At 67.1% G+C, this 56,067-nt stretch carries 55 protein-coding genes and 1 pseudogene (2 of these 56 cut by a window edge); 32 read left to right on the top strand and 24 right to left on the bottom strand.

Translation table 11 applies throughout. From position 1 onward, the window contains the following. On the bottom strand, positions 1-153 hold the 5' portion of the coding sequence (locus GH664_RS01400; RefSeq protein WP_153166349.1) for a YhdP family protein. It extends 3,792 nt beyond the left edge of the window; the window shows 153 of its 3,945 coding nt (coding positions 1-153); the start codon lies at positions 151-153; the stop codon falls past the left edge of the window. A 194-nt stretch (positions 154-347) separates the two neighbouring features. On the opposite strand from GH664_RS01400, the gene glnE reads away from it, so the two are divergent. The 4 genes from glnE to GH664_RS01380 all read left to right on the top strand — a co-directional run bounded on the left by glnE (position 348) and on the right by GH664_RS01380 (position 6,352). Then, a complete protein-coding gene (glnE, locus tag GH664_RS01395; protein WP_153166348.1) occupies positions 348-3,053 on the top strand; it encodes a bifunctional [glutamate--ammonia ligase]-adenylyl-L-tyrosine phosphorylase/[glutamate--ammonia-ligase] adenylyltransferase in 2,706 nt (901 codons plus the stop codon). A gap of 128 nt (positions 3,054-3,181) precedes the next feature. Then, positions 3,182-4,696, top strand: coding sequence for a CYTH and CHAD domain-containing protein (locus GH664_RS01390; RefSeq protein WP_153166347.1), 1,515 nt, complete (start codon positions 3,182-3,184; stop codon positions 4,694-4,696). Between the two features lie 104 nt (positions 4,697-4,800). Then, a complete protein-coding gene (locus GH664_RS01385) occupies positions 4,801-5,253 on the top strand; it encodes a histidine phosphatase family protein (protein WP_153166484.1) in 453 nt (150 codons plus the stop codon). 124 nt (positions 5,254-5,377) lie between these two features. Beyond that, entirely contained in the window at positions 5,378-6,352 is a 975-nt protein-coding gene (locus GH664_RS01380; protein ID WP_228111321.1) for a hypothetical protein, read from the top strand. 93 nt (positions 6,353-6,445) lie between these two features. Here the strand turns inward: GH664_RS01380 and GH664_RS01375 are convergent, their stop codons facing one another. The 7 genes from GH664_RS01375 to GH664_RS01345 form a co-directional block, all read right to left on the bottom strand. Beyond that, positions 6,446-8,326 (bottom strand): potassium transporter Kup, encoded by a 1,881-nt coding sequence (locus GH664_RS01375; RefSeq protein ID WP_153166346.1) that lies wholly within the window; start codon positions 8,324-8,326, stop codon positions 6,446-6,448. Between the two features lie 9 nt (positions 8,327-8,335). After that, positions 8,336-9,025, bottom strand: a complete 690-nt coding sequence (gene kdpE, locus GH664_RS01370; protein ID WP_153166345.1) for a two-component system response regulator KdpE — start codon at positions 9,023-9,025, stop codon at positions 8,336-8,338. After that, the gene (locus GH664_RS01365) at positions 9,022-10,551 is read right to left on the bottom strand and encodes a DUF4118 domain-containing protein (protein WP_153166344.1); all 1,530 of its coding nucleotides are present in this window, start codon (positions 10,549-10,551) and stop codon (positions 9,022-9,024) included. Before GH664_RS01365 ends, kdpE begins: the two co-directional genes overlap by 4 nt. A 190-nt stretch (positions 10,552-10,741) precedes the next feature. Then, positions 10,742-11,194, bottom strand: coding sequence for a YaiI/YqxD family protein (locus GH664_RS01360; RefSeq protein WP_153166343.1), 453 nt, complete (start codon positions 11,192-11,194; stop codon positions 10,742-10,744). 5 nt (positions 11,195-11,199) lie between these two features. Then, on the bottom strand, positions 11,200-12,297 hold the full coding sequence (gene mnmA / locus GH664_RS01355; RefSeq protein ID WP_153166482.1) for a tRNA 2-thiouridine(34) synthase MnmA: 1,098 nt from the start codon (positions 12,295-12,297) through the stop codon (positions 11,200-11,202). 16 nt (positions 12,298-12,313) lie between these two features. Beyond that, positions 12,314-13,132: a hypothetical protein gene (locus GH664_RS01350; RefSeq protein ID WP_228111320.1), complete on the bottom strand. Its 819-nt coding sequence runs from the start codon at positions 13,130-13,132 to the stop codon at positions 12,314-12,316. A gap of 12 nt (positions 13,133-13,144) precedes the next feature. Next, a complete protein-coding gene (locus GH664_RS01345) occupies positions 13,145-13,597 on the bottom strand; it encodes an NUDIX hydrolase (RefSeq protein ID WP_153166342.1) in 453 nt (150 codons plus the stop codon). Positions 13,598-13,768: 171 nt separating this feature from the next. Here GH664_RS01345 and GH664_RS01340 point away from each other — a divergent pair, with 171 nt between their 5' ends. From GH664_RS01340 to GH664_RS01300, 9 genes and pseudogenes are all read left to right on the top strand, one after another. Then, the gene (locus tag GH664_RS01340; RefSeq protein ID WP_153166341.1) at positions 13,769-14,689 is read left to right on the top strand and encodes a branched-chain amino acid transaminase; all 921 of its coding nucleotides are present in this window, start codon (positions 13,769-13,771) and stop codon (positions 14,687-14,689) included. A gap of 20 nt (positions 14,690-14,709) precedes the next feature. Continuing rightward, on the top strand, positions 14,710-14,910 hold the full coding sequence (locus GH664_RS01335; protein WP_153166340.1) for a zinc-finger domain-containing protein: 201 nt from the start codon (positions 14,710-14,712) through the stop codon (positions 14,908-14,910). A gap of 109 nt (positions 14,911-15,019) precedes the next feature. Then, entirely contained in the window at positions 15,020-15,997 is a 978-nt protein-coding gene (locus tag GH664_RS01330; RefSeq protein ID WP_153166339.1) for a hydrolase, read from the top strand. Between the two features lie 76 nt (positions 15,998-16,073). Beyond that, positions 16,074-17,471, top strand: a complete 1,398-nt coding sequence (locus tag GH664_RS01325; protein WP_153166338.1) for a phosphomannomutase/phosphoglucomutase — start codon at positions 16,074-16,076, stop codon at positions 17,469-17,471. A gap of 178 nt (positions 17,472-17,649) precedes the next feature. Continuing rightward, a complete protein-coding gene (locus GH664_RS01320; protein WP_153166337.1) occupies positions 17,650-18,234 on the top strand; it encodes a TetR/AcrR family transcriptional regulator in 585 nt (194 codons plus the stop codon). A 95-nt stretch (positions 18,235-18,329) separates the two neighbouring features. After that, positions 18,330-19,487, top strand: a complete 1,158-nt coding sequence (locus GH664_RS01315) for an iron-containing alcohol dehydrogenase (protein ID WP_153166336.1) — start codon at positions 18,330-18,332, stop codon at positions 19,485-19,487. Between the two features lie 59 nt (positions 19,488-19,546). Further along, complete coding sequence (locus GH664_RS01310) at positions 19,547-20,644, top strand: NADH:flavin oxidoreductase/NADH oxidase (protein ID WP_153166335.1); 1,098 nt, start codon at positions 19,547-19,549, stop codon at positions 20,642-20,644. Between the two features lie 163 nt (positions 20,645-20,807). Continuing rightward, positions 20,808-21,140: pseudogene (locus tag GH664_RS01305) on the top strand (acyl-CoA thioesterase); the annotation flags it as partial. A gap of 72 nt (positions 21,141-21,212) precedes the next feature. Beyond that, a complete protein-coding gene (locus tag GH664_RS01300; protein ID WP_228111340.1) occupies positions 21,213-21,557 on the top strand; it encodes an acyl-CoA thioesterase in 345 nt (114 codons plus the stop codon). A gap of 88 nt (positions 21,558-21,645) precedes the next feature. Here GH664_RS01300 and GH664_RS01295 read toward each other — a convergent pair whose 3' ends face one another. Then, entirely contained in the window at positions 21,646-22,050 is a 405-nt protein-coding gene (locus tag GH664_RS01295) for an FKBP-type peptidyl-prolyl cis-trans isomerase (RefSeq protein ID WP_153166333.1), read from the bottom strand. Positions 22,051-22,261: 211 nt separating this feature from the next. After that, positions 22,262-23,506, bottom strand: a complete 1,245-nt coding sequence (locus tag GH664_RS01290; protein ID WP_153166332.1) for a cystathionine gamma-synthase family protein — start codon at positions 23,504-23,506, stop codon at positions 22,262-22,264. A 125-nt stretch (positions 23,507-23,631) separates the two neighbouring features. On the opposite strand from GH664_RS01290, the gene GH664_RS01285 reads away from it, so the two are divergent. Further along, entirely contained in the window at positions 23,632-24,840 is a 1,209-nt protein-coding gene (locus GH664_RS01285; RefSeq protein ID WP_153166331.1) for a YbfB/YjiJ family MFS transporter, read from the top strand. Between the two features lie 137 nt (positions 24,841-24,977). On the opposite strand, the gene alaS is transcribed toward GH664_RS01285, so the two are convergent. Continuing rightward, positions 24,978-27,599 carry an alanine--tRNA ligase gene (gene alaS, locus GH664_RS01280; protein WP_153166330.1) on the bottom strand — a complete coding sequence of 874 codons (2,622 nt, stop codon included), beginning with the start codon at positions 27,597-27,599 and terminating at the stop codon, positions 24,978-24,980. Between the two features lie 144 nt (positions 27,600-27,743). Between alaS and GH664_RS01275 the strand changes: the two genes are divergently transcribed. Together GH664_RS01275 and GH664_RS01270 are read left to right on the top strand one after the other, a co-directional pair. Beyond that, positions 27,744-28,295 (top strand): cob(I)yrinic acid a,c-diamide adenosyltransferase, encoded by a 552-nt coding sequence (locus GH664_RS01275; protein WP_153166329.1) that lies wholly within the window; start codon positions 27,744-27,746, stop codon positions 28,293-28,295. Positions 28,296-28,509: 214 nt separating this feature from the next. Continuing rightward, positions 28,510-29,559 carry a porin gene (locus tag GH664_RS01270; protein ID WP_194270291.1) on the top strand — a complete coding sequence of 350 codons (1,050 nt, stop codon included), beginning with the start codon at positions 28,510-28,512 and terminating at the stop codon, positions 29,557-29,559. A 148-nt stretch (positions 29,560-29,707) separates the two neighbouring features. On the opposite strand, the gene GH664_RS01265 is transcribed toward GH664_RS01270, so the two are convergent. The 3 genes from GH664_RS01265 to aroG all read right to left on the bottom strand — a co-directional run bounded on the left by GH664_RS01265 (position 29,708) and on the right by aroG (position 34,054). Further along, on the bottom strand, positions 29,708-31,582 hold the full coding sequence (locus GH664_RS01265) for an ABC transporter ATP-binding protein (protein ID WP_153166327.1): 1,875 nt from the start codon (positions 31,580-31,582) through the stop codon (positions 29,708-29,710). Further along, positions 31,579-32,712: a DNA polymerase IV gene (gene dinB / locus GH664_RS01260; RefSeq protein ID WP_153166326.1), complete on the bottom strand. Its 1,134-nt coding sequence runs from the start codon at positions 32,710-32,712 to the stop codon at positions 31,579-31,581. Before dinB ends, GH664_RS01265 begins: the two co-directional genes overlap by 4 nt. 256 nt (positions 32,713-32,968) lie before the next feature. Beyond that, positions 32,969-34,054, bottom strand: coding sequence for a 3-deoxy-7-phosphoheptulonate synthase AroG (gene aroG / locus GH664_RS01255; protein WP_153166325.1), 1,086 nt, complete (start codon positions 34,052-34,054; stop codon positions 32,969-32,971). A 93-nt stretch (positions 34,055-34,147) separates the two neighbouring features. On the opposite strand from aroG, the gene GH664_RS01250 reads away from it, so the two are divergent. The 3 genes from GH664_RS01250 (at position 34,148) to GH664_RS01240 (ending at position 36,294) form a co-directional block, all read left to right on the top strand. Beyond that, complete coding sequence (locus GH664_RS01250; RefSeq protein WP_153166324.1) at positions 34,148-34,474, top strand: hypothetical protein; 327 nt, start codon at positions 34,148-34,150, stop codon at positions 34,472-34,474. Between the two features lie 162 nt (positions 34,475-34,636). Beyond that, positions 34,637-35,584, top strand: a complete 948-nt coding sequence (msrP, locus tag GH664_RS01245; RefSeq protein WP_153166323.1) for a protein-methionine-sulfoxide reductase catalytic subunit MsrP — start codon at positions 34,637-34,639, stop codon at positions 35,582-35,584. Positions 35,585-35,610: 26 nt separating this feature from the next. Further along, on the top strand, positions 35,611-36,294 hold the full coding sequence (locus tag GH664_RS01240; RefSeq protein WP_153166322.1) for a sulfite oxidase heme-binding subunit YedZ: 684 nt from the start codon (positions 35,611-35,613) through the stop codon (positions 36,292-36,294). Between the two features lie 21 nt (positions 36,295-36,315). On the opposite strand, the gene mog is transcribed toward GH664_RS01240, so the two are convergent. Beyond that, positions 36,316-36,906, bottom strand: coding sequence for a molybdopterin adenylyltransferase (mog, locus tag GH664_RS01235; protein WP_153166321.1), 591 nt, complete (start codon positions 36,904-36,906; stop codon positions 36,316-36,318). Beyond that, entirely contained in the window at positions 36,903-37,502 is a 600-nt protein-coding gene (yjgA, locus tag GH664_RS01230) for a ribosome biogenesis factor YjgA (RefSeq protein WP_153166481.1), read from the bottom strand. The genes mog and yjgA overlap by 4 nt, the downstream gene beginning before the upstream one ends. Positions 37,503-37,566: 64 nt before the next feature. Between yjgA and pmbA the strand changes: the two genes are divergently transcribed. Beyond that, positions 37,567-38,907 (top strand): metalloprotease PmbA, encoded by a 1,341-nt coding sequence (gene pmbA, locus GH664_RS01225; protein WP_153166320.1) that lies wholly within the window; start codon positions 37,567-37,569, stop codon positions 38,905-38,907. Between the two features lie 103 nt (positions 38,908-39,010). Then, on the top strand, positions 39,011-40,162 hold the full coding sequence (locus GH664_RS01220) for a TRAP transporter substrate-binding protein (RefSeq protein ID WP_153166319.1): 1,152 nt from the start codon (positions 39,011-39,013) through the stop codon (positions 40,160-40,162). Positions 40,163-40,248: 86 nt separating this feature from the next. On the opposite strand, the gene GH664_RS01215 is transcribed toward GH664_RS01220, so the two are convergent. Together GH664_RS01215 and GH664_RS01210 are read right to left on the bottom strand one after the other, a co-directional pair. Continuing rightward, positions 40,249-41,889, bottom strand: coding sequence for a TRAP transporter large permease subunit (locus GH664_RS01215; RefSeq protein ID WP_153166318.1), 1,641 nt, complete (start codon positions 41,887-41,889; stop codon positions 40,249-40,251). Then, on the bottom strand, positions 41,886-42,479 hold the full coding sequence (locus tag GH664_RS01210) for a TRAP transporter small permease subunit (protein ID WP_153166317.1): 594 nt from the start codon (positions 42,477-42,479) through the stop codon (positions 41,886-41,888). The genes GH664_RS01215 and GH664_RS01210 overlap by 4 nt, the downstream gene beginning before the upstream one ends. 163 nt (positions 42,480-42,642) lie before the next feature. Here GH664_RS01210 and GH664_RS01205 point away from each other — a divergent pair, with 163 nt between their 5' ends. The 4 genes from GH664_RS01205 (at position 42,643) to ribD (ending at position 46,339) form a co-directional block, all read left to right on the top strand. Further along, on the top strand, positions 42,643-43,311 hold the full coding sequence (locus GH664_RS01205; protein WP_153166316.1) for a histidine phosphatase family protein: 669 nt from the start codon (positions 42,643-42,645) through the stop codon (positions 43,309-43,311). A gap of 113 nt (positions 43,312-43,424) precedes the next feature. Further along, positions 43,425-44,675 carry a serine hydroxymethyltransferase gene (glyA, locus tag GH664_RS01200; protein ID WP_153166315.1) on the top strand — a complete coding sequence of 417 codons (1,251 nt, stop codon included), beginning with the start codon at positions 43,425-43,427 and terminating at the stop codon, positions 44,673-44,675. Positions 44,676-44,721: 46 nt separating this feature from the next. Then, complete coding sequence (gene nrdR / locus GH664_RS01195) at positions 44,722-45,237, top strand: transcriptional regulator NrdR (protein WP_153166314.1); 516 nt, start codon at positions 44,722-44,724, stop codon at positions 45,235-45,237. Next, on the top strand, positions 45,218-46,339 hold the full coding sequence (ribD, locus tag GH664_RS01190) for a bifunctional diaminohydroxyphosphoribosylaminopyrimidine deaminase/5-amino-6-(5-phosphoribosylamino)uracil reductase RibD (RefSeq protein ID WP_153166313.1): 1,122 nt from the start codon (positions 45,218-45,220) through the stop codon (positions 46,337-46,339). Before nrdR ends, ribD begins: the two co-directional genes overlap by 20 nt. Here the strand turns inward: ribD and GH664_RS01185 are convergent. The 4 genes from GH664_RS01185 to GH664_RS01170 form a co-directional block, all read right to left on the bottom strand. Then, positions 46,334-47,107: a molybdopterin-synthase adenylyltransferase MoeB gene (locus GH664_RS01185; RefSeq protein ID WP_153166312.1), complete on the bottom strand. Its 774-nt coding sequence runs from the start codon at positions 47,105-47,107 to the stop codon at positions 46,334-46,336. The two genes, ribD and GH664_RS01185, sit on opposite strands and share 6 nt — an antisense overlap. A gap of 97 nt (positions 47,108-47,204) precedes the next feature. Further along, positions 47,205-47,654, bottom strand: a complete 450-nt coding sequence (locus GH664_RS01180; protein ID WP_194270301.1) for a hypothetical protein — start codon at positions 47,652-47,654, stop codon at positions 47,205-47,207. Positions 47,655-47,671: 17 nt separating this feature from the next. Continuing rightward, on the bottom strand, positions 47,672-49,051 hold the full coding sequence (locus tag GH664_RS01175; RefSeq protein WP_153166310.1) for a S41 family peptidase: 1,380 nt from the start codon (positions 49,049-49,051) through the stop codon (positions 47,672-47,674). Positions 49,052-49,100: 49 nt separating this feature from the next. After that, complete coding sequence (locus GH664_RS01170) at positions 49,101-50,585, bottom strand: murein hydrolase activator EnvC (RefSeq protein WP_228111319.1); 1,485 nt, start codon at positions 50,583-50,585, stop codon at positions 49,101-49,103. 224 nt (positions 50,586-50,809) lie between these two features. On the opposite strand from GH664_RS01170, the gene GH664_RS01165 reads away from it, so the two are divergent. From GH664_RS01165 to GH664_RS01140, 6 genes are all read left to right on the top strand, one after another. Next, entirely contained in the window at positions 50,810-51,136 is a 327-nt protein-coding gene (locus GH664_RS01165; protein WP_153166309.1) for a helix-turn-helix transcriptional regulator, read from the top strand. 25 nt (positions 51,137-51,161) lie between these two features. Further along, positions 51,162-51,578, top strand: a complete 417-nt coding sequence (locus GH664_RS01160; protein ID WP_153166308.1) for a rhodanese-like domain-containing protein — start codon at positions 51,162-51,164, stop codon at positions 51,576-51,578. 2 nt (positions 51,579-51,580) lie between these two features. Next, the gene (grxC, locus tag GH664_RS01155) at positions 51,581-51,850 is read left to right on the top strand and encodes a glutaredoxin 3 (RefSeq protein WP_194270289.1); all 270 of its coding nucleotides are present in this window, start codon (positions 51,581-51,583) and stop codon (positions 51,848-51,850) included. A 73-nt stretch (positions 51,851-51,923) separates the two neighbouring features. Continuing rightward, a complete protein-coding gene (gene secB, locus GH664_RS01150) occupies positions 51,924-52,385 on the top strand; it encodes a protein-export chaperone SecB (RefSeq protein ID WP_153166307.1) in 462 nt (153 codons plus the stop codon). A gap of 7 nt (positions 52,386-52,392) precedes the next feature. Continuing rightward, positions 52,393-52,857, top strand: a complete 465-nt coding sequence (locus GH664_RS01145) for an SH3 domain-containing protein (protein ID WP_153166306.1) — start codon at positions 52,393-52,395, stop codon at positions 52,855-52,857. After that, positions 52,854-53,864, top strand: a complete 1,011-nt coding sequence (locus GH664_RS01140; protein ID WP_153166305.1) for an NAD(P)H-dependent glycerol-3-phosphate dehydrogenase — start codon at positions 52,854-52,856, stop codon at positions 53,862-53,864. The genes GH664_RS01145 and GH664_RS01140 overlap by 4 nt, the downstream gene beginning before the upstream one ends. A 101-nt stretch (positions 53,865-53,965) precedes the next feature. Here the strand turns inward: GH664_RS01140 and GH664_RS01135 are convergent, their stop codons facing one another. Both GH664_RS01135 and GH664_RS01130 read right to left on the bottom strand, forming a co-directional pair. After that, positions 53,966-54,430 carry a tRNA (cytidine(34)-2'-O)-methyltransferase gene (locus GH664_RS01135; RefSeq protein ID WP_153166478.1) on the bottom strand — a complete coding sequence of 155 codons (465 nt, stop codon included), beginning with the start codon at positions 54,428-54,430 and terminating at the stop codon, positions 53,966-53,968. Positions 54,431-54,543: 113 nt separating this feature from the next. Beyond that, positions 54,544-55,263, bottom strand: a complete 720-nt coding sequence (locus GH664_RS01130; RefSeq protein ID WP_308445414.1) for a ComF family protein — start codon at positions 55,261-55,263, stop codon at positions 54,544-54,546. A gap of 174 nt (positions 55,264-55,437) precedes the next feature. Between GH664_RS01130 and GH664_RS01125 the strand changes: the two genes are divergently transcribed. Then, on the top strand, positions 55,438-56,067 hold the 5' portion of the coding sequence (locus GH664_RS01125; RefSeq protein WP_228111318.1) for a methyltransferase domain-containing protein. Its footprint extends 327 nt past the window's final position; the window shows 630 of its 957 coding nt (coding positions 1-630); it begins with the start codon at positions 55,438-55,440; its stop codon lies off the right edge, out of view.

Raw genomic sequence — 56,067 nt, 5'->3', positions numbered from 1 at the left:
CAGCAAGATGCCGGAGCCGACGACGAACCACACCACCAGCGCAAACACCGCCACGATGCGCAGCACCCGCCGCGCGCGCGAGACCTCGCGCGCGGCGGGCACCGGGCCTGCAGCGTCTGTCGTATCGAGGGAGAAATGTTGGGGATCGTTCATGCCTGGTTGCCGCGGCGATCGCCACCGCGGATGCGGCCCCGACAGGCCGCTGGTGCCTACCTCCCGGATGCCTCCGTCAAGCCAGCACCCGCCGGCCCGGATAGAATCGGGGCAATGTCACGGCAGGCTGTGCCCACGCGCTGCAGCCCTTGCATTCTACCAACGATCCCTCGCTCTCACCGGGAGTCCGATTGATGTCATCCCAGCCAGCCTCCGTCCTCGCCACGCTGCCCGCGCCGACCCGCGAAGCGGCTCGCCTGTCGCGTTTCCTCACGCGCATGCTGGACAGCCGGCCGTGGCTCGGCGCCCGCCTTGCGGAAAGCATCGACCGCGCGCTCGACGCCGACGCCATGCACGCCTTCCTCGATGCACAGGACGCCGCGTTCGGCGGTACCGAGAACGCGCTGCGCCCGGCCTTGCGCCACCTGCGTACCTGGGTGCTGTGCCATCTCATCGTGCGCGACCTCCGCGGGCGCGCCAGTCTGGCCGAAGTCACCGAAACGATGACCGTGCTCGCCGAGGTGGCGGTGCGCCACGCGCACGACGTGCTGCGCGCCGCGCTGGTGCAACGCTACGGCCTGCCGCTGTCGCCCACCGGTTGGGAGCAGGAGCTGCTGGTCATCGGCATGGGCAAGCTCGGCGGCCGGGAGCTCAACGTGTCCTCCGACATCGACCTGATCTTCATCTACCCGGAGGACGGCGACACCGGCGGCACCAAGATCATCAGCAACTTCGAGTTCTTCGAGCGCCTGGGCAAGCAGTTGATCCAGGCACTCGCCGACGTCACCGAGCACGGCCAGGTGTTCCGCGTCGATATGCGGCTGCGGCCGAACGGCGACTCCGGCCCGCTGGTCGGCAGCTTCGACATGCTGGAGAACTACTTCATCACCCAGGGCCGGGAATGGGAGCGCTACGCCTGGATCAAGGCGCGAGTGCTGGCCGGCGAGCGCTGGCAGGAGCTGGAGAACATCGCCCGCCCCTTCATCTTCCGCAAATACCTCGACTTCGGCGCGATCAACGCCATGCGCGAGCTGCACGCGCAGATCCGCCGCGAGGTGGCCCGCCGCGACCGCGCCAACAACATCAAGCTCGGCCCCGGCGGCATCCGCGAGATCGAGTTCATCGCCCAGGTGTTCCAGCTCATCCGCGGCGGGCGCGACGCCTCGCTGCAGATCCGGCCCACGCTGAAGGTGCTGGCGCTGCTCCCCGAGCGTGGCATCCTCTCGACCGAGGCGGTGCGCGAGCTCGCCGAGGCGTACGACTTCCTGCGCCGACTCGAGCACCGCCTGCAATACCTCGACGACGCGCAGACGCACGACCTGCCGGCGAACGCCGCCGACCAGGCCCTGATCGCCGAAGGCATGGGCTTTGCCGACTTCGCCGCGATGCTCGAAGTGCTCGACCGCCATCGCGCGGTGGTCAGCAGGCACTTCGACGCGGTGTTCGGCGACCCGTCCGAGGAAGATCACAGCCTGGACGCGGTCTGGAAAGCCGCGGAGGACACCGAGCAGGCCGCCGCGGCGCTGGGCGAACTGGGCTACCGTCATCCGCGCGCCGCGGCCGACCGCCTCGCCGCGATCCATGCCGGCCCGCGCTACCGGCAGTTGCCCAACAACATCCGCAGCCGCTTCGACGCGCTGATGCCTCGGCTGATCGAAGTCGCCGCCACCACGCCCGGCGCCGACGACACCCTCGCGCGCTGCCTCGACCTGCTCGAGGCGATCGGGCGGCGCGGCGCCTACCTCGCACTGCTGCAGCAATATCCCCACGCGCTGCGCCGCGTCGCCGATCTCGTGGGCGCCTCGCGCTGGGCGGCGCAGTACCTGACGCGTCACCCCATCCTGCTCGACGAGCTGCTCGATCCGCGCGCGATGGAAACGGCGCCCGACTGGCCGCGCTTCCGCGAGGCGCTGGTGGCCGACCTCGACGCCCTCGAGCCCGACATGGAAAGGCAGATGGACGTCATGCGCGAACGCCACCACGCGCAGGAGTTCCGCCTGCTGACGCAGGACATCGCCGGCCTGCTGACGGTGGAGAAGCTCGCCGACCACCTCTCCGAGCTCGCCGACATCATGCTCGACGTCACGCTGCCGCTGGTGTGGCGCAAGATCAAGATCCGCCACCGCGAGGACCCGAAGTTCGCAGTGATCAGCTACGGCAAGCTCGGCGGCAAGGAGCTGGGCTACGCCTCCGACCTCGACATCGTCTTCCTGTACGACGACCCCGCACCCGAGTCAGCCGAGGCCTACGGTCGGCTGGCGCAGCGCACCAATACCTGGCTGTCCTCCCACACTGCCGCCGGCCAGTTGTTCGAGACCGACCTGCGCCTGCGCCCGAACGGCGAATCGGGCTTCATCGCCAGCTCGCTCGACGCCTTCCGCAAGTACCAGCTCGAATCCGCCTGGGTGTGGGAGCACCAGGCGCTGACGCGGGCACGGTTCTCCGCCGGCGACCGCGCGCTGGGCGAGGCCTTCGAGCGCATCCGCAGCGAGGTGCTCCGGCTGCCGCGCGAGCTCGACGCGCTGCGTGCCGAGGTGCTGGCGATGCGCCACAAGATGCGCGACGCACACGGCGGCAAGAGCGAACTGTTCGATCTCAAGCACGACCGCGGCGGCCTCATCGACGTCGAGTTCTTGATCCAGTACCTGGTGCTCGGCCACGCACACGCGCATGCCGAACTCACCGGCAACCTCGGCAACATCGCCCTGCTCGGCATCGCCGGCCGCCTCGGGCTGATTCCGGCCGACCTCGCCGCCGCCTGCGCCGACAGCTACCGCCAGTTGCGCCGCCTGCAGCACCGCCAGCGCCTCAACGACCAGCCTTCGCGCGTTGCGCCCGAAGAAGCCGAGGCCGCGCGCAAGCCGGTGATGGCGCTGTGGCAGGAGGTGTTCGGCGAGTAGCGCCTGGCCGCGACAGTCAGGCGGCAATGCAATGTTTCATGTCATGAGGGCACGCATGACGCGCACCGGGCGGGCGACTAGAATCGATAACCCACGAACTCTCCGCCGGCCGCACTGCGCACGCTGCCATGAGCCAGGAAATCGAACTCAAGCTCGCCCTGCCCCCACGCACCGCCGCCGCGCTGCGCCGCCATCCGCTGCTTGCCGCCGCGGTCAGGCTGGGGCCTTCGCGCCTGCTGAACAACACCTACTACGACACCCCTGCGCTCGATCTCAAGGCGCACAAGGTGGCGGTGCGCACGCGGCAGCAGGGGCGCACCTGGCTGCAGACGGTCAAGTGCGCAGCCGTGTCGAGCGGCGGCCTGTCGCAGCGGCCGGAATGGGAGCAGCCCTACTCCGGCAGCTTCGATTTCTCCCGGGTCGACGCTCCCGATACCGCGCGGCTGCTGGCCCGCCATGGCGCCAGCCTGGTCCCGGTGTTCACGACCCGCTTCCGCCGCGAAACGCACCGGCACGCACCGCGTGAAGGCGTGAGCATCCTGATGATGATCGATACCGGCAGCATCGAGGCCACCCGCGCGGACGGCGAAACGCGCACCGACACGATCAGCGAGCTGGAACTCGAGCTCGAGCAGGGTACGCCGCTCGACCTGCTCGAACTCGCCTGCGAACTGGCGCGGGACCTGCCGCTGATGCCATCCGACCTGTCGAAGGCGGAGCGCGGCTACCGCCTGTTCCTGCAGCAGGAGCTGACGCCGCTGCGCGCCGAGCCGTCCGCGGTGCGCGCCGAGCAGAACGTGATCGACGCCTTCCGCACGCTGGCGCTGTCCTGCCTGCGTCAGTGGCAGGCCAATGCCGCCGGCGCCGCCCGCAGCCACGACCCTGACTTCATCCATCAGCTGCGCGTGTCGCAGCGCCGCCTGCGCTCGCTGCTGAAAGCCTTCGCGCCGGCGCTGCCGCCCGAATTCGTCGGCGAATGGAACGTGCGCCTGCGCGACAACACCGCGCGCTTCGGCGATGCGCGCGATCTCGACGTGCTGCACACCGAACTGCTGGAGCCGGTGCGGCCCGAAGGCCTCGCCGAAGCCGACGGCATGGCGCGATTGCTGCACGTGGCCGCCGATGCACGGGCAAGCGCGCGGCGCGAGGCGGAACACAATCTCGACCCCGCCGAACAGGGCCGCCTGATGCTGGAGTTCAGTGCCGCCCTGCTGCGCCTGCCCACCGGCCCGCTGGCCGCCGCGGCGGATCTGCGCACCTTTGCCCGCCTGCGCATGGCGCGCCTGCGCAAGCGCGGCCGGCGCCAGTTCGACGCTGCGGCAGCGCTGGAGCCAACGCGCCTGCATGCACTGCGCATCGGCTTCAAGCAGTTGCGCTACGGCATCGAGTTCTTCGCGCCGCTGTTCCCGGCGAAGGCCACCGCGCGCTACACCGCGGACCTGACGCGCGCCCAGGGCGACCTCGGCTTCCTGCAGGATGTGGACATCGCGCGCGGGCGGCTGGCCGCCTGGGCCGGCGAAGATGCCGGGCTGCGCGCCGCGGCCGCCTTCCTCCTCGGCTGGCATGCGCCGACCTACGCACGTCTGCGGCGGCGCGTGCTGCACGACTGCGAACCCCTGCTGTGGGGCAAGACGCCATGGTGAACACGGACCCGCCGCTGGTGGCGCTGGCCGAAAGCGGTCTCGCCGACATCTCCCTGCAACAGGAAAGCGCCATCATGCCGTCCCCTGCACGGACGGAGAAAGGCATGGATCTGTTGTTGTGGCGCCACGCCGAAGCGGTGGAGGGCAGCCCGGACCACACCCGCGAGCTGACCGATCGCGGGCGCAAGCAGGCGCGGCAGATGGCCGCCTGGCTGCAGGAGCACCGCCCCAGGCACCTCAAGGTGTATGCCAGCCCGACGCTGCGCACGCGCCAGACGACCGCCGCATTCACCGACAACTTCCAGATCATCCCCGCGCTGGGGCCTACCGGCGGCGTATCCGATATCCTCGCCGCCACCGGCTGGCCGGATGCGCGCGGCGCCGCCCTCGTCGTCGGCCACCAGCCGGCGCTGGGCCGCCTGTGCGCGCTGCTGCTCTCCGGCGCCGAGGCCGACTGGACGATCAAGAAAGGCGCCCTGTGGTGGTTCACCAACCGCGTGCGCGGCCATGAAACGCAGACCGTGTTGCGCGCGGTGATCCCGGCAGACTTCGCCTGAGGCCCGAACGCCCCGCCGTGGGCCGGGCACCATAGCCAAAACGCGCCGGAACTGGCATTCTCGCCCCGCTCGTCCCGTGATCGCGCCCATCGGTCGCAACCGGGGCTCCGATACGTTTGCGGCGATGAACACAGCCAAACACACGCCCTCTGCGGCCAACACCGACCTGCCCAACGGCACGCTCGACACCATCGACGGCGTGCGCCGCGTCTATTACGACGGCTACTGGCTCAAGGTCTACGACCCGCCGCTCGATTCGCTCAGCACCAAGAAGACGCTGATCCAGGCGCTCACCCGGCGCCTGTTCAACCATGTCGAGCACGGCATCAACATCCCCGGCAAGCGCCTCAACGACGCACGTCGCGCCTATGACGTCGAGCAGGATCCGGCGCGCAAACGGGTAAAGGGCGCGATGCTGGCCGGTGCGCTGTTCAATCGCGCCACCGACATCTTCACCAAGCTGGTCGAACTGCAGGAACTCGGCATCGAAATCGACACCGACAATGCCCTGATGCGCGAATGCGGCTTCTGCCTGCAGGAGGCGCTGGAACTGGGAAAGCTGGTGCTGCATCGCAGTGGCGAGGAAGGCATCGACGAACTCTGGGGCGAGCCTTTCCGCGCCTTCTCGATCCCGGTCGAAGCCTTCTACGAAAGCCGCTATGTGAAGATCGCGCAAGCCCTGCGCGACATCGATCTGATCGCCGCGGTGATGATCTCGACCTTCGCCGCAAGCCCGATGTTCCAGGGCGTCGAGCCGCTGGTCGCGAATTTCGCCCGCATCGCCAAGATCAAGTGCGAGACGCTGCGTACCGACCCCGACATCTTCGACGTGTGGGCCGATTTCGTCGTTGCCTCCGAGGAACTCGGCCTGTTCGCGCCCAGGCTGGCGCACACCTCCAACCCCGCCGAACAGCAACTGGCCAGCGACGGGCTGCACCTCATCGTGCAGGGACGCAACCTGCTGACCGACATCACCCGCGCCCGCGTGACCATGCCCAAGAGCGCGGGCGAATACATCGAGCGCTGCGCGCGCTACGGCGAACTGGTGCGCAACGCCGGCCGCGCCGTGCTGGCCGGCGCCGTGCCGCTGCGCACCTGAAGGCGATCCAGTCCGCTGTGGCCCGGCCCGAGGCCGGCCATTGCCTTGGCGCGTCGATCAAGCGGCCCACCCGCGCCGTGCGCGGCTGGCATGCTAGAGCACGACCTGCGAACCGAGCTCCACGACGCGATTCGATGGAATCCTGAAGAATGCGGTCGCACTGCCGGCATTGCGGAACATGGCGATGAACAGCAGCTCCCGCCAGTACGCCATGTCCGAGCGCAGCCTGGGAATCAGGGTCTCGCGTCCGAGGAAGAACGAGGTATCCATCATGTCGAGCGTCAGTCCTGCCTCGGCGCACATCGAGAGCGCCGACGGAATGTCCGGCTCGTCCTTGAAGCCATACAGCACGGTCACCTGGCTGAAGTTGCCATTCAGGCGCTTCACCTCGACGCGCTCCGCATCCGGTACGTAGGGGACATCGCAGACCCGCACGCTCAGGATCACCACCTGCTCGTGCAATGCCTTGTAGTGCTTGAGGCTGTGCAGCATCGCGTGGGGGACATTCTCCGGGTTCGGCGTCATGAACACCGCCGTACCCGGCACACGCTCGACACCCTCGGCGACGATGCCCGATATGAATGGCTCGAGTTCCATCTCCTCTTCACCGAGGCGACGAGTGAGCAATTCGCGCCCGCGTTTCCAGGTGGTCATCAGGATGAAGATGACCAGCCCGAAGGCAAGAGGGAACCAGCCACCATCGGGAATCTTGACCGAATTGGCGAGGAAGAATCCAAGATCGATGCAGATGAAGGGAAGAGCGCCCAGGATGGCACGCGCCGGGTGCCAGTTCCAGAGTCTCACGGCAACGGCAATTGCCAGCACATTGGTGATCAGCATCGTGCCGGTCACGGCGATCCCGTACGCCGCAGCCAGATTGGACGACGAGCCGAACTCGATGACCAGGGCAATGATGGAAAGCAGCAGCAGCCAGTTGATGGCCGGCAGATAGATCTGGCCGATCTCCTTGTCGGAGGTGTGCTGGATCTCGAGGCGTGGCGTGTAGCCCATCTGGATGGCCTGCTGGGTGATTGAGAAGGCACCGGAAATGACCGCTTGCGACGCGATCACGGTGGCGACCGTGGACAGGATGACCATCGGGTAGCGCGCCCACTCCGGCGCCAGCAGATAGAAGGGGTTCTCGATCGCGCCGGGATCCGCCAGCAGCAGCGCGCCCTGGCCAAAATAGTTGATGAGCAGGGCCGGCATCACGTAACCCAGCCAGGCGTACTGGATCGGCCGCGCTCCGAAATGCCCCATGTCGGCATAGAGCGCCTCGGCACCCGTGATGCACAGCACGACGGCGCCGAGGGCGAGGAAGCCGAGCATGGCATTGCTCAGCAGGAAATGGAACGCATGCAGCGGGTTGATCGCGGCCAGCACCGAGGGGTTCTGGGCGATGGAGAGCAGACCGAAGGTCGCGAGGACTGCAAACCACAGCACCATGACGGGCCCGAACAGGGCGCCGACGCTGGCCGTGCCCTTGCGCTGGAACAGGAACAGGCCGCTCAGGATGAGCAGCGAGACAGGCACGATGTAGGGCTTGAAAGCCGGCGTCATGATCTCCAGCCCCTCGACCGCCGACAGGACCGAAATGGCCGGCGTGATCACGCCGTCACCATAGAACAGGGCAGCGCCGAACAGACCGAGCATGACCAGCAGCTTCTGCTGCCAGGTGCCGGGCCTTCCGTCGTGCAGCGCCAGCGTCATCAACGCAATGATGCCGCCCTCGCCCTTGTTGTTGGCGCGCATGACGAAGGACACGTACTTCACGGTCACCACGATGATGAGCGACCAGAAGAACAGCGAGAGGATCCCCAGGACGTTTTCCGGGGTGATCGGCACGGGGTGGTGCGCGCTACCGAAGACCTCCTTGACGGAGTACAGCGGGCTCGTCCCGATGTCGCCATACACGATGCCGAGGGCAGCCAGGGTCAGCGTCGCGAGACGCCCCTTGTCCTGTTCGATGTGCACGATGTCCCCTTACGGCTGGAAGCGATAGCCGATGCCGGTTTCGGTCAGAAAGTGTTTGGGTTGTGTCGGGTCATCTTCCAGCTTCTGTCGGAGATGGCCGACGTAGACCCGGAGATAGTGGCTGCTCTCGACATACGACGGCCCCCAGATCTCGCGCAGCAGCTTGCGTTGGGTGAGCACCGTGCCGGGGTGGCCGACCAAGACCGTCAGCAGGCGATATTCGATCGGCGTCAGATGGACTTCCGCACCGTCGCGCGTCACCAGCCGTCGCGACAGGTCCACCACAACCTGTCCAAACACGATGACGGGCGAGGCTGAGTCCGCGCTGCGGCTGCCACGCCGGAGCAAAGCCCGGACACGCGCCCGCAGCTCACCCACGCTGAACGGCTTGGTCAGATAGTCGTCGGCCCCGGCATCCAGCGCATCGATCTTGTCGTGCTCCTGCGAACGTGCCGAGAGGATGAGTACCGGAATGTCGGACCAGCCGCGCAGGTCGCGGATCAGGTCGATTCCGTTTCCGTCCGGCAGACCCAGGTCCAGAATCAGCAAGGCGGGTTGCCGCGCACCCGCTTCGAGCAAGCCCTGCGCCCTGGTCTCCGCCTCGACCACCTCGCAGCCTTCTTCCTCCACCGCCACGCGAACGAAGCGGCGGATCGGTTTCTCGTCTTCGACGACGAGCACCCTGGCTGGCGTCGTCATGCCAGTTCCTCCTCGATGCTCGGCGGATTGCCCACGGGCAAGGTGAAGCGGACCAGCGCACCGCCTTCGGGCCGGTTGTCCGCCTCGATCGTGCCGCCATGCGCCTCGACTATCGCCTTGCAGATCGCGAGCCCCAGCCCGGTGCCCGGCTTGCCGGATTCGCCATGGCCGCGCACGAACATGTTGAAGAGTTCGTCACGACGCTGCGCTGGAAAGCCCGGGCCATGGTCGAGCACCGCCACTTCGACGACCGCACCTGACTGCCTGGCCTGAAGCTCGATCGGCCCCTGTGCCGGCGAGTACTTGGCCGCATTCTCCAGCAGGTTGCACAGCACGCGCTCGATGAGCACCGCATCGAACTCCAGCAGCGGCAGTGCCTTGTCGAGCGTGACCTTCAGCGGATGCCCCGTCAGGGCATTGCCGAGCAGCTTGATGCTGGCGCCGACCACCTCCTCGAGCGGCTGCCACTCGCGACGCAGCGTGACCTCGCCGGCATTGAGCCTCGCCATGTCCAGCAGGTTGCCGACCAGGCCGGCCAGACGCTCGGCCTGCTCATGCAGGGCTTGCGCGGTTTCCAGTGCCTCCCCGGGCAAGGCAGGCTTGACCAGGAACAGCGAGTCGGCGAGGCCGACCATGGCGGTCAACGGCGTCCGCAAGTCATGGGAGAGCGCCGACAGGATCGAACTGCGCAGCCGCTCGGTCAGCATCTTCACATGCGCATCCTGTGCGACCTCGACGTAGCGCAGGCGCTCGAGGGCAACGGCAATCAGGGAGGCCAACGCATCCAGCAGGGACAGCGAATCCTCGCCGGGCTCGCCTGTCTGTTCGTCAAAGGCAACGGCGAGCACGCCACAGATCCGCATCGACGCCTTGAGCGGGAAGTACAGGTCGGCATAGCCCAAGCCGCGCAGCTCACCGCTGCGCACGCGCTCGCCGCTGTCGAAGGCAATGTGTGCGAGATGCGGTTCGGTCGGCAGCGGCGCACCCGCCGGGGCCGCCTTGAGTGTCCTGCCTTCGCCGTCGGGGATGAGCAGGACCGACCGGGCGGACAGTTGCGACCGTACGAAGGCTTCAGCAATCTCGACGACCTGTTCGACCGCCAGAGCGCCGGCAAGCCGCCTGGCAAGCTGGTACAAGGCCTGCGTGCGCTGCTCCCGCTGCAGGGCCTCCCGCGCCCGGTGACGCAGTGCCGAGGTGAAATGCGTGGTCGTCAGGGCCGTCACCAGCATGGCGGCGAAGGTGACCAGGTACTGGATGTTGCTGACCGCCAGCGAAAATCGGGGCGGAACGAAGAAGACATCGAAGCAGAGGACGCTGAGGACCGAAGCCAGGATGGCCGCATTCCGTCCCAGCTTCACGGCGACCAGCAGGACCGTGAGCAGGAACAGCATCACGATGTTGGCCAGATCGAGATAGCCAAGGAACGGTGTCGCCAGGAGCGTCGTCCCGGCACAAGCGACCACCGTCAACGCGATGCGCTGCGTGGCACCGAGATCCTTCTCGCGGGCGGGGATATCGAACGGCATCTGGCGCTTCCAATGACGGGGAGGAAAGAGGGCAACCCGTCCAGGTACGCTGCCATTCTGGCAACCGCCGCGTAAAAATGTCGTAAAGATTCGGCGCCTTGACGGCGGCGTTCGATCCTGCTTCCGCCTCGGGCGCGCAATGCCCGGCGAGTCTGTGACAGGCCGCCGACTGATGCCCGGCCGCCGCTGCTCAGCCGCGTGCCGACGACTGCAGCAGCCTGTCGAGCCTGTTGGCGAAGGCCTGCCGGTCGGCGGCGCTGAACGGCGCCGGTCCGCCGGTATCGACACCGGTGTTGCGCAACGTGTCCATGAAGTTGCGCATGTCGAGCAGCTCGCGGATGTTCTCCTTGCCGAAGAGCTCGCCCTTGGGCGACAGCGCATGGGCGTCGCGCGCAACGACGTCGGCGGCGAGCGGGATGTCGGCGGTGATGACGAGATCGCCCGCCTGGACGTGGGCAGCGATGTACTTGTCCGCTTCGTCGAAGCCGCCTGGCACCTGGATCATCCTGACGTGGGCCGAGGCGGGCACGCGCAGATACTGGTTCGCGACCAGCGTGAGCGAACGGCCGGTGCGCGCCGAGGCACGGAACAGAATGTCCTTGATGACGCCGGGACAGGCGTCGGCATCGACCCAGATGTGCATGTCGCTCAGACGATCACGCCGCCGCCCAGGCAGACCTTGGATTCATACACCACCACGCTCTGGCCCGGCGTCAGCGCCCACTGCGGCTGCGCGAAGGCGATCTCGGCGCGGCCGTCGGCAATGGCGTCGATCTCGCACGGCATGTCGGGCGTGCGGTAGCGCGGCTTGGCGGTGTAGACCCAGTGCGTGTGCGGGTCACGACCGGCGATCCAGTTGAGGTCGGTGGCGACGAGGCGATCCTTCAGCAGCGCCGGGTGGTCATGCCCCTGCACCACGTACAGCACGTTGGCCTTCACGTCCTTCTTCGCCACGTACCAGGCGTCGTGCTCGCCGGCGTCGTCCTGGTTGCCCTTGATGCCGCCGATGTGCAGGCCCTTGCGCTGGCCGATGGTGTGGTACATCAGGCCCTGGTGCTCGCCCAGCACGCGGTCGTCGTCGAGCGCGCGGATCTCGCCCGGCTTGGTGGGCAGGTAGCGCATGAGGAATTCGCGGAACGGGCGCTCGCCGATGAAACAGATGCCGGTGGAATCCTTCTTCGCCGCCACATGCAGCCCGGCCTGCTCGGCGATCTTGCGCACCTCGCGCTTGTACAGTGCGCCCAGCGGGAACATCGTCTTCGCCAGTTGTTCCTGGTTGAGGCGGTACAGGAAGTAGCTCTGGTCCTTGGTGCCGTCCTCGGCCTTCAGCAACTGATATTCGGTGCGGCCGTCGTTGTTCCATTCGCGCACCTGGGCGTAGTGGCCGGTGGCGATGCGCTCGGCGCCCAGTTGCATGGCGTGGTCGAGGAAGCAGCGGAACTTGATCTCGGAGTTGCACAGGATGTCGGGGTTGGGCGTGCGGCCGGCCTCGTATTCGCGCAGGAAGTCGGCGAACACCCGGTCCTTGTACTCGGCACTGAAGTTCACCACCTCGAGGTCGATGCCGATGACATCGCACACCGAGGCCACATCGACCAGGTCCTGGCGCGTCGAGCAGTACTCGTCGTCGTCATCGTCCTCCCAGTTCTTCATGAACAGGCCGGTCACATCAAAGCCCTGCTGCTTCAACAGCAACGCCGTGACCGACGAATCCACTCCGCCGGACATGCCGACGACCACTTTCATCCCGTTCGGGTCCTGCTTACTGGACATTCGGTCCACCTCCCTCTAGCCATTCCGCAAGCGGCAGCACGATGGCCGCTTCGCCATTGTCGACGAACCAGCTGTCGACCACGTATCGGTTGCCGGCGTCCGCGTCGTCGGCCGGCCGACCGGCAGATTCCTGCGTGCCATCGGCGGACGTGTCCGGCCGCCGGACGTCGTTCATCACCTCGGCGCAGTCGCACTGCGCGAGCATCACCGCCATGTAGTCCGGCACGGCGGCGGGCCGCGCGCGCGCGCGCGCGGGCCGGCGCGGCGCAACCTCCACCACCACCGCACCGAAGTGCTGCATGATCAGCCGGGTGCGGCGCGCGGGTTCCAGCACCTGGTGGAAGCGCAACCAGCCGTGCGCCTCGATCATCCGCAGGATGCGGGTGGTGGAGGTGGAATGGTCGATGCAGTCCATGCGCCCCTCGACTTCCTGGTCGAGGAAATTGCCGCCGCGATCCGCCGCCACCGGCGTCTGCCGTCCCGCCTCTGCCAGCAGCATGCCCACCGCCTGCGCGAGCACGGCGCGCTCGGCGGCGGCATCGGGCGCCGAGGCGAGCCACTGGCGCAGGGTGTCCAGCGTGCTGCCCGGGACCCACACGTCCTGCTCGGTCATACAGCTGTAATTGAAGCAGATGCGGAAACTGTCGTCGGCGAGGGGCACCGGAGTGCGCGCCGGCAGGGTCGCAGCCTGCGCGCCGGCCTGCGCCTTCGCCAACACCACCACGGCCGGCCGCGCGGGCGCCCGTGGCGCGGCGAACGCGCCGCCCGCCATCGCGCCCAGCATCATCACCGCCAGCAGACGACGCATCGGCCGGCCCGCTCAGGCGTAATGCCGGATCAGGTCGAGCGGGTAGCGCCGCCCGGCGATCCAGTCGTCCACGCACTGCAGGATCAGCGGGCTGCGGTGGCGCTCGCGGGTGGCGACGAGTTCGTCGCGCGTCATCCACACCGGGCGCACGATGCCCGCATCGAGCGGCCGACCGCTTTCCTCGCCGGTGACCTGGCCACCGAAGGCAAAGCGCAGATAGGTGATGTCGCCCTGCGGCCGCGGCCACTGGTAGATGCCGACAAGATATTCGGGGACGAAGTGGTGCGCGGTTTCTTCCAGCGCCTCGCGCACGCTGGCCTCGAGCAGCGATTCGCCCTCTTCGAGGTGCCCGGCGGGCTGATTGAAGCGCAGGCCTTCCGGGGTTTCCTCTTCCACGAGCAGGAAGCGCCCGTCACGCTCGATGACGGCGGCAACGGTGACGTTGGGTTTCCAGCTTCGGTCCATGCAAGGGGCTCCATCGGCGACGAGCCCGAATTCTACCGCGCCAAAAGCCGGATCAAGGCTGCCGGCACGCGAGTCGGGCGCATTAACGGCCCTCCTTTGCGCTAGAATCTGAAAGTTCTGCCCGGGCTGGCCGGGCCGTTTCATACATTTCTCGAGTTGGAGATCCGAATCATGTCCATGGCTGACCGCGACGGTTTCATCTGGCAAGACGGAAAGCTCGTTCCGTGGCGCGAGGCGACCACGCATGTGCTGACCCATTCCCTGCACTACGGCCTGGCCGTTTTCGAGGGCGTCCGCGCGTACAACACGGCCAAGGGCACCGCCATCTTCCGTCTCGCCGAGCACACCCAGCGCCTGATCAACTCCGCCAAGATCTACATGATGGACATCCCGTTTTCCAAGGATGAACTCATGGAGGCGCAGAAGGAGGTCGTGCGCGCCAACAAGCTCGAGTCCTGCTACATCCGTCCGCTGGCCTTCTATGGCTCGGAAAAGATGGGCATCTCCACCATCGGCGCCAAGGTCCACGTCATCATCGCGGCCTGGCCGTGGGGCGCCTACCTGGGCGAAGAAGGCCTGGAGAAGGGCATCCGCGTCAAGGTGTCGTCCTACACCCGCCACCACGTCAATTCGACGATGCCGCGCGCCAAGCTGTCGGGCACCTACCCCAATTCCATCCTCGCCAATCTCGAAGTCACCCGCCAGGGCTACGACGAGGCGCTGCTGCTCGACAACCAGGGCTTCGTCGCCGAAGGCGCGGGCGAGAACCTCTTCATCGTGCGCGACGGCAAGATCTACGAACCCGAGATCGCCTCGGCGCTGACCGGGATCACGCGCGACTCGATCCACGCCATCGCGCGCGAACTCGGCTACGAGATCATCACCAAGCGCTTGACCCGCGACGACATCTACCTCGCCGACGAAGCCTTCTTCACCGGCACCGCCGCCGAAGTCACGCCGATCCGCGAACTCGACGACCGCAAGATCGGCGAAGGCAAGCGCGGGCCGGTCACGGCGAAGATCCAGGCGCGCTTCTTCGACGTGGTCGGCGGCAAGGCGCCGGAATACGACAACTGGCTCGCTTACATCTGAGACCCGAGGGGAACGCCACCATGGTTGAGAACACCGACAAGACGCAGGCCGTCGTGATCCACGCCAAGGATCTGCCGCTTCACTGCCCGCCGCCCGGCGCGCCGCTGTGGGCGCGGCACCCGCGTGTGTTCCTCGATGTGCTGAAGACGGGCGAGGTGGTGTGCCCGTATTGCAGCGCGCACTACGTTTTTGCCGGCGAGCGCCCGAAGGGCCATCACTGAGCTTGGCGGAACGCTGAAGTTGGATCAGGCACGGGGGCGTCACGCCCCCGTTTGCTTTTGACGAGCCCTGCGATCCGACTCCGCTCGTCCGCTCCCGCTCCCACTGACGATGAGTTATCCGCCCACTTACCAGGCCCCCTGGTGGCTGCCCGGCAGCCACCTGCAGACGATCTGGCCGCTGGCCCGCAAGGGGCCGCTGCCCGATTACCGCCGCGAACGCTGGGACACGCCGGACGGCGATTTCATCGACCTCGACTGGGCGCCCGGCGGGCGCGACGACGCGCCGCTGCTGGTGCTGTTCCACGGCCTGGAAGGCTCCAGCCGCTCGCACTATGCGCGCACGCTGATGCGGGCAGCCAGCAAGCGCGGCTGGCGCGGCGTGGTGCCGCACTTCCGCGGCTGCTCGGGCACGCCGAACCGGCTGGCGCGCGCCTATCACTCCGGCGACAGCGACGAGATCGACTGGATCCTGCGCCGCCTGCGGGGCATCGCCGGCGACGCGCCGCTGTTCGCCGCCGGCGTGTCGCTGGGCGGCAATGCGCTGCTGAAGTGGCTGGGCGAGCGCGGCGCGCAGGCGGGCTCGCTGCTGCAGGCCGCCGCCGCGGTGTGCCCGCCGCTCGACCTGACGATCTCCGGCCATGCACTTGGCCGCGGCTTCAACCGCCTCTACACGCTGCACTTCCTCGACACGCTGAAGCGCAAGGCGCTGGCAAAGTGCGAGCGTCATCCCGGCCTGTTCGACGCTCAGCGCATCCGTCGCGCACGCAACCTGTACGAATTCGACGACGCCTATACCGCGCCGGTTCACGGCTTTGCCGGCGCCGACGACTACTGGCGCCGTGCCTCCAGCAAGCCCTGGCTGGGCGCGATCACCTGCCCCACCTTGCTGCTCAATGCCGCCAATGACAGCTTCGTGCCGCTGGCAGCGCTGCCAGCGGCCGACGAGCTGTCACCTGCGGTGGCGTTCGAACGCTCCGCCGACGGCGGACATGTCGGCTTTCTGGCCGGCCCCTGGCCTGGCTGCCAGGACTGGCTCGCCGCAAGGCTGATGAAGCACTTCGACACGAAGCTCGATGGCGCGACATGACATACTCGCGCGCGCTGCATCGCACCGAGAAACCCCGATTTTTGTCACAGATCACCCGCTCCGTCCGGATCCCGACATGACCCAAGACCTGCACGCCCTGCCCGCCCCCGAAATCTTCAAGGCCTACGACATCCGCGGCATCGTCGACACCGTGCTCACCCCCGATGCGGTGCGCGCCATCGGCCATGCGCTCGGCTCCGAAGCCGTGGCGCGTGGCCAGAAGGCGGTCGCGGTCGGCCGCGATGGCCGCCTGTCGGGCCCGGCGCTGGCCGGCGCGCTGGCCGAAGGCATCCGCGCCGCCGGTGTCGACGTCATCGACATTGGCTGCGTGCCCACCCCGCTCACCTATTTCGCCGCCTATCAGCTCGGCTGCGACTCCTGCGTGTCGGTCACCGGCAGCCACAACCCGCCCGACTACAACGGCCTCAAGATGGTGCTCGGCGGCCAGACGCTGTACGGCGACATGATCCAGTCGCTGCGCCGGCGCATCGCCGACGACGAGCTGGTGCGCGCCGCCACGCCGGGCGCGCTGCGCCAGGCCGATGTCGCCGCCGCCTACGTGGACCGCATCGCCGGCGACGTGAAGCTGGCGCGGCCGCTGAAGATCGTCGTCGACTGCGGCAATGGCGTCGCCGGCGGCATCGCCCCAGAGCTGTTCCGACGGCTCGGCTGCGAGGTCGTGGCGCTATTCTGCGAAGTCGATGGCAGCTTCCCCAACCACCACCCGGACCCGTCCAAACCCGAGAACCTGCAGGACGTGATCCGCGCGCTGCGCGACACCGATGCCGAGCTGGGCCTGGCCTTCGACGGCGACGGCGACCGCCTGGGCGTGGTGACCAAGGACGGCGAGATCATCTACCCCGACCGCCAGTTGATGCTGTTCGCCGAGGACGTGCTCAGCCGAGTACCGGGCGGCGAAATCATCTTCGACGTCAAATGCACCCGCAACCTCGCGCCCTGGATCCGCGCCCGCGGCGGCAGGCCGACGATGTGGAACACCGGCCACGCGCTGGTGAAGGCCAAGCTCAAGGAAACGGGGGCGCCGCTGGCCGGCGAGATGAGCGGCCACATGTTCTTCAAGGAGCGCTGGTACGGCTTCGACGACGGCCTGTACGCCGGCGCGCGCCTGCTGGAGATCCTGTCCGCCCGCGCCGACGCCAACGCCGCGCTGAAGGCGCTGCCCAACGCGGTGAGCACGCCGGAACTGAACCTGAAGATGGCCGAGGGCGAGCCCTTCGAGCTGGTCAAGCGGCTGAAGGAAGCGGCGCGCTTCGACGGCGCGGCGGAGACGATCACCATCGACGGCGTGCGCGTGGAATACGCCGACGGCTTCGGCCTGGCGCGTCCGTCGAACACCACGCCGGTCGTCGTGCTGCGCTTCGAGGCCGACGATGCGGCCGCGCTGGCACGCATCCAGGCCGCCTTCCGCGCCGCCATCGACGGCGTTTGGCCCGGACTGGCACTGCCGTTCTGACGCCGCCTGCCACAGGCCGGCGCCCCTCCCTTCAGGGGCGCCGGTCTGCGACGTCGCGATGCATCGAGGCCCGGCCACGCCAGCAGGAGGCATTGGCGCCCATCGAATCCACACCCCATTGCCCGCGCTACCGCCTCAAATCTAGACGACCGGTCTAATTGAACCTAGAATGCCAAGCATGAGCTCCCGCTACGCCGATACCCGCCAGCACATCCTCGACACCGGCAACCGCATCATCGCGGCCAAGGGTTTTTCGTGCGTCGGCCTGAACGAGCTGCTGCAGGCATCCGAGGTGCCCAAGGGTTCCTTCTATCACTACTTCAAGTCCAAGGAACTGTTCGGCCAGGCGCTGCTGGAGGACTATTTCGACAGCTACCTGCGCCAGCTCGACGCCCTCCTCGAGGCGCCCGGCCTGACTGCTCGCGAGCGCCTGTTGCGCTATTTCCAGCAGTGGCGTGCGACGCAGGCGGAAGAAGGTGACGAGCAGAAATGCCTGGTGGTGAAGCTGGGTGCCGAAGTCGCCGACCTGTCGGAGGCGATGCGGGTGACGCTGCGTGATGGTACCGAGCGCATCATCGGACGGCTGGCCGGCTGCATCGCCGCCGGCGTTGCCGACGCCTCCCTGCCGCCGCTCGATGCCGATGCGAGCGCGCGCATGCTTTACCAGATGTGGCTGGGCGCCAGCCTGCTGGCCAAGCTGCAGCGCAATGCCAGCCCACTTGACCAGGCCTGGGCCGCCACCCTGCAGAGGCTGTCCGCATGATCGACCTGCCCTTACCAAGATTTTGCCCGACAACTAGACGACCAGTCTAATTCTTATCATCCAAGGCCGCGCACGACGCGACAAAGGAGCCCGCAATGCAGAACTTCGACTATTACAACCCCACCCGCATCGTCTTCGGCCAGGGCAGCATCACCCGCCTCGACGAACTGGTGCCCGCCGACGCCCGCGTGCTGCTGCTCTACGGCGGCGGCAGCGCCGAGCGCAACGGCACCCTGGCCGAAGTCGAGGCCGCGCTGGGCCAGCGCACGATACGCCGCTTCGGCGGCATCGAACCGAACCCAAGCTACGAGACGCTGATCGAGGCGGTGACGCTGATCCGCAGCGAGCAACTCGATTTCCTGCTCGCGGTCGGTGGCGGCTCGGTCATCGACGGCACCAAGTTCGTCGCGGCCGCTGCGCCGTACGACGGCGAGCCGTGGCAGATCCTGGAACAGGGCGGCAGCGTCGTCAGCCGTGCCCTGCCGATGGGCTGCGTGCTCACGCTGCCGGCGACCGGGTCGGAGATGAACTGCTTCTCGGTCATCAGCCGCAAGTCGCTGCAGGCGAAGCTCGCATTCTCGAGCGAGCTCGTGTTCCCGGTGTTCTCGGTGCTCGATCCGGTGAAGACCTACTCGCTGCCGCCGCGCCAGGTCGCCAACGGCGTGGTGGACGCCTTCATCCACGTGATGGAGCAGTACCTGACCTACCCCGCCAACGCGCCGGTGCAGGACCGCTACGCCGAAGCGCTGCTGCAGACGCTGATCGAGATCGGGCCGCGCGCGCTGGCCAGCCCGCAGGACTACGACGTGCGCGCCAACCTGATGTGGACCGCCACCCAGGCGCTGAACGGCCTGATCGGCGCCGGCGTGCCACAGGACTGGGCAACGCACATGCTGGGGCACGAGATCACCGCGCTGTACGGCCTGGACCATGCGCAGACGCTGGCGATCGTGCTGCCGGCGATGATGGACCTGCGCCGCGAGGCCAAGCGCGACAAGCTGCTGCAGTACGCCGCGCGCGTGTGGAACATCCATTCGGGCGGCGCCGACGAGCGCATCGACGCCGCCATCGCGCAGACGCGGACCTTCTTCGAGTCGCTCGGCTTCAAGACGCGCTTCGCCGACTACGCCATCGGTGCCGAGGCCGTACCGCGCCTGCTCGCCCAGCTCGAAGCCCACGGCATGACGGCGCTGGGCGAGCGCCAGGACATGGACCTGGCGTTGAGCCGCCGCGTGCTCGAAGCCTGCCTGTGAGCCGTACCCGACTCGCCCACGCTCCATCGCCCCCGATTCACTTCAAGGAAACCGAACCCATGTCTTCCCTGTTCGAACCGTTCAAACTCAAGGATGTGACCCTGCGCAACCGCATCGCGGTGCCGCCGATGTGCCAGTACATGGCGACCGACGGCGTCGCCAACGACTGGCACCGCGTGCATCTCGCCAGCCTCGGCCGCGGCGGTGCCGGCCTGGTGATCGTGGAAGCGACCGCGGTGTCACCGGAAGGCCGCATCACCCCCGCCTGCCTGGGCTTGTGGAACGACGCGCAGGCCGAGGCGCTCGCGCCCATCGCCGCGTCGATCAAGGCCGCCGGGGCGGTGCCCGGCATCCAGATCGGCCACGCCGGCCGCAAGGCGAGCGCCAACCGCCCGTGGGAAGGCGACGACCACATCGCCGAGGACGATCCACGCGGCTGGCCAACGATCTCGCCCTCGGCCGTCGCCTTCGGCGCGCATCTGCCCAAGGTGCCGCGTGCAATGACGCTGGACGACATCGCCCGCGTACGTGCGGATTTCGTCGCCGCGGCGCGCCGCGCGCGCGACGCCGGCTTCGAGTGGCTGGAGCTGCACTTCGCCCACGGCTACCTCGGCCAGAGCTTCTTCTCGGTCCACGCCAACCAGCGTACCGATGCCTACGGCGGCAGTTTCGAGAACCGCAGCCGCTTCCTGCTCGAAACGCTGGCCGCGGTGCGCGAAGTGTGGCCCGAGCACCTGCCACTGACCGCGCGCTTCGGCGTCATCGAGTTCGACGGCCGCGACGAGCAGACACTGGCCGAGTCCATCGAGCTCGCGCACAAGTTCAAGCAGCGGGGCCTGGATCTGCTCAGCGTCAGCGTCGGCTTCTCCACGCCGACCGCCCAGGTGCCCTGGGCGCCCGCCTTCCTCGCGCCGATCGCCGGCCGCGTGCGCAATGAGGCCGGCATCCCGGTGGCCTCGGCATGGGGTATCGACACGCCGCAACTGGCAGACGCTACCGTGCGCAACGGCCAGCTCGACCTGGTGATGGTCGGCCGCGCCCACCTCGCCAACCCGCACTGGTCGTACCACACCGCGCGCACGCTGGGCATCGATCGCCCGTCCTGGGTGCTCCCTGCGCCTTATGCGCACTGGCTGGAGCGCTACGCGGTGCGCTGAGCCTGCACGCGCGGCATTCCACGCGGCATTCCAACATCGCAGGGGCGTTTCTTGGCATGATCGGTCCTGAAGTCGAGACGACCCCGCACAGGAGAAATTCATGGCCGACCACCCGATCGCAGTGACCGAGATTCCATCGGACGAACACCTCGCCCTGCGCGTGATGCCGATGCCGGCCGACCTGAATCCGGCCGGCGACGTGTTCGGCGGCTGGATCATGTCCATGGTCGACGTCGCCGGGGCGATACCGGCGATCCGTCGCGCAAACTCGCGCGTGGTCACGGTTGCGGTGAATTCCTTCCTGTTCAAGCAGCCGGTGTCGGTCGGCGACGTGGTGAGCTTCTACTCGACGGTGGCTTCGGTCGGCCGCTCTTCGATCACGGTGGACGTTCATGTGTTCGCCGAGCGCCACCCGGCCGACCCGGTGATCGTCAAGGTGACCGAGGCGCGCCTCACCTATGTCGCGGTCGATGGCGAAGGCAACAAACGGCTGGTGGGCGAAGCCGACCCGGCATGCGCCCCCGGCGGCTGCGCCGAACCCTCGGACAAGGAACTCGTGCTCAGGGTGGTGCCCTTCCCTGCCGATCTCAACCCGGCCGGTGACGTCTTCGGCGGCTGGATCATGTCCATGGTCGACATCGCCGGCGCCGTACCGGCCATCCGCCAGGCGCGCTCGAAGGTGGCGACCGTGGCGGTGGACTCCTTCGTCTTCAAGCAGCCGGTGTCGGTCGGCGACGTCGTCAGCTTCTATGCCGAGATCGTGCACGTGGGCACGACCTCGGTGACGGTCGAGGTCGAAGTCTATGCGCGGCGCAACCCTGAGAACCCGGTGGTGGTGAAGGTGACCGAGGCCAAGCTCACCTACGTCGCGATCGACGAACTGCGCACCAAGCATCCGATTCCGGCGCAGTAAGTCGCCCCCGCCGCGCACGGACATCCGCGCGCAGCGGTGTGCCGGAAGCCACACCGATCGATGCGGACGAGGGGGGCTCCCACCCTGCTCAGTGCTTCACCTCGAGCAGCTCGATCACGAAGCTGAGGGTGCTGTCGGGCGGGATCTTGCCCGCCACGCCGCGGCTGCCATAGGCAGTCTCGGGCGGACACACGATCCGCACCGCGCCACCCGGCTTCATGCGCTGCAGCACCTCCTTCCAGCACGGGATCAGCGCCTCCAGCGGCAGCTCCGCCGGCTGCCCGCGGGTGTAGGAGCTGTCGAACTGCCGACCGTCGGCGAGCGTGCCCTGGTAATGCACCCGCACCACGTCCGCCGGCGTCGGCGAAGCACCACTCTCACCTTCGCGGTAGGTTTGGACGATGACGCCCGACGGCAGGGTGACGTCCTGCGGGCTGGCAGCCAGCGCGACGGGCAGGTGAACACAGGCGAGCAGAGGCAGCAGTCGGCGCATGGAGGCTCCTGGAAGGTGGATCGGTCTCGACCACAGGCAAGGCTTCGAGCTTACACCGGATCTGAGAGCCGGCAGCTGCCACCGGCCGCCCTCGTCAATGTCCGGCCGCCCGCGGCGGCTGCGCCCATCGGCGCACGCCGCACCTCGCGCGATTCATGGACGAAGCGTCATTCGGCAGGAGCACCAAGCGATCGAAGGCCGGCAAAGCCAGTCACTCAAGGGCGCGGTTGAAATCCGCGATCAGGTCGGCTTCGTCTTCGAGACCGATCGACACGCGGATCAAGCCTTCGGCAATGCCCATCATGGCGCGCGCCTCGGGGCCCGCTTCCCAGAAGATGGTCGGTGCGACCGGGATGACCAGGGTGCGCGTGTCGCCAAGGCCAGTGGCCTTGAGCGGCAAGCTGAGGCGGTTGAGCACGTGGACCATGGACGAAGGGTCGCGCAGTTCGAAGCTCAACAGCCACGACCCGGCAGTGAAGAGGGTCGTGGCGCGCTCATGCTGGGCGTGTGACGGCAGGAAGGGGTAATGCACCGCGCCGACCTTCGGATGCTGTTCGAGCCACCGCGCCAGCGCGAGAGCCGTGCTGCAGCTCTGCTTCATGCGCAAGGCCAGAGTCTCGCTGCCGATGCCGATGCGATGCGCCTGGTCCGACGCGAGCGTTGCGCCCATGTCGCGCAAGCCCTTCTTGCGGATCTGCAGCAGACCCCAGGCTTGGGCGTCTCCCTTGCGATAGGCCGGAAAGATGTTCGGGTAGCGAGCCCAGTCGAACAGTCCGGTATCGGTGACGGCACCGCCGAGCGCTTCGCCGTGGCCGGCAATCGTCTTGGTCAGCGAGTTGATCACCAGGCTCGCATCGACCGTGCGCGGCCGAAACAGCGCCGGCGACGTGATCGTGTTGTCGACCACGTAGATCAGCCCGCGCTCGCGGCACAACTGGCCGATGCCCGCGAGATCGGCGACCTGGGTCCGCGGATTGGCGATGGTCTCGACGAAGACCATGCGCGTTTCAGGCCGGATCGCTGCCGCGACCGCCTCGACCGAACAGGCGTCAACCTTGTCGACCGCGACACCCAGGCCGCCGATCGTGTCGAGGAGGCTGTTGGTGTTGCCGAAGATGTACCGGCTCGCGACGAGGTGGTCGCCCGCGCGCAGCAGCGTGAGGAAGGTCGCGGCGATCGCGCCCATGCCGGTGGCGAAGCACACCGTGCCCACTCCATCCTCCAGCGCGGTGATCCTGGCTTCGAGAGCGGCCGTTGTCGGCGTGCCTTGACGGGCGTATTGGTAGCCTCCCTTGTAGGTACCCTGGAAGGCCCCGATCAGGTCCTCGACGCGGTCGAACGCGTACTGCACCGAGGTGTGGATCGGCTTGTGGATTCCGCCGTGCTCGACGCCGAAGCGACGGTCGGAGTGGAGGTTGTCGGTGCGCAGCGCGCGGTTGTCGGATAATGGTTTCATTCGTTAACCTTACATCAGCTTGACCCCGAGACGGCATTGTCCCGCATCCGGGTCGGCATGATCGCGACACCTGTTACCGCAGCCTTGCGGGACGGCCACCACAGCCATCGGAGTCTAATTTCAATATGGTCGCACGCTCCGAATCGTCGCTGCCGCCCAGGTCGATCGTCCTCATCGGCCTGGTTGCGCTGGCCATCGCCATGGGCATCGGCCGGTTCGCCTTCACGCCGTTGATGCCGCTGATGCTGCGCGATGGCAGCCTCGATGCCGTGACCGGAACGGAATGGGCGACTGCGAACTACATCGGTTACCTCCTCGGGGCGCTCAGCGCGTCGTGGTTTGCGCGCAGCCCCCGGCACGGCTTGCAGATCGGGCTTATCGGTGTCGCCGCGACGACCCTCGCGATGGCCTGGGGAAACGTGTCGCTCCCCTGGCTGGGCCTCGCCTTGCGGGGCAGCGCGGGCGTCTTCAGCGCCTGGGTGCTGGTGTGTGCCAGTAGCTGGTGCCTGCCCGAACTGGCGCGTCGAAACGCCACCTCCCTGGGGGGATGGATCTACACCGGAGTCGGTCTGGGCATCGCCGCAACGGGCCTCATGACGTGGCTGGGAGGCGCACAGGCCGCGGTGTCGCTCTGGATGGAGCTCGGGCTGCTCGCCATCGTCGGCGCCGCGCATGTCATCCGGAGTCTGCCGCGGCAGCCCGCCGCCTCGGCGCCTTCAGGCCCTGTCGACGCACGAAGGCCGGCAGCGCCGTCAGCCGCGAGCGGGAATCTTGGTGTGGTGCTCTGCTACAGCGCGTTCGGCTTCGGCTATATCGTCCCCGCGACCTTCCTGCCCACGATGGCGCGGCAACTGGTGTCCGACCCTCTCGTGTTCGGGCTCACCTGGCCCATCTTCGGCACGGCGGCGGCGCTGTCCGTTGCCTTTGCCGCGCACAGGCTGCATGGCTGGTCGCGCCGGAAGGTCTGGGCGATCGCGCAGGGCGTGATGGCGGTAGGGACCGCGCTTCCGCTGTTGCAGCAGGCCTTGTGGGTACTTGCAGCCTCTGCGGTTCTGGTCGGCGGGACGTTCATGGTCACCACCATGGCGGGCCTCCAACTGGCCCGCGAGCGCATGCCCGGGAATCCGACACCGCTGCTGGCCCGCATGACCACCGGCTTTGCCGCGGGCCAGATCGCCGGCCCGCTGCTCGTGCGGCTCATCGGCGACGCACGAATCGCGGGATGGGATGCCTTGGGCCTGGCCAGTGCGGCAGCCAGCTTACTGCTGGCGATCACATCCATCTGGCTGTGGCGCGGCGGCACGGCCTCGGCATCGCGGCAGCCATCCGCATAGCGGGCGGGGCACTCAAGGCCCTGTTTCGATCCTGCCGAACCTGGCCCGAACCTGGACGGCTGCCTGCACCGGCGGGCCGCGGCTGACATCCTCCGGCAGCGGGCGGCACTGACGTCGCCCGCTGCCGGCTGGCCGGCTTAAAGCTTCCCGGCCACCCAGTCCTTCACTGCGGCCAGCGCCGCCGGCAGGTTCTCCGGCTGGGTGCCGCCGGCCTGGGCCATGTCGGGACGGCCGCCGCCCTTCCCGCCGACCTGCTGGGCGACGAAGTTCACCAGTTCTCCGGCCTTGACCTTGCCGGTCTGGTCGGCGGTGACACCGGCGATCAGGCTGACCTTGCCGTCGGCCACCGCGGCCAGCACGATGGCCGCGGATTTCAGCTTATCCTTCAGCTTGTCCATGGTTTCGCGCAGGGTCGGCACGTCGGCGCCATCCAGCATCGCGGCGAGCACCTTGATGCCCTTGACCTCGGCCGCCTGATTGGCGAGGTCGTCACCCTGGCTGGAGGCGAGCTTGCTCTTCAGGCGTGCGAGTTCCTTCTCCAGCGCGCGCACGTTGTCGAGGATGCCGGCGACGCGCTCGGACACCTCGTCGGGCTGCACCTTCAGCAGCGCGGACATGCCCTGCACGCGGCGCTCCTGCTCCTGCGCATAGCGCAGCGCATTCTCGCCGGTGACGGCTTCGACGCGGCGGATGCCAGCCGCGACGCCGCCTTCGGACACGATCTTGAACAGGCCGATGTCACCGGTGCGCGCGACGTGCGTGCCGCCGCACAATTCCTTCGAGCTGCCGATGCTCAGCACGCGCACCTCGTCGGCGTACTTCTCGCCGAACAGCATCATCGCGCCGGACTTCTGCGCATCTTCCAGCGCCATCACCGCCGCTTCGGTGGCGGCATTGGCCAGCACCTCACGGTTGACGATCTCCTCCACCTCGCGGATTTCCTCCGCGCTCATCGGCGCGGTGTGGGCGAAGTCGAAGCGCGTCTTGTCGGGGTCGACCAGCGAGCCCTTCTGTTGCACGTGGGCGCCGAGCACTTCCCGCAGCGCCTTGTGCATCAGGTGGGTGACCGAGTGGTTGCGCGCAGTGGCGGCGCGCGCAGCGACGTCCACCCGGGCCGCAACGCCCTGCCCCACCGCCAGCTTGCCGGTCTTCACCACGCCATGGTGGCCGAACACCGCGGCCTGGATCTTCTGCGTGTCTTCCACCCCGAAGATGCCGGCCGCGCCGCGCAGCTCGCCGCGGTCGCCGACCTGGCCGCCGGATTCGGCGTAGAACGGCGTGTGGTCGAGCACCACCACCCCCATGTCGCCCTCGACGAGCTCATTGACCGCCACGCCATCCTTGTACAGCGCGAGGATGTTGCCCTTCTCCTCCAGCACCTGGTAGCCGTGGAACACGGTCTCGGGGCCGTCGTACTCCAGGTTGGCGGCCATCTTGAACTTGCCGGCGGCGCGCGCCTGCTCCTTCTGCCGCGCCATCGCGGCGTCGAAGGCGAGCGCATCGACCGTCACGCCGCGCTCGCGGCAGATGTCGGCGGTGAGGTCGAGCGGAAAGCCGAAGGTGTCGTGCAGCTTGAATGCGGTATCACCATTGAACACCTTGGCACCGGCGGCCTCCATCGCCGCGAGTTCGGCTTCGACGATCGCCATGCCATTCTCGATGGTGGCGAAGAAGCGGTCTTCCTCCTGCTTCAGCACGTCCATCACGCGCTTCTCGCCGGATTTCAGCTCAGGGTAGGCGGCGCCCATCTCGGCGACCAGGTCGGGCACCAGCTTGTGGAAGAAGGCGGCGCGCGCGCCCAGCTTGTAACCGTGGCGGATGGCGCGGCGGATGATGCGGCGCAGCACGTAGCCGCGCCCTTCATTGCCCGGGATCACGCCGTCGGCGATCAGGAAGGAGCAGGCGCGGATGTGGTCGGCCAGGACCTTCAGCGACGGCGAGTCCATGTCGCCCCCGGAAGTCTCACGCGCAGCGGCCTTGATCAGCGCCTGGAACACGTCGATCTCGTAGTTGGCATGCACACCCTGCAGCACCGCCGAGATGCGCTCCAGGCCCATGCCGGTGTCGACCGAGGGCTTGGGCAGCGGATGCATCACGCCCTGCTCGTCGCGGTTGAACTGCATGAACACGTTGTTCCAGATCTCGATGTAGCGGTCGCCGTCTTCCTCGGGCGATCCCGGGGGGCCGCCCCAGATGTGCTCACCGTGATCGTAGAAGATTTCCGTGCAGGGGCCGCAGGGGCCGGTGTCCCCCATCATCCAGAAATTGTCGGACGCGTAGCGCGTGCCCTTGTTGTCGCCGATGCGGATCACGCGCTCGGCAGGCACGCCGACTTCCTTGGTCCAGATGTCGTAGGCCTCGTCGTCTTCCGCATACACGGTGACCCACAGCTTGTCCTTGGGCAGCTTGAAGACCTCGGTGAGCAGTTCCCACGCGTAGGAGATGGCGTCGCGCTTGAAGTAGTCGCCGAAGCTGAAGTTGCCCAGCATCTCGAAGAAGGTGTGGTGGCGCGCGGTGTAGCCGACGTTCTCGAGGTCGTTGTGCTTGCCGCCGGCGCGCACGCACTTCTGCGACGTGGTGGCGCGGGTGTAGGGACGCTTGTCGAAGCCGAGGAAGACGTCCTTGAACTGGTTCATGCCGGCGTTGGTGAACAGCAGGGTGGGATCCTCGTGCGGCACCAGGGACGACGAGGCCACGATCTGGTGGCCTTTGGATTCGAAGAACTTGAGGAACTTTTCGCGGATTTCGGCGGATTTCATCGGCGTTGGCGTCGTTTTTTGAGGAGTAGCCCCGCATTGCGGGCGAATGCGCAAGTTTATCATGAGCTTAGCGGCCGACCGGATAGCCTCGGGCAGCCGTTCCCCTATAATTGACGTTCACGTCAACCACCGACAAGGACTGCCATGGGACACCGCCTTTCCAAGATCTACACTCGCACCGGCGACGCCGGCACCACTGGCCTGGGCGACGGCAAGCGCGTATCGAAGAACAGCCTGCGCATCCACGCGCTGGGTGAAGTCGACGAGACCAACGCCATCATCGGCCTGCTGCTGTGCGAGGAACTGCCGGAGGACGTGCGCGCCCTGCTCACCGACGCGCAGCACGACCTGTTCGACCTCGGTGGCGAGGTCTGCATCCCGGGCATGAGCATGATCACCGACAAGCAGGTGACCCATCTCGAGAACGAGCTCGACCGTCTGAACGAGCCGCTCGAGCCGCTGAAGGATTTCATCCTGCCCGGCGGCACGCGCGCCGCGGCGCTCGCCCACCATGCGCGCACCGTGTGCCGCCGAGCCGAGCGTGCCCTCGTTGCGCTGGCGCTCGAAGAAGCGGTCAACGACGGCCCGCGCCAGTACCTGAACCGCCTGTCGGACCTGCTGTTCGTGCTCGGCCGCGTGCTGAACCGCGCCGGCGGCCGTGGCGACGTGTTGTGGCAGAAGCGCAAGAACGCCTGACCCGCGGCGAGCCGGCGGCGGCGTGTCCGCATCTCCCGCACTGGACACGGCAACACTGTCTGGGTTGCGCCACAGCTCGCCCGCCTCTCTGTTGCAAATAACAACCATTTAACCAGGCTGTCACATTTCACTGTCAGAGTCGAAAGCGTCGAACGGCCCGCAGGTGCGGGCCCGCTCGCCTTTCCCCATCCTTCCTCAACATCAGGATCCAACAGTGACAAAGACTCTCATTGCCGGCGCCATTGCCGCGGGCCTGTCCGGCGCTGCTTTCGCCCAGACCAACGTCACGGTCTACGGGATCATGGATCTCGGCTACCTGTACCAGAAGGCCGACGGTCAGAAGAACCGCAGCGCGATCGACAGCGGCATCTCGTCGGGTTCGCGCCTCGGCTTCCGCGGCACCGACGATCTGGGCAACGGCCTGAAGGCCAACTTCCTGCTCGAACAGGGCATCAAGGCCGACACCGGCGAATCGGACCAGAGCGGACGCACCTTCGGCCGCCAGAGCTGGGTCGGCGTGTCGGGCGGGTTCGGCGAAGTACGTGCCGGCCGCCAGAACGCCCTGGGCTACGAATGGTTCGGCGGCGGCGTGACGCCGTGGGGCACCAACTACTCGCAGGCCAACCCGAAGACGATCTTCGGCTACGACAACGTCGCCGAACGCCTCGACAACTCGGTGTTCTATTTCTCGCCGAGCGTCTCCGGCTTCCAGGGCGCGGTGGGTTATTCGACCCGGCGTGACGGCTCGGAAGTTGCTGGCAGCAGCAACAACGAGCGTGCGGTCTCGGCCGGCCTGCGCTATCGCAACGGTCCGCTGATGGCGGTGCTGACCTATGACCAAGCCCGCCCCTCCGACAGCACGAAGACTGCCACCACGGACGAGACGATCAAGAACGTCTCCCTCGGCGCCACCTACGACTTCGGCGTGGTCAAGGCCCACCTCGGCTACGGCCAGTTGAAGAACCGCAGCTTCAAGGACAGCGCCGACACCGAGCGCGCCTGGCTGGTCGGCCTGAGCGCCCCGATCGGCACCGCCGGCAAGCTGATGGCCACCTATCAGCGCGTCAACGACGCCCGCAATGCCAATGAGTTTGGCGCGACCTACGACGACAACCGCAGCGGCTTCGCCGTGGTGTATGACCACGGGCTGTCGAAGCGCACCAGCCTGTATGCCTACGCCAGCCAGTACAGCAACGCGGTCAAGGACGGCGCCCAACTGGGCGACAAGACGGAGTTCGCCGTCGGCATGCGCCACAGCTTCTGATCGACTCCATCTCGATCGCATGAACAACGCCACCTTCGGGTGGCGTTGTCGTTTGCTGTCCGTGGTCCTCGCTCTGAACGTTCTCGCAGGAGCGACGCCATCCCCGTCGGAGACCTGACCCTGCGGTGCCAGCCGGCACTGCGGCGCGTCAGCTTCCCGTGCTCGCTTCGCCCTGGGCGGCCAGCATCTCGCGGAACAGCGCGGAAGACTGAGCCAGTTGCCACGCGCTTCCCGTCGCCTCCACCCTGCCCGCGCGCATCAGGATCACGCCGTCGAAGCGGTCGAGCAGGTGCAGGCGGTGTACCGACGAGATCAGCGTGGCGTCGGCGAAATGCTCGAACAGCCGCGAGTACACCTTCGCCTCGGTTTCGGGATCGAGGCTGCTGGTGGGTTCGTCGAACAGCACCAGCGACGAACCTTCGGCCGCCAGCACCCCGCGCGCCAGAGCCAGACGCTGGCGCTGGCCGCCTGACCAGTTCGAGCCCCCCTCGGTGACACGGGTGGCGAGCCCGCTCTTGAGGCCATCGACCAGCGGATCGGCACAGGTGGCACGCAACGCCGCGGCGATGCGTTCCGGCCCCGCGCTGCCGCCGAGCAGCAGGTTTTCAGCCAGCGTGCCCTCGAACATCTCGGCCTGCTGCGGGATCAGCGTGGCGATGGTGCGCAGCGTGGACGCCGGATCGGACTCGCGCGCGCCATCGAAATGCAGCGAGCCTTCGGCTGCCTCGTCGAGCCCGGCAAGCAGCCGCAGCAGCGTGCTCTTGCCCCCGCCGCTCGGGCCGATCAGGGCGTAGTGGCGGCCGCGCTCGAGCTCGAGGTTGTCGATGTAAAGACCCGCTCCTTCGCGCGTGCCGGCATGGGCGAAGCGCAGTCCTTCGATCTGCAGGCGCTGCCAGTGGTCCGAAGAGGAAGAACGCACCACCGGCACCTCGACCTCGCGCGCCTCGAACAGCGGCTGCGCAGCGGCGTAATCCGCGCGCTGGCGCGCCAGCGACTGGAAATGCGCGGCGATCGCGGTGATCACGCCGCCCGCCTGCTGCGCGTATTCGTACACCATGAACACCTTGCCCAGCGCGATACCGGACGCGGCTGCGCCCACCGCCGCGCCGCCGATCGCGCCCGAAGCCTCGGCCGCATACACCGCCACCAGCACGCACCACAGCATGCTCGCGAGCAGATCCACCGAGCACCACTTGACCTCGTTCAGCACGATGCTGCGCTTGAGCGGGCCGAACACCGCCACCAGCCGATCGCCGATCAGCCGCGTCACGCCTTCGCCGCGGCGCAACGCCAGCACCGACAGCACATTGCCCAGCACATCCACCAGCGCAGCGGAATACGCGCGCTCGGCGCGGTTCTCGTCCACCGCGAGGCGCATCATGACGCGGTCGAAGCGCGTGATCAGCAGGCCGATGAGGCCGTAGCCGACAATCGCCACCCAGCCCACGAGCGACGAGATCAGGTACAGCGCGATGATCGGGCCGACCAGCCGCACGGTGTTCTGCAGGTAGATGAACTGGCTCTGCGCGAAGTCGTACAGCGCATGGGTGCTTTGCTGCACGCGGTGGGTCACTTCGCCGGAATGATGGCTCTCGTGCCAGGACAGCGGGGCCGACATCAGCCGCCCCACGAGCAGGCCCGACAGCCGCTCACGCACTTTCAGCGCGACGTTGCGCTCCAGGATGCGACCCGGCCCGTGCAGCAGCCAGCTCGCGACGATGGCAGCGAACACCAGCGCGAGCCAGCGTGCCGCAGAAGGCAGCGAACCCAGGCCGCCCGACTGGATGGCGTTGATTGCATTGCCGGCAAGCCAGGGCACGAACAGCTTGAAGAGCTGCGATGCGAGCAACAGCAGGAAGGCGCCCAGGATCACCTTGCGCATCCCTTCCGCGTGATGCCACAGCGCCTTGTAGAGGGCCGGCAGACTGACGGGGCGTTCGTGCGGGACGTGGGCTTCGTCGATGGCGACGGCGGGCGGGTGAGGCTGCGGATCCTCGAGAGCGGCGGAGGTCGGCTCGGTCATGATGATGACCTCGAAGGTCGGTTTGTCGTTTGAATGTCCGGCTCGCTGATATCGTCGCACGCCGACGCGTCGTCGAACAGCCCGATCTGGCCATGCGATCCGGAATTTTCCTCCTCCTCCGCGAAGCGCACGCCCACTCCCAGCAGCCGCACCGGACGCGCACGCCGCGCATGGCCTTCGTCGAGCAATGCCAGCCACAGCGCGTCGTCCGGCGCGCTCGACACACACTCCACCGTCGTCTGGCTGAAATCGGAGAACTTGATCTTCACCACCGCCTTGTGCACCGGCCGCGTCTCCCGGGCCCGTGCGAAGCGCCGCCTGAACTCGTCGATGAGCGCCGGCATCGCCTCGCGGCAGGCGGCGACGTCAGGCAGGTCGACGGTGTAGGTCGTCTCCACCGACAGCGACTTGCGGATGCGGTCCGGCCGCACCGGCCTGTCGTCGATGCCGCGGCACAGCCGGTGCAGGCTGGCGCCGAAACTGCCGAACTCGCGCGCCAGGTCGGCGAGGCTCCACGCGCGCAGGTCGCCACAGGTGTGCACCCCGAGCCGGTTCAGCTTTGCCGCGGTGACCTTGCCGACGCCGAAAATCTTCTTCACCGGCAGCGCGGCGACGAAGGCATCCACATCCTGCGGCCGCACCACGAACTGCCCATCCGGCTTCTTCCAGTCGCTCGCCACCTTGGCCAGGAACTTGTTCGGCGCGATTCCGGCCGACGCGGTGATGCCCACCTCCTCGCGGATGCGCGCACGGATCTCCTGCGCCATCAGCGTCGCCGAGCCGCGGCAGCGGTCGACGCCGGTCACGTCGAGATAGGCCTCGTCCAGCGACAGCGGCTCCACCAGCGGCGTGTAGTCACGGTAGATCGCCAGGATGCGGCGCGAAGCCTCGCGGTAGCGGGTGAAGTCCGGCGGCAGCAGGATCAGTTGCGGACACAGCTTGAGTGCGCGCGCGGTCGACATCGCCGAATGCACGCCGAAGGCCCGCGCCTCGTAGTTGCAGGTGGCGATCACGCCGCGCTCCTCCGCCCGCCCGCCGACCGCCAGCGGCGCGCCGACGAGCGAAGGGTCGTCGCGCATCTCGACCGCGGCGTAGAAGCAGTCGCAGTCGCAGTGGATGATCTTGCGCATGATTCAGCGCGGATCGGTCCATCGCCCGCAGTGGCACGCACCAACCTGTGCGCTCCAGGCTCGGTAGTGGCAGGCGTGCGGGGCATTCCCGGCGCCGGCGAGGACTGTCTGAGCCCGAAGGGCGAGTTCCGCAGCCGGCAGAGGGAAGGCCCCGTGCGACTGCCACGGCGGGGGACGCATCACGCGTTCAATCCGAAGCATATGAAAAGAGCCCGCACGCGGCGGGCTCATGCCTGACGTCACTGCAGCAGACCAATCACTCGAACTGGGTTGCCCGCTTCACCCGGCGTTGGCGCACCGCCTCGGCCAGCACGTCGAGCACGACCACGCTGTCCTCCCAGCCGATGCAGGCATCGGTGATGCTCTTGCCGTACTCGAGCTCCTTCCCCGGCATCAGGTCCTGACGCCCCTCCTTCAGATGCGACTCCACCATCACGCCGATGATGCGATCGTCCCCATTCGCCATCTGCATCCCCACGTCGCGCGCCACCTCGATCTGCAGGCGATGCTGCTTGCGGCTGTTGGCATGCGAGAAATCGATCATCACCTTCGCCGGCACGCCACCCGCGGCCAGATCCTTGCACGCCGCCTCGACGCTCGCCGCGTCGTAGTTGGTGCTCTTGCCGCCGCGCAGGATGGCATGGCAATCCTCGTTGCCGCGCGTCGACACGATGGCCGAATGCCCCGCCTTCGTCACCGACAGGAAATGATGCGGCGACTGCGCCGCCTTGATCGCATCCACCGCGATCTTCACGTTGCCATCGGTACCGTTCTTGAAGCCAACCGGACAAGACAGGCCGGATGCCAGCTCACGATGCACCTGGCTCTCGGTCGTGCGCGCGCCGATCGCGCCCCAGCTGATGAGGTCGGCGATGTATTGCGGCGTGATCATGTCGAGGAACTCGGTGCCGGCGGGCAGGCCGAGCTCGTTGATCTCCCACAACAGCTTGCGTGCCAGCCGCACGCCCTCGTTGATGCGGAAGCTGTTGTCCAGGTAAGGATCGTTGATCAGCCCCTTCCAGCCCACGGTGGTGCGCGGCTTCTCGAAGTACACCCGCATCACGATCAGCAGGTCGTCCTTGAGCCGGTCGGCCTCCGCCTTGAGCTTGTGCGCATATTCCAGAGCCGCTTGGGCATCGTGGATCGAGCAAGGCCCGATCACCACCAGCAACCGGTCGTCGGCACCGTAAAGGATGCGGTGGATCGCCTGCCGCGCATCGTAGGCGACCTCCGCCGCCCTGGGGGTGGCCGGAAACTCGCGCAGCACGTGGGCCGGCGGCACGAGTTCCTTGATCTCCTTGATGCGGACGTCGTCGATATGGATCTTCATGGAAGCAGGCATGCTGGCAGTCTGTGCTAAATCAAAGGGAAGAGCTGGATTCTAGCCGAAGTCGCCGCCCCGCTGCCTTTGCGCGAAATTCCGCGGAGAAAGGGAATGAACGCGCCTTGCCTGCAGGCGCTGCCGGCCGAGCCGCGCGAAGTGTGGCTGCTCCTCGGCCTCGACGAGCTTGCATACGAAGAAGGCGCACGCATCACCGGCGTCCGGTTCATGCACGTGGATGGCAATGGCGAACGGCTGACCCTCTTCATCAGCGCCCGACAGGCGGCAGACCCCGCCGCCGGCTTCCGCCTTGCCGAGGAGCACGGCATCGCGATCTTCCACTGGGTCGATCGCGGCTTCGCCTGCGCGCTGTCGGGCAAGACCACGCGCGAGCTGCTGTTGCCGGTAGCCGCGAAGGTGTATCGACAACTCGCCCCTTGAACCGAATCGCGCCGCGGGCGTCACAGTTCAGCAGGCAACACAAGCGACAGCCGCGACAGGCGCCACCCCATGGCGTCGGCGGCGCGACATCGCTGCAGACCCAGGCGCGCCAGCGACCTTGCCCGGCAGCCGATGAATCAACCCCGACCGAGCCCCGCAACCATGCTTATCCAACGTCCTTCCGACATCCTGCCGTCCGAAATCACGCCCCGCGCCCGGTTCGAAGACCGCCGCCGATTCCTGCGCGATGCCGGCCTGCTGTTTGCTGCCGGCGCGCTCGGCGGCGCGCTGCCGAGCGCCGAGGCGGCCACGAACGCGGCGCCCAAGCTTGGCCCGCTGACCGCCTCGCCGTTCAGCACCAGCGAGGAGAAGACCCCCTACAAAGCCGTCACCACCTACAACAACTATTACGAGTTCGGCACCGACAAGAGCGATCCGGCCGAGAACGCCGGCCGCCTGGCCACGCGCCCATGGACGGTGCGGGTCGAAGGCTTCGCCGGCAAGCCACGCACCTTCGACATCGACGAGCTGCTGCGTCTGGCGCCGCTCGAGGAGCGCATTTACCGCCTGCGCTGCGTCGAAGGCTGGTCGATGGTGATCCCGTGGGTCGGCTTTCCGCTCGCTAGCCTGCTGAAGCAGGTCGAGCCGCTGGGCAGTGCGAAGTACGTGGAGTTCGTCACCCTGTACGACCCCAAGGTGATGAGCCGCCTGCCGGTGCTCGACTGGCCCTACGCCGAGGGTCTGAGACTGGACGAGGCGATGCACCCGCTCACGCTGCTCGCCATGGGCCTTTACGGCGAGGTGCTGCCGAACCAGAATGGCGCCCCGATACGGCTGGTGGTGCCGTGGAAGTACGGCTTCAAGAGCGCGAAATCCATCGTCACCATCCGCCTGACCGACAAGCAACCCGCCACCGCCTGGAACAAGGCGGCGAAGCATGAGTACGGCTTCTATTCGAACGTGAACCCGCAGGTCGACCACCCGCGCTGGAGCCAGGCCACCGAACGGCGCATCGGCGAGTTCCGCAAGCGGCCGACGCTGATGTTCAACGGTTACGCCGAGCAGGTTGCCAGCCTTTACCAGGGCATGGACCTGCGCGCCAATTTCTGAGCCTGACGCTGAGCCCCAACGCAATGATGAACATGCTGCAAATGCCCAGCCGCACGCAGATCGCATGGATCAAGGCGGCACTCTTCGCCCTCTGCCTGCTGCCGGCGCTGCGCCTCGCACTGGGCTGGCACAACGACACGCTGGGCGCCAACCCGATCGAAACCATCACCCGCGCCAGCGGCGACTGGACGCTGCGCTTCCTGCTGATCACGCTGTGCGTCACGCCGCTACGCCGCTTCACCGGCCTCAACTGGCTGCTGCGGCTGCGCCGCATGCTGGGTCTGTTCGCCTTCGCCTACGGCTGCGCGCACCTGACGACCTATGTGTGGCTCGACCAGTTCTTCGACTGGATGGCAATCGCGCACGACATCCTGAAGCGTCCCTTCATCACCGTGGGCTTTGCCGCACTGGTGCTGATGACGCCGCTGGCGCTCACCTCCAACGCCTGGTCCATCCGCCGCCTGGGCGGACGCAAGTGGCAGGCGCTGCATCGCTCGGTGTATGGCATCGCCATCCTCGGCGTGGTCCATTACTGGTGGCTGGTGAAGGCCGACGTGCGCGAGCCGATGCTGTACGCCTTCGCGCTGGCCTGGCTGCTGGTCCTGCGCGCCTGGTGGCGCGAACTCGAACGGCGCCGGCAGCAAGCGGTGCCGCCGCCGGTGCCGGCCTACAAGGGTCGCGTGATCCGCATCGTGCCGACGGGCAAGTGAGGCGCGGCCGGCGCGCCCCACTCAGGCCTGCCTGGGGCGGATGGCGCTCTTCGGCCGGAAGGCCTTGATCACCGCCTCGTCCGTCTCGATGTAGGGCCCGCCGATCAGGTCGACGCAGTAGGGGATGGCGGCAAAGATGCCCACATGGCGCACGCTGCCGTCGGCGGCGCGCACCCCTTCGAGGGTCTCGCGGATGGATTTGGGCTGGCCGGGCAGATTGACGATCAGGCTCTTGCCGCGGATCACCGCCACCTGGCGCGACAGGATCGCCGTCGGCACGAAATTCAGGCTGATGCGGCGCATCTCCTCACCGAAGCCGGGCATCTCCTTGTCGCCCACCGCCAGCGTGGCTTCGGGGGTGACGTCGCGCGGCGCCGGCCCGGTGCCACCGGTGGTGAGGATCAGCGAGCAGCCCGCATCGTCCGCCAGTTCGATCAGTGTCCGCTCGATCAGCGGGCGCTCGTCGGGGATCAGCCGCGCCTCTGCGCTCCAGGGGGAGGTCAGCGCCCTGCCGAGCCAGTCCTTCAGCGCGGGAATGCCCTGGTCTTCATAGCGCCCGTCAGACGCGCGGTCGCTGATCGAAACCAGGCCGATGCGGAGGTGATCACTCATGGTTGCTCCCGCCTGCGCTCGATGTCCGCGCCGTCGGCTTCCCCGTCGCCTGCCGCAACGTCCTCCTGTGGCGTTGCGGCCTCCTCCAGCTCGCGCAGCACGCGGAAGATCTCGCGGAAGGCCTTGGGCGGCTTGCCCGCCTCGCGCTCCTTGAGCGCGTTGCGGCGCAGCGTGCGCAGGTATTGCAGGTCGGCATCGGGCCAGGCGTCGGCAATGGCGCCGATCGCCTTCTCGTCCTCCAGCAGTTCGTTGCGCAGGCGCTCGAGGCGGTGCATCTTCGCCACTTCGGCCGCGGAGTTGCCGTTGAAGATGTCGAGCTGAGCCTGGATGGGCCCGGGGTCGATATTGCGCATCAGCTTGCCGATGTACTGCATCTGGCGCCGGCGCGCCTCCATCTTGAAGCGCTGCGCGTCGCGGATGGCTTCGTAGAGGGATTCGGGCAGCGGTACCTTCTTGAGCCGCTCGGGAGAGAGCGCGACGAGTTGCTCGCCGAGATCCTGCAAGGCATGCATCTCGCGCTTCAGGCTGCTCTTGCTTGGCGGCTCGGGCGCTTCGTCGGCGGGGTCGGAATGGCGGCGGCGCGAATCGGAATGCATCACGAAGTAGAGGGCTGGCGGGAACGGGTTAAGATTATAGCCCTTGCCCCACCCGCTCCCGTCCATGTCCGAACAAGGCTTTTCCTTCTCCCAGGCGCAGTTGCGCGAGATCGCCACCGACATCCTCAAGTACGCGAAGAAGCGCGGCGCCTCCGCATGCGCCACCGACGTGTCGGAAGGTTTCGGGCAATCGGTGTCGATACGCAAGGCTGAGGTCGACACCATCGAATACAACCGCGACAAGGGCGTCGGCGTTACCGTCTATCTGGGCCAGCAGCGCGGTTACGCGAGCACCTCGGACTTTTCGAAGGCCGCGCTCAAGGCGACGGTGGATGCCGCGCTGTCGATCGCGCGCTTCACCGCGCCCGACCCGTGCGCGGGGCTTGCGGACGCTGCGCTGATGGCGAAGGACTGCCCGGACCTCGACCTGTTCCATCCGTGGGATATCGAGGTGGATGACGCCATCGCGCTGGCGCGCCGCTGCGAAGAGGCCGCGTTCGCGGTGAGCCCCAAGATCACCAACTCGGAAGGCGCCAGCACCTCGATCCAGCAGGCGCACTTCGTGTCGGCCAACAGCCATGGCTTCATCGGCGGCTACGCCAGCAGCCGGCATGGCCTGTCGTGCTCGGTGATCGCCGGCGAGGGCGACGCCATGCAGCGGGAATACTGGTACGACTCGCGCCGCGACGCGGCCGAGCTGATGTCGGCCGAGGACATCGGCCGCATCGCCGGCGAGCGGGCGCTGGCGCGCCTGGGCGCGAAGAAGATCCGCACCTGCGAGGTGCCGGTGATCTTCGAGGCACCGCTGGCGGTCGCGCTGATCGGCAACTTCGTGCAGGCGGTGAGCGGCGGCTCGCTGTACCGCAAGTCCAGCTTCCTGCTGGACAGCCTCGGCCAGCCGGTGTTCTCGCCGGTCGTCAGCATCGCGGAGCGTCCGCACCTGAAGAAGGCATTCGGCTCCAGCCCCTTCGACAACGAAGGGGTGGCCACGCACGACCGCGAGGTGGTGATCGACGGCGTGCTGCAGGGCTACTTCCTGTCCGCCTATTCGGCACGCAAGCTGGGCATGCAGACCACCGGCAATGCCGGCGGCTCGCACAACCTGCGGGTGAAGGCGGGCGACGACGACCTGCCGGCGCTGATGCGCAGGATGGAGCGCGGGCTGCTGGTCACCGAGCTGCTGGGTCACGGTGTGAACTACGTCACGGGCGACTATTCACGCGGTGCGGCAGGCTTCTGGGTCGAGAAGGGCCGCATCAAGCATGCGGTGGAAGAGATCACCATCGCCGGCAACCTGCGCGACATGTTCCGCGGCATCGTCGCCATCGGCAACGATGCGCTGCCGCGTGGCGCCAAGCACTGCGGCTCCCTGCTCATCGAACGCATGAAGGTCGCCGGCCGCTGACCTGCCCCTGCGGGGCTAGGGTTTTCCGTGAGTGCCTGTCTGATTGCCGTGCCTATAATCATCCGCTGATGTTTTCATTCCTCAACCACGACTAGGAGACAACGTGGAACGTCGCTCATTTCTGAAGAAAGCCGGCGCTGGATTGGCAGCCGGAGCGGCCGTGGGCCTTGCCGCCTGCGGCAAGACGGAACAAGCCGCCGCTCCCGCCGCGCCCCCGGCGGGCGGCACCGCAGGAGCACCAGCAGTCCAGACCGGTCTGCCGGAAGTCAAGTGGCGCATCACGTCCAGCTTCCCCAAGAGCCTCGACACCATCTTCGGCGGTGCGGAGACATTGGCGAACCGCCTGCGCGAAATGACCGACGGCAAGTTCGACATCCGCGTGTTCCCCGGCGGGGAGATCGTTCCCGGCCTGCAGGCGCTCGACGCGGTGCAGCAAGGCACGGTGGAAGCGTGCCACACCTGCTCGTACTACTACGTGGGCAAGGACAAGACCTTCGGCTTCGGCACCTCGGTGCCCTTCGGCCTCAATGCCAGGCAGATGAACGCATGGCTGCAGTTCGGCGGCGGCCAGGCCTTGCTCGACGAGTTCTACAGCAACTACAACGTGGTGTCCTTCGCCGGCGGCAACACCGGCGTGCAGATGGGCGGCTGGTTCCGCAACCCGGTGAAGTCGCTGGAGGACGTGAAAGGCCTGAAGATGCGCATCGCCGGCCTCGGCGGAGAGGTGTTCGCGCGCATCGGCGCAATCCCGCAGCAGATCGCTGGCGGTGACATCTACCCCTCGCTGGAAAAGGGCACCATCGATGCCGCCGAGTGGGTGGGTCCGTACGACGACGAGAAGCTTGGCTTCTACAAGGTCGCGCCGAACTACTATTACCCGGGCTGGTGGGAGCCGGGCCCGGCGATCCATTTCTTCGTCAACAAGGCCGAGTGGGACAAGCTGCCCAAGATCTACCAGTCGGCGTTCCGCGCGGCGGCGCACGAAGCCAACGTGACGATGATGTCCTCGTACGACGACAAGAACCCGCAGGCCCTCGCCCGGCTCCTGTCGAACGGTGCCAAGCTGCACGCCTTTCCGGACGACGTCTTGAAAGCTGCCTACAAGGCGGCATTCGAGTTCTACAACGAGGAGTCCGGCAAGAATCCGGCCTTCGCGAAGATCTTCGCAGCCTACGACAAATACCGCAAAACTGAGAACGCCTGGTTCAGCGTCGCGGAAGCCAGCATGGACCGCTTCGTGCAAACGCAGCGTTAAGCACGACTGCCAAAAAAAACCGCACTTCGGTGCGGTTTTTTTTCGTTCCTGCCTCCGGCTGGCACCGAAGCGCCAGCCGGTTTGGCTCATTTCTGCCCTTGCAGTTGCTGCAACAGGTCAGGCGCGCCGCCGTCTCCGTCTCCGCCTCCACTACCCTGCTGCAACTGCAGCTCGAGCTGGAGCTCGGCCGGCTTGCCTCCACCCTTGGCAACCTCGTGCGAGATCAGGTTGGGGAACATGATGATCAGCGCGACCATGATGATCTGGATGATCACGAAAGGCACGGCGCCCCAGTAGATCTCCGTGGTCTTGACCTTTGGTGGCGCGACGGAGCGCAGGAAGAACAGCGCGAAGCCGAACGGCGGGTGCATGAACGAAGTCTGCATGTTCACCGCCAGCAGCACCCCGAACCAGATCAGGTCGATCCCCAGCTTGTCCGCCACCGGTGCCAGCAGCGGCACGATGATGAACGCAAGCTCGAAGAAATCGAGGAAGAAGGCGAGCAGGAAAACGAGGATGTTCACCGCGATCAGGAAGCCGGTCTGGCCGCCTGGCATGGAGATCAGCAGGTGTTCCACCCACAGGTCGCCATTGACTCCGCGGAAGGTGAGGCCGAAGACGGTGGAGCCGATCAGGATGAACACCACGAAGCACGACAGCTTGGTCGTGGAGTCCATCGCCTGCTTGAGCAAGCCCAACGACAGGCGCTTGCGCGACAATGCCATCAGCACGGCGCCGACGGCACCCATCGCACCCCCTTCGGTCGGCGTCGCGACGCCGATGAAGATCGTGCCCAGCACGAGGAAGATCAGGCCGAGGGGCGGAATCAGCACGAAGGTGACACGCTCGGCCATCCTCGACAGCAGGCCCATGCCGGTCACGCGGTTGATGATCGCGGCGACGAAGGCGAAGCCGATCGCCACCAGCGCACCGATCACGATGACCTCGTCCTTGGCCTTGCCGGCGCCAAACCACTGCGCGAACAGCCAGGCCACGCCGACCGACAGCACCAGCAGCACGCCAAGCGAGCGCAGGCCGCTGGCGCCATCGTCTTCACGGATCGTCCTTGCTTCAGGCGGCATCGCGGGCGCCGCTTTCGGCCAGAAGATGGTGACCAGCAGGATGTAGCCTACGTACAGACCTGTCAGCACCAGGCCGGGCAGCAGCGCGCCCTGGTACATGTCACCGACCGAGCGGCCCAACTGGTCCGCAAGCACGATCAGCACCAGCGAGGGCGGGATGATCTGCGCCAGCGTGCCCGAGGCCGCGATCACGCCCGAGGCGATGCGGTGGTCGTAGCCGTAGCGCATCATGATCGGCAGCGAGATGAGCCCCATGGAGATCACCGAAGCCGCCACCACGCCGGTGGTTGCCGCGAGCAGTGCGCCGACGAAGATCACCGCATAGGCGAGGCCGCCGCGGATCGGCCCGAAGAGCTGGCCAATGGTGTCGAGCAGGTCTTCGGCCATGCCGCTGCGCTCGAGGATCAGCCCCATGAAGGTGAAGAAGGGAATAGCCAGCAGCGTGTCGTTGGCCATGATGCCGAAGATGCGCTCCGGCAGGGCCTGGAACAGCGCCGGGCTGAGCAGGCCGAGCTCGATGCCGACGAGGCCGAACAGGATGCCGTTGGCGGCGAGCGCGAATGCCACCGGGAAACCCAGCAACAGGAAGAACACGAGCGCCGCGAACATCACCGGCGCCATGTTGGCGATCAGGAACTGGGTCATTTCGCCTCCCCTTGCTTCTGCGCCTTGATCGAGGCGGCGAGTTCCTCTTCGGCCGATGGTCCTTTGCGCTTGTCCAGCGGATTGGGGATATGGCCGGCAAGGAAGGCGATGCGCTTGATCAATTCCGAGATTGCCTGCAGGAAAAGCAACGCCATGCCCGCCGGCAGCAGCAGCTTCACCGGCCAGCGAATCAGGCCGCCTGCGTTGGCCGACATCTCGCCGGACTTGAACGACAGCATGAAGGGCGACCACGACAGCCACAGCACCAGCCCGACCATCGGCATCAGGAAGAAGAGGATGCCGATGATGTCCACGATGTTCTGCCCTCGGGGCGACAGGTGGCTGGTGACGACGTCGATGCGCACGTGCTCGTTGCGCAGGAAGGTGTAACCCGCGGCAAGCATGAAGATCGCTGCAAACAGATACCACTGGATCTCGAGCAGTGCGTTCGAACTTGTGTTAAACAGCTTGCGGACGAGCGCATTGCCTGCGCTGATCACCACCGCGATCAGCACCAGCCACAGCACGCCTCGACCGACCCGTTCGTTGATCCAGTCGATCAACCGGGAGAGGCTAAGCAGGAAGGACACGAAAAGCTCCTCGAAAGAAATATCGGTTCGGATTCCGGCGGACACATGCATTCGGCTCCGCAGGAGAGCGCTCCACGAGTTCCACGAACGTGAAACGGAGCCAAAGGGCGCGAAGATTATTGCATGGGGCGGGTTTGCGCCAAGCTAGGGCGAGTACGTATCAATGAACAGGCACATTCAAGCTTTCACCCCCAACGCGTGCAGGATCTGCCTTGTCCGCCATGGCGAGACGAGCTGGAATGCCGAGCGGCGCCTTCAGGGCCACATCGACATCCCGCTGAACCAGAGGGGCCATGCCCAGGCACAGAGCACCGCGCACAGCCTGGCAGCCTTCCATTTCAACGCGATGTACAGCAGCGACCTGCAGCGCGCGCAAGTCACCGCTCAGGCGATTGCCGCGCAGCGACCGCAACCGCTGCTGACCGAGCAACGCCTGCGCGAGCGCCATTACGGACACTTCCAGGGCCTCACCTACGATGAGGCGGCCAGGCGTTATCCCGAGGCCTATGCTCGCTTCAAGGCACGCGAGCTCGACCAGCCCATTCCCGGACAGGGTGAAAGCCTCGCTGCCTTCGCCGCGCGCGTGACGGAAGCCCTGGCCGACATCGCGCAGCGCCACACCGGGCAGCACGTGCTCGTCGTCACCCACGGTGGCGTGCTCGATATCGCCCACCGCCTCGCGGCCGCCAAGCCGCTGCACACGCCACGCGATTTCGCGATCCCCAATGCCGCACTGAACTGGATCGAGCGCGACGCGGGGCGCTGGCGCCTGATCCACTGGGGCGACGAGCGCCACCTGGCGCAGGCGCTGGACGAACTGCCAAATGCTTGAATCGGCCTGAATCGGCCTGAACCGGCGCAGCCCGCCTGCGCCGCGGCGGAGCCCGACGTGCGCTCGCATGGTAGAATTTGCGTCCGAAATCAACCCTCTTCAGAGTCTGCTCCATGTTCTCCTCGCAAGACACCCTCGCCAAGGTCGATCCCGAGCTGTGGGCCGCCATCCAGGCGGAGAACCGCCGCCAGGAAGACCACATCGAACTGATCGCATCGGAAAACTACGTCTCCCACGCCGTGATGGAAGCCCAGGGCTCCCAGCTCACGAACAAGTATGCGGAAGGCTATCCGGGCAAGCGTTACTACGGCGGGTGCGAGCATGTCGATCTTGCTGAACAACTGGCGATCGATCGTCTGAAGAAGCTGTTCGGCGCCGAGGCAGCGAACGTGCAGCCCAACTCGGGCTCACAGGCGAACCAGGCAGTCCTGATGGCCTTCGCCAAGCCGGGCGACACCATCATGGGCATGAGCCTGGCCGAAGGCGGCCACCTCACCCATGGCATGCCGCTGAACATGTCGGGCAAGTGGTTCAACGTCGTTGCCTACGGCCTGAACGAAAAGGAAGAGATCGACTACGGCCAGATGGAAGCGCTGGCGCGCGAGCACAAGCCTCGCATCATCATCGCCGGCGCTTCGGCCTACTCGCTGCGCATCGACTTCGAGCGTTTCGCGAAGATCGCGAAGGAAGTCGGCGCCATCTTCTGGGTGGACATGGCGCACTATGCGGGCCTGATCGCGGCGGGTTTCTATCCGAGCCCCGTGCCGCACGCCGACGTCGTCACCTCGACCACGCACAAGACCCTGCGCGGCCCGCGCGGCGGCATCATCCTGATGAAGGCCGAGCACGAGAAGGCGATCAACTCCGCCATCTTCCCCGGCCTGCAGGGTGGCCCGCTGATGCATGTGATCGCGGGCAAGGCGGTCGCCTTCAAGGAAGCGGCTTCGCCCGCGTTCCGCAACTACCAGGAGCAGGTCATCGCCAACGCCCGCGTGATGGCGCGCGTGCTGTCCGAAGAGCGCGGCCTGCGCATCGTCTCCGGCCGCACCGAGAGCCACGTGTTCCTGGTGGACCTGCGCCCGAAGAAGATCACCGGCAAGGCTGCCGAGGCAGTGCTGGGCAGCGCCCACATCACTGTGAACAAGAACGCGATCCCGAACGATCCGGAAAAACCCTTCGTCACCTCCGGCATCCGCATCGGCTCGCCGGCGATGACCACCCGTGGCTTCACCGAGATCGAGGCCGAGAAAATCGCCCACCTCATCGCCGACGTGCTCGATGCGCCGGATGATCAGGCGGTGCTCGCACGCGTGCGCGGCCAGGTCGCCGAGCTGTGCGCCAAGTTCCCAGTGTACGGCAAGTAAGCGCCCCGGGCAGGGTGCATGCCCTGCCCTTCTCGCCCGACCAGCCATGAAGTGCCCCTTCTGCGGCGACCCGAACACTCAGGTCACCGACACGCGCGAGAACGAGGACGGCGACGTCGTGAGGCGTCGCCGTCGCTGCGTGAACTGCGACAAGCGCTTCACCACCTACGAGCGCATCGACCTCAAGATGCCGCACATCGTCAAGCGCAACGGGAATCGCACCGAGTTCGACCACGGCAAGCTCGCCGGCAGCATGAAGCTCGCGCTGCGCAAGCGCCCCGTCACCATGGAGGCGATCGAGGCCGCCGTCGACCGCATCGAAGGCCGCCTGCTGTCGATGGGCGAGCAGGAAGTACCGAGTGAGAAAGTCGGCGAACTGGTGATGAAGGAGCTCAAGCAGCTCGACAAGGTCGCCTATATCCGCTTTGCGTCGGTGTATCGCAACTTCGCCGACGTGGACGAATTCTCCGAAGTGATCCGGGAAGTGCAGGCCCGTCCCAAGCGCGGCCGTCCGCCCGCGCAACCTGCCGCCGACTCCGAGAATGATCTTTTCGGCAACTGACCACGCGGCGATGGCCCGGGCGCTCGCGCTCGCGGCGCGTGGCCTGGAGACGACCTCGCCGAACCCCCGCGTCGGCTGCGTGCTGATGAAGGACGGCCAGATTGTCGGCGAAGGCTGGCACCGGCGCGCCGGCGAACCTCATGCCGAGGTCCACGCACTGTCGATGGCGGGCAGCGCCGCGCGCGGCGCCACCGCCTACGTGACCCTCGAACCATGCTCCCACTTCGGCCGCACCCCGCCCTGCGCCGATGCGCTGATCGATGCCGGCGTCGGACGTGTGGTGGCGGCAATGGAAGATCCGAATCCGCTCGTCGCCGGCCGCGGACTCGCACGCCTGCGTGCAGCCGGCATCGTCACCGAGCACGGTCTGCTGCAGGGCGAGGCACGAGAACTCAACATCGGCTTCGTGTCACGCATGACGCGCGGCCGCCCCTGGCTGCGGCTGAAGGCGGCGAGCACGCTGGACGGCAAGACCGCGCTGAACAACGGCGTCAGCCAATGGATCACCGGCGAAGCCGCGCGCCGCGACGGTCACCGCTGGCGGGCACGCGCCTGCGCCATATTGACCGGCATCGGCACCGTGCGCGAGGACGATCCGCAACTCACCGTGCGCGCCGTACCTTGCGAGCGGCAGCCCTTGCGCATCGTCGTGGACGCCAGGCTGGACATCCTGCCCCACGCGCGCATCCTGCAGGACGAGCCCATCCTGATCGCAACCGCCGCCGTGGATGGGGCCCGCATTCGCGCACTGGAAGCCGACGGACATCAGGTGGAAGTGTTGCCGGATGCCGCCGGCAAGGTCGACCTTCAGCGACTGATGCAGGCCCTCGCCGACCGCGGTCTCAACGAGATCCACGCCGAGGCCGGCATGAAGCTGAACGGTTCACTGCTGCGCGCGCATTGTGTCGACGAGCTGCTGCTTTACGTGGCGCCGATGCTGGTCGGGGATGCGGCCCAGGGCCTGTTCCGGCTGCCCGAACTTGCCCGACTCGACGACGCGCTGCGCCTGCGCATCCACGACCTGCGCAGCATCGGCAACGACCTCAGGCTGCTCGCCCGCCTCGTCCATGGCGGCCAGGCGCCGGATGAGCAATCCTCATAGCGTCGGCGTCGGCTGCTGCACAGGCTGGCCGCACACGGCGCAGTCTGGATCCTTGCCGTAGGCGACGCTGCGCCAGGTCATCGACAAGCCCTCGAGCAGCAGCAGGCGCCCGGCCAGCGGTTCGCCACAACCCACGATCAGCTTGAGCGCCTCGGCCGCCTGCACCGCACCGATGATGCCGACCAGCGGCGCGAACACGCCCATCACCGCGCAGCGCACCTCCTCGACATCTTCGCCTTCGGGAAACAGGCAGTGATAGCAGGCTGAATCGGCGTGACGCAGGTCGAAAACGGACACCTGGCCGTCGAAGCGGATCGCCGCACCGGACACCAGCGGCTTGCGATGGCGCACGCATGCCCGGTTCACCGCATGGCGGGTGGCGAAGTTGTCGCAGCAGTCGAGCACCACGTCAGCCGCCGCAATCTGTTCGGCCAGCGCCTCGCCTTCGAGGCGCTGCGCAATCGTCTCCACACGGCAATGGGGATTCAGGCGGTGCAGGGTGTCGCGCCCCGATTCGACTTTCAGCCTGCCGATCGACTCGGCCGAATGCAGGATCTGGCGCTGCAGGTTGGTCAGATCGACGGTGTCGTGATCGGCAAGCGCCAGCGTGCCGACACCAGCCGCCGAAAGATACATGGCCGCGGGCGAGCCGAGCCCCCCGGCACCGATGACGAGCACCCGTGCGCCGAGGATGGCCTCCTGGCCGGCAACGTCGATTTCAGGCAGCAGGATGTGGCGGCTGTAGCGCAGCAGTTGATCGTCGTTCATGGCCGATGGGCGCAGCAAGATGCAGACTCGAAGGTGGCGCCGGTGCGTGGCGGCATGTTGCCGCGCGACTCGTGCCCCGCCCTCCTGTCGTCCTGCCTTACTTGTATTCGCGAAGCTCCGGCGGCGTGTCGTCGTGATCGCCGTGCACGTGATGGTTCCAGGCCTGGATGTAGACCTCGTTAGACTGCTTGATCAGCCGTTCGGGAGAGACCAGGTTGTGACGCTGGGTTTCCTCGGTGAAATACACCAGCGCGCGGACAAGCTTCATGTACAGCGTGTTGTCGAGGGCGAATCCGGCGTCGCGCAGTGCATCCTCGAGCACCTCGAGAGAGTAGTCGAGCACCGAATAGCGCACGATCACTGCGTGCGCGCGGTTGCTGCGTTCCACATGCAGGCCCTTGAGCATTCTGAGGGCCTGCCACGCACGTTCGACCTGGCCGGGCGGCATCGCCTTGAAGCGCAGTTCGCGCTGCTTGGTCAGCCCGCTTCCGGGCGCAGGGTGCTCATGATGCCTGCCGGCCAGCTTGTAGGCGGTTTCCCGACGCATCATGCGGCTCCCTGCTTTTACTTGTTTTTATTCTGGACGATCTGCAATCCCTTGAGAAGGTTGATCGCCTGGTCGAGCTGGCGGTCATCCTTGCCCGCCAGTTCGAAGCGGGGCGTCTCGACCGCCTCATCTTCTGCCGGCGTTGCGGCCTTGTCCTTCTGCTCCGCCTTGCGCTCCGCGCCCGGATCCTTGTCGTTGCCGAGATGACGCTGCAGATCGACTTCGCGCAGCCGCTTGCCCGAGCCGTTCGCGGTGTCCTCGACGACGATGTCCGGCTCGATGCCCTTGGCCTGGATCGAACGTCCGCTCGGCGTGTAGTAGCGTGCGGTGGTGAGCTTGATCGCAGTATTGTTGTTGAGCGGCAGGATGGTCTGGACCGAGCCCTTGCCGAAGGTCTGGGTACCCATCACGACTGCGCGCTTGTGATCCTGCAGCGCGCCGGCGACGATCTCGGAAGCTGACGCCGAGCCACCGTTGACCAGCACCACCATCGGCAGATCGCGCACGGCCGGCGGCAGGTGGCGCAGGAAGTCATCCCGCGAGCCGCGCAGGTAGTCCTCGGGCGAAGCACGGTATTCACGCTTGGCGTCCTCGGTACGGCCGTCGGTGGACACCACCAGCGTGTTCGAGGGCAGGAAAGCTGCCGCCACGCCCACCGCGCCGTGCAGCAGGCCGCCCGGGTCGTTGCGCAGGTCCAGCACCAGCCCCTTCAGGTCGTTGCCCTTGGCCAGCTTGTCGAGGTGCTGGACCAGCGACGATGCGGTGTTCTCCTGGAACTGTGCGACGCGCACATAGCCATAGCCCGGCTCGACCAGCTTGGACTTGACGCTCTGCACCTTGATGACCTCGCGCGTCAGCGTGATCACGATGGGGCGGTTCTCGCCCTTGCGCATGATGGTCAGCGTGATGTCGGTCTTGGGCTTGCCGCGCATGCGCTTGACCGCATCGTTCAGGCTCATGCCCTTGACCGGCGTGTCATCGAGCTTGACGATGAGATCGCCGGTCTTCACGCCGGCGCGGAAGGCTGGCGTATCCTCGATCGGCGACACCACCTTGACGAAACCGTCCTCCATGCCCACTTCGATGCCAAGGCCGCCGAATTCGCCCTGGGTGCCAACCTGCAGCTCCTTGAAGGCTTCGGCATCCAGATAAGCCGAGTGCGGGTCGAGCCCGGACAACATGCCGCTGATGGCGTCGGTGATGAGCTTCTTGTCCTCGACAGGTTCGACATAACCCTGCTTGATCGCACTGAACACATCGGCGAACGCACGCAATTCCTCGACCGGCAAGGGTGCGAGCGCAACCTTGTCGGCATTGGCGGAGAAATTGAGGCTGATCATCACGCCGGCGAACACGCCTGTCATGACGAGTCCGAACTGCTTCAGCTTGCTGCCCATGAATACTCCATCGGAGAAGATGCCTGCACGACGCCTTGCGCCGTCATTTCTATCTGAGCCTGACCCACTGCATGGGATCGAGCGGCCGGCCCTGATGGCGGATCTCGAAGTATAAACCCGAATCCGCCGAGCTTCCGCCCGCCCCGACGCTGGCGACGACATCCCCGCCCTTCACCACGGCGCCCACTTCCTTCAGCAGGGCGTCGTTGTTGCCATATACGGACAGGTAATCGCTGCCGTGGTCGATGATCAGCAGGTTGCCATAGCCGCGCAGCCAGTCGGAATACACGACTTCGCCAGCGGCAACCGCCCTCACGTCGCTGCCCCCGGCAGCGCGAACGAACACGCCCTTCCAGGTGGTTCCGCCTTCCGCCCTTTGAGCGCCGAAACGCCCGATCAGTTCTCCGCGCACCGGCAGATGCAGTTGGCCCCGCAACTGGCCGAAACTGACGCCGGTGGGCGTCGGCCCGGCACTGCGCGCCACCTCGGCCACGACCGGCTCGGCACGGCGCGCCGAAGCGGGCGGCGGGGAAGTGGACGGTGAAGAAGCCACCTCAGCCCGGGCGGCTGCCGCAGCAGATGCCGGCGCGGGGGAAATCTCGCCCGCTCGGGCCTGTGTGGCACGTTGTTCCGCCAGGCGTTGTTCTGCCGCACGTTGCTCCGCTGCGCGCTGTGCCGCCGCGCGCTGTTCCGCTGCCTTCAATTCGGCGGCGCGGCGTTCGGCCGCGCGCTGCTCGGCCGCCCGACGGGCCGCCTCGCGCGCCGCCTGCTCGCGTGCGCGCCTGACCAGGGTGTCGATGAGGCGCGCAAGGCGCTGCTCGTCCTGCTGCAGGTCGGTCACTTCCTTGCGCTGATCCTGCAGTTGCGCCGAGAGTGCGGCAAGGGCTTGGCGCCGCTGGGCATGGACGGACTCGAGCTCACCCTGCTGACGGCGCTGTTCGGATTCGAGCGCCGCAAGGCGGTCGCGGCGCGCGGCGATGTCGGTCGCCCGCGCGCGGGTGTCGCGCAAGTCCGCGCGCAGCCCGTCGATCAGCGCCAGCCGCGCGCGGCCGAGATGCTCGAGATAATGCGCGTCGCGCGCAATCTGGTTCGGATCGCGCTCGGCCAGCAGCGGCGCGACGCCGTCCGCCGGTCCGTGCATGTAATGGCGGCGCAGCCAGTCGCCAAGCTCTCCCTGGCGCATCGCGATACGCGCGAGCACCGCCTGCTGCTGCGCCTCGAGCGACGCAATCTCCTTCTCGGCATTGCCGCGCTGGCCCTCGACCTCACGCAGGCTGCGCTGCACGCGCGACACCGCGCGCTCCGCTTCGGCTACCGCGTCCGCAGCACCCGAGCGTGACGCTTCGGTCTGCGCCATCTCCTTCTGCAGGTCGCGAATGCGTCGCTTGAGGTCGTCGAGATCTAAACGCTTGTCGGTGATGTCGCCGCCGGATTGCGCACCGGCCAGGCCGGGCAGGCCGGCGGCCGCCACCGGCAGCATCAGGGAGATCAACGCAGCGCGCACGATCGCACCGCTGCGGCACTTCGCGCCCACCGAAACTCACCCCCTCGCCAGGCCGAGGTGGCGGACCTGCGCGGCGCGCCCTCCTTCCTTGCCGTGGGGGCAGTAGCGGGCGTGGGGCGAAGACGAGTGGTACATGGTGCGCGAGTTTCCGATTGCGATTCAGGCGCCGCCACGACAAAGTGGCGCCCGCTATCCGAGCATGAGCAGAGTACGATATTTTATACTATTGATTTTGTCGGACCCGGCCCCCACTCGTGAATAAAGACGACATCCTCGCCCTCATCGAAAAAGACGAGCACATCGAGACCGCGGCGCGCGCGCTCAAGGCCATCGCCCATCCGCTGCGCCTGAAGATCCTTTGCGTGCTGGGCGACAGCGAGGTCTGTGTGCAGGATATCGTGGAGGCTGTCGGCACCTCGCAGAGCAACATCTCACAGCATCTGGCGATCCTGCGCGACAAAGGCGTCCTGCAGACGCGCAAGGACGCAAACCGCGTCTATTACCGCGTCGGCGACCAGCGCACGCTGCAGCTCATCGGCCTCATGCGCGAAGTGTTCTGCGGCATCCCCACCGATTCCTGACCCCAACTGACGGAGCACGCATTTCGTGGAATTCCTGCAACAAAACTGGTACTGGGCGGCGCTCGCGGCTGCCAGCGGCGCCTGGCTGCTGGTGGATCTGGCGCGCAGCCAGGGCGACAAGAGCATGCTGTCCCCGGTCGAGGCCACCTTGCTGATCAACCGCGAGGACGCCATCGTGATCGATGTGCGCGAGCAGGGCGAATACGCCCAGGGCCACATTCCCAATGCCCGCCACGTGCCACTCGGCGAGATTTCGCGTCGCGCGGGCGAACTCGACAAGTTCAAGGGCCGCCCGGTCATCCTGTGCTGCGCCAGCGGTACCCGCTCCGCATCGGCGCTGTCCCAGCTCAAGAAGGCGGGCTTCGAGAAGCTCTACAACCTGCGCGGCGGACTGGCCGAATGGGAAAAGGCCGGGCAGCCCATCACCCGCAAGAGGAAATGACCATGCAACCTGCCATCCGGATGTATTCCACCGCCGTCTGCCCCTACTGCGTGCGGGCGGAGCAGTTGCTGCAGCGCAAGGGCGTGACCAGCCTCGAGAAGATCCGCATCGACCTCGATCCCGTGCGCCGCGACGAGATGATGACCCTGACCGGCCGCCGCACGGTTCCCCAGATCTTCATCGGCGACTACCATGTCGGCGGTTGCGACGATCTCTACGCCCTCGACCGCGAGGGCCGGCTCGACCCGCTGCTGCGCGGCGAGACGGTCTGAGCGCACGCGCACATCCCAGCGGGCGAAACCCCGCAGATATACACCCCCACAGTCCCACTCCCGGAAATCTGAAATGACCGAAAACGCGCAACCCGTCTTCTCCATCGAAAAGATCTACGTCAAGGATCTGTCGCTCGAAGTGCCGGGCGCCCCGCAGATCTACCTCGAGCGCGAGACGCCCGAAATCAACATCCAGTTGCGCACCGAGGGCCGCGGGCTCGACGAAGGCCTCTTCGAAGTGGTGCTCACCGTCACCGTGACGGCAAAGCTCGGCGGCGACCGCAATGTGTTCCTGGTGGAAGTCGCCCAGGGCGGCGTGTTCCAGATCCGCAACATCCCGGAAGGCGATCTCGAGCCGGTGATGATGATCGGCTGCGCCAACATCCTCTTCCCCTATGCCCGCGAGACGGTCTCCGATGCCATCACCCGCGCCGGCTTCCAGCCCGTCCTTCTCGCGCCGGTGAACTTCGAGGCGCTGTACCAGGCCCAGCGCGAGCAGGCGGGCCGCGAATCGGGCGAAGTGCCCATCCAGTGAGCGCATCATGCTGAACACCCCTGCCCAGTGCCGGCGCTTCGGCGCCGCGCTTGCGCTGGCCTGCGGTCTCGGCGCAAGCGGCATCGTCCATGCGATCGAATACCGCTCGGTGTCGGCGCCCGCCATCCTGTACGACTCGCCTTCCGAAAAAGGCAAGCGGCTGTTCATCGTCGCCACCGGCACGCCGGTGGAGGTCATCGTGAGCCTCGACAAGTGGATCAAGGTGCGCGAGCCGGCCGGTTCGATCAACTGGATCGAGCGCAGCGCCCTCAGCACCAAGCGCACCGTCCAGGTCAGCGCGACGCGCGCCGTGATCCGCAAGCAGCCCACCGAGTCGTCTGCGGCGGTATTCGAAGCCGCCAAGGACGTCCTGCTCGAGCTCGCTGACGCGCCCGCAGACGGCTGGGCCAAAGTGCGCCACGCCGACGGTGCGAGCGGCTACATCCGCGTGAACGAGGTCTGGGGCCTGTGACGCATGCGGCCAGCGGCAGCAGCTGCCGGATCAGCGTCTTCGGCGCTGGCGCGTGGGGTACGGCGCTGGCGCAGGCCTTCGCCGACTGCCATCGCGTGCGGCTGTGGGCGCGCGACCCGCGACAGGTCGACGAAATGGGGCGTGCGCGCGAGAACGCGCGCTACCTGCCCGGCATCCCGCTCAGCCACGCGCTCGAGTTCGAACCCGACTTCGCCCAGGCTGCCCGCGATGCCGATCTACACCTGGTCGTCACGCCGCTGGCGGGGCTGCGCGAGACGGTGCGCACGCTGCGCCGCCTGACCCCCGGCACGCCGCTGCTGTGGGCCTGCAAGGGGCTCGAAGCGGGAAGCGGCAAGCTGCCGCATGAAATCATCCGGGAGGAACTCGGCGGCGACGCACCGAGTGGCGTGCTGACCGGCCCGAGCTTCGCGGCTGAGGTGGCACGCGGCCTGCCCACCGCGATCACCCTCGCCGCCGCCGATGCCGCCTTCGCTGAAGAATGGGTCGCCGCGCTTCATCAGCCGAGGCTGCGCATCTACGCGAATACCGACGTGGTCGGCTGCGAGATCGGCGGCGCGGTGAAGAACGTGATGGCGATCGCGGCTGGCGTGTCCGACGGCATGGGCTTCGGCCTCAATGCCCGCGCAGCGCTGATCACCCGCGGCCTCGCCGAGATCTCACGCCTGGGCCGCGCCCTCGGCGCCCGCACGGAGACGCTGATGGGGCTGGCGGGCATGGGTGACCTCATCCTGACCTGCACCGGCGACCTGTCGCGCAACCGCCGCGTGGGCCTCGCGCTCGCACAGGGCAAGACCCTGGCCGACATCCTGCGCGACCTCGGGCACGTGGCGGAAGGGGTGTCGACAGCCCGCGAAGTCGTCAGCCTCGCCCGCCGGCTGCAGGTCGAGATGCCGATCTGTGAGGCGGTGGATGCCCTGCTGCGTCATGATCTCAGCGCCCGCACCGCGGTCGAGCAGTTGCTGGCACGCGACCCCCGCCACGAATAGACGGGCTGCCGCCGTCGCGCCACGCAGTTGGCCGGAGACCGCCCCGGCGGTCCACCAGGCACCGCGAGAGCCCCGCAATCACGCATTGCAGTGAGCTGTCCCTAGGCTGCCCCTGCAAACCCGTGCTGCCGCCAGGCTTCGTACACCACCACGGCCACCGCGTTGGACAGGTTGATGCTGCGATTCGTCGGCCGCATCGGGATACGGAGCCTGAATTCCGGCGCAAACCCGTCCAGCACCTCGGGCGGCAGGCCGCGGCTCTCCGGCCCGAACACCAGCACATCACCCTCGCGATAGGCGACGGCATCGTGACGGCGGCTGCCCTTGGTCGTCAGCGCAAACAGGCGCCGCCCTGCAAGCTGTGCGCGGCAGGCCTCCCAGTCGGGATGAACGATGACGTGGGCAAGGTCGTGATAGTCGAGCCCAGCGCGTGCGAGATGCTTGTCGGACAGGTCGAACCCGAGCGGCTCGACCAGATGCAGTCGCACACCGGCGTTGGCCGACAGGCGGATCACATTGCCGGTATTGGGCGGAATCTCGGGTTGGTACAGGACGATATCGAACATCGGCAGGGGGGCGCGCACCTGGCACCTCGTCCGACAGGCTGGAACAGCGGTCGGGCGCGGACGATGGCAGGCATCGCGGGGACGGACGGCAAACCGGGAGGCGGAACTCTAGCTCAATCCGGCACCGGCGTGCGGGCGACGACGAAATTGCCGACCCATGCCGCACCTTGCTGCTTGAGAACGCGCGCGAGCTCGTCCAGCGTGGCGCCCGTCGTCATGACGTCGTCCACCACCGCAATCCTCAGCCCCTGCATCGACGCGCCGCAGGTGAAGGCGCCACGCGGATTGCGCAACCGCGCCTCGCGATCGAGATCCACCTGTGCCACCGTGTTGCGCACGCGACGGACGGCGCCCAGTTCGAGCGGCAGCCCGACGGCCCGCGCCAATGGCCGCGCAAGTTCAACCGCCTGGTTGAAGCCGCGCTCGGCCAGTCGGCGCGGATGCAACGGCATGGGCAGGATCACGTCAGCCTCCAGCCGCAGGTCCGCCGCCAGGCGGGTCAGCTCGGCAGCGAAGAAGTCCGCCAGCGCGAGGCGATGGCCGTATTTGAGCGCGTGCAGCATGGTGTGAACCGGAAACGCGTAATCGAACACCGCACGCGTCGCATCGAACGACGGCCGTCGTCGCTGGCAGCGGCCGCAGATGCCGCCACCACCGGTCGGCTCCGCGCACACCGGGCAGGCGGCGGCAGGATGATTCGGCAGTTCCGCGCGGCACGGCGCGCACACCGCCTCGCCACCAGCCAGGCTGCCGCACACGAAACACTCCTGGGGCATCAGCAGGTCGGCGACATGCAGCAGCAGGCCGCGCAGGGTATCGGGGGAGTTTGACAAGGTTTCGACCGCTGGCAGAACATTCAGGCTTTTCGGACCACGCTCCCAATTAGAGCGTGGATGCCGATCCATGACAACGGTCAATTCAGCACAAGAGGCTGTGGCAGGCCGCCGCCGGCACCGCCGGCGCGCCGGCGACGTGCCCCACCCCCTCGACTCTCCCGAATCCGACGCATGACCTCCTCCTCGCAAGACTCCATGGCCGACGCGACGCCCCCGGAAGGACATGGCGACTTTCGCCTCGACCGGCGCCTGCTGCGGCATCGCTTCGGTCGCGCAGCCGCCAGCTCGGACGGCGCCGACCCGCTGATCCGCGAGATCGCCCGGCGCATGGACGAACGCCTGGACTACATCCGCATCGCCCCTGCGCGCGTCCTCGACCTCGGCTGCGGCACTGGTCCCGACCTGCCGCGCCTGGGCGAGCGCTTCCCCGAGGCGCAGTTGATCGCGGCGGATTTCGCCCTGCCGATGCTCGCACGCGCCCGTGCGCGCCGGCCCGCCGCTGCGCAGGGAAGCCTGCTGCGGCGGCTGCTCGGCGGCACCGGCAAGCCGCTGCCTGTGGTCGCAGCGGACGCCTGCGCCCTACCCTTCGCACGCGGCAGCATGGGCATGGTGTGGTCCAACCTGATGCTCACGGCGCTCGACGAGCCGCTGCCTGCGCTGAAGGAGATCCACCGCGTGCTCGAGGTCGGCGGCATGCTGATGTTCTCGACCCTGGGCCCGGACACGCTGCGCGAATTGCGCGCCGCGCTGCCAGCCGCGGCAGGCGAACGCGTACACCGCTTCATCGACATGCACGACATC

The organism is Thauera sp. 2A1 (assembly GCF_009469595.2).
Lineage (GTDB): Bacteria > Pseudomonadota > Gammaproteobacteria > Burkholderiales > Rhodocyclaceae > Thauera.
The sequence above is the reverse complement of the archived record's forward strand: the minus strand, read 5'-3'. Positions and strand labels throughout refer to the sequence as shown.

Bases quoted from the DNA above. Each gene is read 5' to 3' on its own strand.
- glnE (WP_153166348.1), top strand. From the start codon at position 348: ATGTCATCCCAGCCAGCCTCCGTCCTCGCCACGCTGCCCGCGCCGACC.
- GH664_RS01390 (WP_153166347.1), top strand. From the start codon at position 3,182: ATGAGCCAGGAAATCGAACTCAAGCTCGCCCTGCCCCCACGCACCGCC.
- GH664_RS01385 (WP_153166484.1), top strand. From the start codon at position 4,801: ATGGATCTGTTGTTGTGGCGCCACGCCGAAGCGGTGGAGGGCAGCCCG.
- GH664_RS01380 (WP_228111321.1), top strand. From the start codon at position 5,378: ATGAACACAGCCAAACACACGCCCTCTGCGGCCAACACCGACCTGCCC.
- kdpE (WP_153166345.1), bottom strand. From the start codon at position 9,025: ATGACGACGCCAGCCAGGGTGCTCGTCGTCGAAGACGAGAAACCGATC.
- GH664_RS01365 (WP_153166344.1), bottom strand. From the start codon at position 10,551: ATGCCGTTCGATATCCCCGCCCGCGAGAAGGATCTCGGTGCCACGCAG.
- GH664_RS01360 (WP_153166343.1), bottom strand. From the start codon at position 11,194: ATGCACATCTGGGTCGATGCCGACGCCTGTCCCGGCGTCATCAAGGAC.
- mnmA (WP_153166482.1), bottom strand. From the start codon at position 12,297: ATGAAAGTGGTCGTCGGCATGTCCGGCGGAGTGGATTCGTCGGTCACG.
- GH664_RS01350 (WP_228111320.1), bottom strand. From the start codon at position 13,132: ATGCGTCGTCTGCTGGCGGTGATGATGCTGGGCGCGATGGCGGGCGGC.
- GH664_RS01345 (WP_153166342.1), bottom strand. From the start codon at position 13,597: ATGGACCGAAGCTGGAAACCCAACGTCACCGTTGCCGCCGTCATCGAG.
- GH664_RS01340 (WP_153166341.1), top strand. From the start codon at position 13,769: ATGTCCATGGCTGACCGCGACGGTTTCATCTGGCAAGACGGAAAGCTC.
- GH664_RS01335 (WP_153166340.1), top strand. From the start codon at position 14,710: ATGGTTGAGAACACCGACAAGACGCAGGCCGTCGTGATCCACGCCAAG.
- GH664_RS01330 (WP_153166339.1), top strand. From the start codon at position 15,020: ATGAGTTATCCGCCCACTTACCAGGCCCCCTGGTGGCTGCCCGGCAGC.
- GH664_RS01325 (WP_153166338.1), top strand. From the start codon at position 16,074: ATGACCCAAGACCTGCACGCCCTGCCCGCCCCCGAAATCTTCAAGGCC.
- GH664_RS01320 (WP_153166337.1), top strand. From the start codon at position 17,650: ATGAGCTCCCGCTACGCCGATACCCGCCAGCACATCCTCGACACCGGC.
- GH664_RS01315 (WP_153166336.1), top strand. From the start codon at position 18,330: ATGCAGAACTTCGACTATTACAACCCCACCCGCATCGTCTTCGGCCAG.
- GH664_RS01310 (WP_153166335.1), top strand. From the start codon at position 19,547: ATGTCTTCCCTGTTCGAACCGTTCAAACTCAAGGATGTGACCCTGCGC.
- GH664_RS01295 (WP_153166333.1), bottom strand. From the start codon at position 22,050: ATGCGCCGACTGCTGCCTCTGCTCGCCTGTGTTCACCTGCCCGTCGCG.
- GH664_RS01290 (WP_153166332.1), bottom strand. From the start codon at position 23,506: ATGAAACCATTATCCGACAACCGCGCGCTGCGCACCGACAACCTCCAC.
- GH664_RS01285 (WP_153166331.1), top strand. From the start codon at position 23,632: ATGGTCGCACGCTCCGAATCGTCGCTGCCGCCCAGGTCGATCGTCCTC.
- alaS (WP_153166330.1), bottom strand. From the start codon at position 27,599: ATGAAATCCGCCGAAATCCGCGAAAAGTTCCTCAAGTTCTTCGAATCC.
- GH664_RS01275 (WP_153166329.1), top strand. From the start codon at position 27,744: ATGGGACACCGCCTTTCCAAGATCTACACTCGCACCGGCGACGCCGGC.
- GH664_RS01265 (WP_153166327.1), bottom strand. From the start codon at position 31,582: ATGACCGAGCCGACCTCCGCCGCTCTCGAGGATCCGCAGCCTCACCCG.
- dinB (WP_153166326.1), bottom strand. From the start codon at position 32,712: ATGCGCAAGATCATCCACTGCGACTGCGACTGCTTCTACGCCGCGGTC.
- aroG (WP_153166325.1), bottom strand. From the start codon at position 34,054: ATGCCTGCTTCCATGAAGATCCATATCGACGACGTCCGCATCAAGGAG.
- GH664_RS01250 (WP_153166324.1), top strand. From the start codon at position 34,148: ATGAACGCGCCTTGCCTGCAGGCGCTGCCGGCCGAGCCGCGCGAAGTG.
- msrP (WP_153166323.1), top strand. From the start codon at position 34,637: ATGCTTATCCAACGTCCTTCCGACATCCTGCCGTCCGAAATCACGCCC.
- GH664_RS01240 (WP_153166322.1), top strand. From the start codon at position 35,611: ATGAACATGCTGCAAATGCCCAGCCGCACGCAGATCGCATGGATCAAG.
- mog (WP_153166321.1), bottom strand. From the start codon at position 36,906: ATGAGTGATCACCTCCGCATCGGCCTGGTTTCGATCAGCGACCGCGCG.
- yjgA (WP_153166481.1), bottom strand. From the start codon at position 37,502: ATGCATTCCGATTCGCGCCGCCGCCATTCCGACCCCGCCGACGAAGCG.
- pmbA (WP_153166320.1), top strand. From the start codon at position 37,567: ATGTCCGAACAAGGCTTTTCCTTCTCCCAGGCGCAGTTGCGCGAGATC.
- GH664_RS01215 (WP_153166318.1), bottom strand. From the start codon at position 41,889: ATGACCCAGTTCCTGATCGCCAACATGGCGCCGGTGATGTTCGCGGCG.
- GH664_RS01205 (WP_153166316.1), top strand. From the start codon at position 42,643: ATGAACAGGCACATTCAAGCTTTCACCCCCAACGCGTGCAGGATCTGC.
- glyA (WP_153166315.1), top strand. From the start codon at position 43,425: ATGTTCTCCTCGCAAGACACCCTCGCCAAGGTCGATCCCGAGCTGTGG.
- nrdR (WP_153166314.1), top strand. From the start codon at position 44,722: ATGAAGTGCCCCTTCTGCGGCGACCCGAACACTCAGGTCACCGACACG.
- ribD (WP_153166313.1), top strand. From the start codon at position 45,218: ATGATCTTTTCGGCAACTGACCACGCGGCGATGGCCCGGGCGCTCGCG.
- GH664_RS01185 (WP_153166312.1), bottom strand. From the start codon at position 47,107: ATGAACGACGATCAACTGCTGCGCTACAGCCGCCACATCCTGCTGCCT.
- GH664_RS01180 (WP_194270301.1), bottom strand. From the start codon at position 47,654: ATGCGTCGGGAAACCGCCTACAAGCTGGCCGGCAGGCATCATGAGCAC.
- GH664_RS01175 (WP_153166310.1), bottom strand. From the start codon at position 49,051: ATGGGCAGCAAGCTGAAGCAGTTCGGACTCGTCATGACAGGCGTGTTC.
- grxC (WP_194270289.1), top strand. From the start codon at position 51,581: ATGCAACCTGCCATCCGGATGTATTCCACCGCCGTCTGCCCCTACTGC.
- secB (WP_153166307.1), top strand. From the start codon at position 51,924: ATGACCGAAAACGCGCAACCCGTCTTCTCCATCGAAAAGATCTACGTC.
- GH664_RS01145 (WP_153166306.1), top strand. From the start codon at position 52,393: ATGCTGAACACCCCTGCCCAGTGCCGGCGCTTCGGCGCCGCGCTTGCG.
- GH664_RS01135 (WP_153166478.1), bottom strand. From the start codon at position 54,430: ATGTTCGATATCGTCCTGTACCAACCCGAGATTCCGCCCAATACCGGC.